The sequence below is a fragment of the Coleofasciculus sp. E1-EBD-02 genome (assembly GCF_040218245.1).
In the GTDB taxonomy this organism is placed as follows: Bacteria; Cyanobacteriota; Cyanobacteriia; order Cyanobacteriales; family Coleofasciculaceae; genus Coleofasciculus.
Map to the genome: position 1 here is coordinate 1 of NZ_JAVJQN010000050.1, position 57,671 is coordinate 57,671.

Here is a 57,671-nt window from a genome sequence, read left to right on the forward strand (position 1 = left end):
GAGGTTTATCACCCATGTTACGAGTACCAGTTCTATCGAAATCAGGCAAGCCGTTAATGCCTTCCTTACCTAGCCGCGCTAGGCGTTGGCTAAGAGACGGTAAAGCCAAGGTTGTACATAACGACTTGGAATGCTTTGCCAATGAAACCTAACCAATGGCTAAACTAACTGTTGAGCTAGCTAGCCAATGGATAGGGTAGACGTTAGGTTTGCGAGTCCTAACAGGTGAGGGAAATAGACAAGTTAGTCGAAGGTCTGAGGCGACTCCTCGATTCGCCTGTCTTTTTCTATGTCTACTATATTTAGGTTGACCTAAAGTTGTCAACCCCTCCCGTTCGACCTAAATTTTACGGGGATGTGATATGGCAAATGAAGAAAAACCAATCACTTTTACCTATTTGAGGAAGCGTGCTGGCTTAACTCAACGGAAAATATCTATTTTGATGGATGTCACTGTTAGTACCGTTTCCCTGTGGGAGACAGGAGGACAAAGACCACGGCTATATCCAGAGCAAACCCAGAAATTATTGCAGATACTCAATTGCACTCTTGAGGAACTCGTTGAAGCCTTTAGCCCAAATGAACAGTGACAGTCAAGATTTACCCAAAAATCCTACTCCTCTAAAATTAGGGTTGACTAATACTTGTCGAAAAATACTGGTCAATCCCCAGTCAACCGGGATGCAAAATGGCAAGTGAAGTGGCAAGTGAAGAAAAACCAATCACATTTACCTATTTAAGGTAACGTGCGGGTTTAACCCAGCGCGATATCTCTATTGCAATGGATGTAACTGTTACGACTGTTTCCCAGTGGGAGACGGGCGCACGAAGACCGCGTTTGTTTCCAGAGCAAATTCAGAAATTATTACAGGTACTCGACTGCACCCTTGAGGAATTCGTCGAAGCGTTTAGCCAAAATGAGCAGTGAAAGCCGGATTTACCCAAAAATCCCACCTTCTAAAATGAGGGTTGACTAATATAGCAATCGCCATAGCGGTTAGGACGCATCATTTGGTAGAGACGTTGCATGCAACGTCTCTACAACAGTTCGTTTGTCCTAATCGATGTGTCTACTGCTATACTTGCTCAAAAATGCTGTAAAGGCTAACGGTATAATCAGGGTTTAAGCCTTAAGTCGCACTTAGCTTAGGTATGGCTATTCCCACAAAGACAGGATTAAACACGGGAGATTAGATAAATGACTGTATATGAGAAAACCATAGCGAAGATTCGCCAATTACCGGAACCACTTGTCCAGCAAGTGAACGATTACATTGAGTTCCTGCTGATGAGAAGTGACAACAGACGTGCTGCCCTATGGATGCAGTTTAACGAAGCGCTAGAAATTGCTGAATCTGATTTCACTGACTACTTACCGAATTTAGAAGAGTATGAAGAACGTCTCGCTCGTGGAGAAATTCAGTGGTAGCCAAGCCTTCAAACAGTTTACAAATTAGACGGGGAGATGTAGTTTTATGTGACCTAAACCCAGTCGTAGGTACAGAACAGGCAGGTATAAGACCTGTAGTGATTCTACAGATTGATCGGGCAAATGCTGTTAGTCCTCATACTATCATTGCGCCGTTTACAAACAAGATACGGCAAAAGCTTTTACCTTCTCATGTGTTCGTTCCAGCAGGAGTTGGGGGTTTAAGCCAAAATTCAGTGATTCTGTGTGAACAAATTCGAGTCATTGATAAATCTCGGATTATTAGAGTGCTTGGTCATTTGGATGATATCTATCTCCAAGAACTAGCTCAAGCTCTCTGTACGATTCTCGATATATCACTTTGAACTCATGGGTGAAGCGAAAGCTATTGTGTATAAAATCTTAAGCCTTGGGAGCGATCGCCACCCAAAACCCCAGATCATTTAATAGTTCGACAGTGGATAAATTTGCGGGTAAATCTTAAAATTCCACAAATACTGTTGTTGGTGGGTTACGGCGGATATTGAATTAAACAGTTATGTTGCCGATTGAGTTTCCGCCTAACCCACGATGGCGGCGTGGCACACCTTAATTGGTGAATTAGCATTGTAGGAGCGCAAGGCTTGCGCCCGGTTTAAACGTTAAATCTATTCCACAATTTTAGCTGTGTCACGCCACTACTAAGTAGGTTGGTGGAAATAAACTTAACTAGATTAAGTTATGTAAACAAGCCTCAAACCCTTACTGTTCCCTGTTCCCTGTTCCCTGTTCCCTGTTCCCTAATCTCCACCGCTAACTTTAATTGTATCCACCTACTTAACTACAAATGACGAATGACATAAGACAAATGACGATCTCCACAGTTAGCTTTTATTGTGTCCACCTACTTAGGGTTGCCGACAAATGCCAAATACTGATGTGTAGCCGTGTAAAAATGTACTCCCGCCTACGGGTCCAATCTCGCCATTACAGAAGAAACCGCCAACGGAAATATTATTGATATAGCGACACAAGAGTTGGGAATCAAAATCGGGTTTGCCATACAATCCTTGACCCCGCCCTAAACAGGAAAACATTAATGCTCCCGCCGTTTCTGGGGTAGGATTGACTTGGTTTTGATAATTCTGTAAAAGCAATTCTAGGTCTTCCTCAGAGGTGCGAGCGTCTCGCAGATGGAACTGAATCCGTTGACCAGGGCGCACCCGATCGCCGATCGCGATCGCACCCAGTCTGGGATCAACGCCTAACAGATTGCGAATTAGGAAATCCCCTTGACCCAGACTTTGCTTAAACTCATCACGGGCAATGCCAATAAATAGGGAATGTTGCGCCAATTCGCGATCGCTCTCACTCAGGTTTTGAATTACATCACGCAGCACAGCTAGCGGCGGCTGGGATTCCACCTCACTGAAGCTCATCCCGTTACTATCCGCCAGTTCCAGTACAATATTTCGTTCACCTTTGGTGATTTGATAAGGTTGACCAATGGGACGACAGCCTTGGGAAACAATTGGGTCTAGTACCACATTCCCACTTAACGCCACGCCGATTGTACCTTCTCGATGTAGCGTACCTCCAGAGTATCGTTCCGAATCACGATAAAATAACCCACTCTGAACTCCCATGGCACTGGCACTGGCTAATCCTCCCACCTTAACCGAACCCGGATAGGCAAAATCTAGCCCTTGTAACAAATCATTGATTTTCGAGGAAAAGGGATCGGCTAATAAGATGAAATGGGGTTGATCTTGGGGGGAAACACCGATTAAGTCCACCCAAGTACTGGGTGAACTATCCAAGTCCGGCAAATCACTTCCCGGAATATGAAACGCCCGCACTGAAACCTCTGGCATACTTGCCAAACTGATTGATAGAGCGGGTTCTGCTTCAATTTCTTGAGGTTGACCTTGGGCATTCATGCCAATCACGCCGCCTCCCCCACAACCAATGATCACCGGTACAGATAACCGTTCTTGTAGCAGGGGCATTAATCGGGAATACTCGCTGGCATAAGCTGAAGAGATGAACACCAGACCCAAATCCGCAGGCATCGACAACGATTGTTCCAGACGCTCTACCACTTCCGCGATCGCTGTTTCCAAGGACGGACGAGTTGATAAGGCATTTACCCACTTCATCAAATTTGCCATGACTTTTACTGAGGTTTTCCCTGGGTAGGGTTTTTTCGGGTTGGCTACAGGTGCAAAGCCTTATGATAACTCCAATTCGGCTAACTCCCAAGGGACTGGGGTCAGAACGCAGGGAAGCCAAGGTGGAGGGGAGGAGAAGAAATGAGATTTTACGATATTTCTAGACTTGGGGGATAAATACTGCTAAACAGCCCCTACTTCCGGTAGTCAAGTAGATCGTGTAGAATTGTAAACAGCGTATCGGCTTCTGCGAAACGCTAAACTATAGAATCTTAATGATCTCTAAGTACCGACTTGGATATATTTCAGGGCGGTCAACACCAAATAAATAGGCGTTCTGTACAATACATTAGTGCAGTAATCAGGAAAAAAGGAAAGCCATGAGTGATATTCAAGAACAAATTGATCGGGAGCGTCAGCAAGCTAGAACTGTTTGTGACGCTCAAGGCGCAGAGTCCCCAGACTGTGCGGTAGCTTGGGATTCGGTAGAAGAATTACAAGCTGAGGCATCACATCAGAAGCAAAAAGGCACAAAGAAAACCTCCTTCGAGAAGTATTGCGAAGAAAATCCTGATGCAGATGAGTGCCGCGTCTACGACGAATAATGAGTCTTCATCTGCTATCCGTGCCGATTTTGTATGGATGAATTCAGTGAATCAGTTTGGTGGCTGGAACTCCTTCGGGTGATTCCGGCTGCTTTTTTTGTTCCTGAGAACCCGTTGTCCAGGACACTAGAACACCCGTCCAGTAGTTGAAATCGATAATATTCCTGAAGCGGAAATGGCAAGATTACCGTACAATTTGGGAGGTGAACCGATCGCGGTGTCACTATACTGTTAAATCAAAGGAACTCGTCGGCTATTAGCTATGCCCGATCAACTTCTGCAAGCATTAGTCTGGACAGACTATCGGTTAGCCGTTTTATTTACGGTGTTGATTCCCCTGATCCTAATTATATGGGCTTTTGTCAAAAAAGCTGATGCCATGGTGCGCCTATTAATTATCTACTGGCGCGTGTCCAGTTTACTGGCAATTACGGTTTATATCATGATTGCCTCGTGGCCCATTGGTTTTATATCGGGTTGGCTTGCCCGAGTTTTGATTCCCATCTCCCTCTGGTTCTGGGTAGATGTGAATGAGGATATTGAGGATCAACCGACGAATCTGCTGAAACTTACGCTGACGGCTTGGCGCTGGGCAATAACGATTTACTGTGGGATTGGTGTCTTGTGGAGTCTTCCATCTCTGGGATGCGCGTTTACTCCAGACGTGGTGGAAACGTTTGCCTGTAGAGTTTGGCTAGAACCTCCCTTTCTCTTTAAACAATATTTCCATCCTGAGTCTTCTCCTCAATTTTTGGGTTTTATTGGCATTGTTGGATTATTGATTTATGTTCTGTACTTGAGCTATTTTGTTTTAATTCGCTTAGGAAAACAGGGACGAATCGCCATGGAACAGTAGTGGGAAACTAGGGGAGATGGGAGCAGGGAAAGATGAGGGAGATGGGGAAGAGGAGGGAGCAGGGAAAGATGAGGGAGATGGGGAAGATGAGGGAGATGGGGGAGAGATTTCCCAATCAACAAATGACGAATGACAAATGACAAATGACAAATGACAAATGACAAATGACAAATGACAAATGACAAATGACAAATAACGAATGACGAATGACGAATGACGAATGACGAATTACCAATGAACAAAGGAACTTCTATTGGACAGCGTTTAGAACAATACACAATTAAGTATCCTCAAGAAGTCTTACTCGTTACCGCTCAAATTGCTGGCGAAGAGGATCAGATTGCTATTTACAAGGGGTTTTCTAGTTCATTGATGCGTCCAACAGCTTTCGATCCAGATGTGCCTGTCATACCACCCGAAGCAGAAATTGTCAAAATTGATCGCGTCGCTAGTCCCTATAATCCAGATGCACCTCGTTATATTCAGCAGGGGTTAACTTGGGAGGCGATTCAGCCGTTGTTGGTAGATGCTGGTGTTTAAATTAAGCCTCACCAACTGCCTGGGGTTAAAATTCAAGGATCAACAAACATACAGTTTATAGAATCAGAACAACGAGTCTTTTATCAACTCAGTTCTAGGGAAATCAATACAAAATGCTATTCGCGTACAGTGATAAGTAGTTCACATGCTGATCAAACGGAGTTAACCAAGTTATGAGTTACGATTTTAATCTGTTTGTTATTGGTGGCGGTTCAGGCGGAATTGCCACAGCACGACGAGCAGCACAATATGGGGCAAAGGTAGGAGTAGCCGAATTCAGCCGCTTGGGAGGAACCTGTGTGAATCGCGGCTGTATTCCAAAAAAACTGATGGTTTATGCCTCTCATTTTCCGGAGGTGTTTGAAGAGGCGCAAGGGTATGGCTGGAGTCCTGTACAAAGCACTCTCGACTGGCATAAAATGATCGAGGCGGTGCAAAAGGAACTCGAACGCCTCAATGGAGTTTACCTGCGGATGTTGGATAATTCCGAAGTGCAACTGTTTCGGGGTTATGCCAAGTTTGTTGACCCTCATACGTTAGAGATTTTTGAGTCTCCCAATAGCAGTACGGCATCACAGAGAGTGAGTGCGGACAAAATTTTGATTGCCGTGGGTGGACACCCAGTTACGCCCAATATTCCGGGTATAGAACATGCGATTATCTCCGATGATATGTTCCTCCTCAAAGAGCAACCTAAGCGAGTGGTGATTCTCGGCGGTGGCTACATCGGTGTGGAATTTGCTTGTATTATGCATGGCTTGGGTTCTGAGGTAACTCAGATTATCCGCAAAGAGAAGATTTTGCGGGGGTTTGATGACGATATTCGGACTCAAATCCAAGAGGGAATGCAGCAACACGGTGTCCGGATTTTGGAGGGTAGCGTACCGACAGCGATTGAGAAGACAGGAGATGGATTAAAGGTTACAGTCTGCGGCAAGTATGAGGAAACGGTAATTGGAGACATCTTTCTCGCCGCCACAGGGCGCAAGCCAAATCTCCAGAATCTAGGTTTGGATAAGGCTGGAGTCGATCTCTGTCAAGATGCGATCGCGGTAGATGAGTATAGCCGTACTTCTCAACCTCATATCTATGCGGTTGGGGATTGCACAGATCGGATTAATTTGACGCCCGTTGCGATTAACGAAGGGCGTGCTTTTGCCGATACAGAATTTGGCGGCAAATCTCGGGTGATGAGTTATGAAAATGTCCCCTCGGCGGTATTTAGTACCCCAGAAGCAGCAACAGTAGGCTTAACCGAAGCCCAAGCCAGGGAAAAGCATGGCGATGCGGTGAAAGTCTATCGCGCCCGTTTCCGCCCCTTGTACCACACTCTCACGGGTCGAGAGGAACGGGTTATCGTCAAGTTAGTGGTTGACGAAACCACGGATAAAGTGTTAGGAGCGCACATGGTTGGAGCATCAGCAGCTGAGATTATTCAGGGCGTTGCGATCGCTGTGAAAATGGGAGCGAAAAAAGCCGATTTTGATGCTACCGTTGGTATTCATCCCTCGACCTCTGAGGAGTTTGTTACCTTGCGGTGAACTACCTGCACTCCCAATACTGTTCGATTAAGGAGAGCAGGGGAAGCAGGGGAAGTAGGGGGAGCAGGGGGAGCAGGGGAAGCAGGGGAAGCAGGGGGAGCAGGGGGAGCAGGGGGAGCAGGGGGAGCAGGGGAAGCAGGGGGAGCAGGGGAAGCAGGGGAAGCAGGGGAAGCAGGGGGAGCAGGGGGAGCAGGGGGAGCAGGGGAAGCAGGGGGAGCAGGGGAAGCAGGGGGAGCAGGGGGAGAATAAATGCAATTAAAGCTTATCCGAGCAGTATTGCCTGCACTCACTCATAGAGGAGTGCAGGCTTCCTACCCAACAGAACGCTTAATCGTGGATTTCTTGCGTCCTCCGCGATTAATTCTTAAGTCGTCTTTAGACGACTTTTGCTTTTGGTTCCTTGGGTTTGAACCCAAGGCGATTGGTGAGACTTGGACTGTTAGAAAGCTGAGAGTAATAAATCAAATTATGAACCACAAGCGTCTAATTACTACCATTTTCCTGATGCTACTCTCACCTGTGGCTACCGTTAACGTCAACGCTGTAGCCACAGCAGCAACCCATCTCCTGAAAGATGCAGATACAGTACGCCAATTGCTAGAAACCAATAGCTGTATGGGGTGTGATTTACGAGAGGTAAATCTAGAAGACGCTAAACTCAAAGGAGCCAACCTGCGAGGTGCTAATCTCCGGTTGGCTCAATTAAGTAGGGTTGAACTCAGCCGTGCTGATTTGGTCAATGTTATTCTTAGGAATGCCGACTTGATGGAGGCTTCTCTGGTGGATACCAACCTTAGTAATGCGGACTTAAGAGATACAAACCTGATCGATAGTTTTCTCACCCGCGCCAATTTGAGCAACGCTCTATTAGAGAATGCCAATCTCACCAATGCTTATCTCAAAGGTGCAAACTTAGAGGGCGCAAATTTACAGGGGGCTAACCTAGACGGGGCTGACTGGCGAGATGCTATTTTATGCCAGACGACGCTAGCAGATGGTACGGTATCAAATCGAGATTGTTAATTGGTCATTTGTCATTCGTCATTTGTCATTCGTCATTTGCCCTTAAAATTTTTGCACTCCGTTGGGGGCGGGTTTAGTGACATCCGGGTGAATACCAAACGTTAATGATAAAACCCGCCCCTACAACAGACGTTCGTTCCACCAGACAGACGCGCCATGGCGCGTCTCTACAGCCCTGTTCCCTAAAACAATTCTGGACGTACCTCAACAGATGGATTATTATCCGTCACCACGCAATTTGGAGCCGCTACTGTGCCATCAGGAAGCGTGGTTCGGCATAACTGCGCTCCCTGCCAATTGACACCTGTTGCTCCCCGCAAATCAGTTTCGATGAGTTTTGCGCCTGTCAAGTTCGCGCCGCTTAAATCAGCTTCACTGAGATTTGCCCCATTGAAATTGACATTGGTTAAGTCTGCTAATGTCAAATTGGCTCGAAAAAGATTTGTATTGCTTAAATCAGCACCTGTCATTCTCGCCGAGCTAAAATTTCCCAAGCTCAGAGTTGATCCACTCAAATTTGCCCCGTATAAAATGACATAAGAGGCAAATGTACCATCTAAGCTAGCACCAACGATTTGAGCGCCACTCAAATTGGTATCGTACAACCGAGCACCGCGAAAATTAGCATTGGCTAAAATGGCACGAGTCAAGTTAGCATAATCTAGCTTGGCATTGCTCAGATTGGCTCCTGTGAGATTGGCGGGAATTTCTGTGACAATTGCCCGATTCACCGATGTTTTAGGACTAAAGTTGGCAGCGCTGAGATCAACGCCTCCTAAATTAGCTCCTCTGAGATCAGCCGATCGCAAATCACAACCGACTAAACTTGGTCGATTTTGCCGAGGCAAAACATACGCTTGTTCGAGACGCCTGTCGTATTCAGTTCTTTCACTCAAATTGGCACCGGGAGCTTGTCTGGCTCGCTGACATTGTTGTTGAAAGTCTTGCTCAAAGTCCTCTCGAAACTGGGCGTTAGCTGGTAGTGTCGAAACACCCAAACCCAGGGCTAGGTAAAATCCTAGGATTTTGATTATTGACCGAAACAGGGGATGTTTATTCACGACTCTTCAGTCACTACTGACGTTTAATTATAGTGAATCATAATGCGACTCAGACCGCATCTCATTTGAGATTTTATATCTTAGCAGCTTAACTGAGCCTCTTTTGTTAAGTCAATAGTGTGATAACAGAAACTTATTGACTGAGTTTTACTATCAAATGATAGATGATATTGAGTCTTTGTTCTTTTAGAGTGGAAGTGACAACCACCACAATGTATAAAAATTAACTGAAAGATGACAGCACAGCGGAAAAATAGTTCATTGACAGACCATATCAGTGACGCGATCGCAACAACCACTCAAGTCGCCACGTTTGCCACTCAGTTGGCGACTAAAGCCACGCAATCGGCGGCTGATACCATTACCAGCACAAGCAAGGCTGTAGGAGAAGCTGTTCGCCCTGCGGCTGTGCGATTCGTAGAACCAGGAACGGAAACGGTGGGCAAAATCTTGACACCTATTGCAGAACACCCGCTGACTAAGTATGCTGCCAAAGTCCCAGGGATTAGCTTGCTCGCTGCTGCATTGGGTCAAGTGGATTTGGAGCAAGCTCAAAAAGACGTAGACAAGCTGCGACAGGAGTACCCGTTTGACACATCCGAACAGCTAGCTCACCGGATTATGGTGGATACAGCAATCAAAGGAGGTAGGTTGGGATTAATCACCAACTTTATTCCCCCTTTAGCGCTGGCTTTATTTGGGATTGAGTTAGCGGCGGTTACAGCACTCCAAGCACAGATGGTTTATCGCATTGCAGCGGCTTATGGATTTTCGCTAAAAGAGCCAACGCGACGCGGTGAAGTTCTAGCAATTTTTGGCTTATCTGTAGGGGGTTCCGGAGTTCTTAAAGGGGGTTTGAGTTTTGTCGAAATTCTTCCGGTTATTGGTGCAGCCGTGGGAGCTTCTAGTAATGCAGCTCTCATTTATTCCCTCGGATTCGTTGCCAGTCAGTTTTATGAAGAAAAAAGAAGCACCTTGACTCGATATCCTGAATAGCAATATTCCCCCAGCGCTGCCCCTACAATTGACGTATTACTTTTTTTATCGCTAACTGGGATTACTAGACCGATGCTTTAGTGATCGCTATCACTAAAAAGTCCGTTGTGACCACACAGTAGCGGAAATTTTAGATCACAACAATTGCCCCTAGAAATTTCTACCCTAGAAGTGAAGCCCACATTTCGATTTAAGTACGTGCTGTCAATCAGAATGTGGGCGGCTGTCAGGGTTTCAGGGGTGCATCTGCCCTTTCATATTCATTTAGGGTCTTTTTTCAGGCAGGGTGCATCTGCTTTCTCTAGTTTCGATCAATCATCAGCAAAATGGGTAGAGTTACGATGAAATCTAACCCGCTGAATATAAAAGTTTAGTAAAGTTTTATATTTTCCGACCTGCTCGCCAATATCCGTAAGCCGTCGAAGCGAAGGGTCAAAAGCATGCCCTCGGACTTTGTGACACAGGGGGTTAAAACGAATGTCACTGACTTAAGCTAGGTTCGTAGTAGGCACGAAGCGTGCCAGAAGCGCTTTAGCGCTTACTACAAACTCTAATATGTAAACAAGCCTCAAACCCTTACTGTTCCCTGTTCCCAGTTAAGAGTTCCCTAATCTCCACCGCTAACTTTAATTGTGTCCACCTACTTAGTATATTAAACTAGACGATCTCACTGAGGCAATTAGTGTTTTGAGAACCCTTTACTTTTTAGTCCCTGGAACTTATGGCAAGTTTGCTTGCGGCGGTCTTTGGGCGGAGTTGAAAACCCTGAGTCTGGCAAAGCAGGTTTGTCCTGCGGAGGTAGTCACCTATCGTCAACGGGAAAAGAATACGCTGTTCCTGGATGATTTGCTCAAAAAACAGGATTTAAATAATGTTATTTTTGTGGTCAGTTGGGGATTTGATAGTCCCAAACTTGTAGCAAAGTTAAAGTTACATCCGGTTATTTACCATGCCCATAGTGCTGGGTATCGATTTCAACTTCCGGCGCGTATCCCTATTATTACCGTTAGTCGCAATACTATGGGATATTGGGGACAGCGATCGCCTAATTCTTTAATTTACTATTTACCTAATCATATTTCGGAAGAATTTCAGAACTTCAATCGAGAACGGGATATTGATGTGTTAGTTCAGGCGCGGAAATCGTCTGAGTATTTACTCCAGGATTTGATACCAGAGTTACACAAGCATTGTCGCGTTAAAGTTGTTGATTCCTACGTCGAGGATTTAGTGGGACTCTTCAATCGGGCTAAAGTTTATTTGTATGATTCGGCTGAGTATTGGGCGCAACAGGGGGTAAGTGAAGGCTTTGGGCTGCAACCCATGGAAGCCCTGGCTTGTGGCTGTCAGGTTTTTTCGAGTGTGAACGGGGGATTATCGGATTATTTAGATCCGGGGTTTAATTGCTATAAAATTGCGGTATATTCTCAAGAGTATGATATTAAACGCATTCTCAAAGTTATAGAAAATCCGTCAATCAAGCCTTTAGATGAACATTTTTTGGCAGAATATCGGTATGAAAATATTATCCATCGCCTGAAAATAATTTTAGCGGATGTCAACGAGTTTTTGGATTTAAGCCAAAATCAACCGGGTAGTATTCCCCGTTTAACAAAGATACGGTTAGCTAAATTAAGGCTCCAGAGTTTTTGGGATAAGCTGCGACAAAAATATATCATTAAGAAATAAATTTTTCTCAACAGATGGCAGCCAATAAGTAGGGTGGTGAAAATAAACCGAACGAGGTTAGGTTCTGGAAATGTTCCTCAAACCTTGACAAATGACAAATGACTAATGACTAATGACTAATGACTAATGACTAATGACTAATGACTAATGACTAATGACTAATGACTAATGACTAATGACTAATGACTAATGACTAATGACTAATGACTAATGACTAATAATCATCCTCCTCATCCAACATAATCGTATCTTCATGAAACACGCCAGTCTCTTGTTCCGCGCCCGCTTCTAACTGTTCCTCTTCAGTTTCCGACTCGGAGAATTGCCAATCGTCGATCTGTTCTGTCTCCCCAGCATACTGCTCTGTATCCGACACAGACGGGCGTTGTCCCATTTCGTCCAATTGCTGTGTATCGCCACTATACTGCTCTGTATTCGACGGGTGGTGTCCCATTTCGTCCAATTGCTGCGTATCGCCACTATACTGCTCTGTATCAGACACCGGGGCTTCAGTTACCCACTCATCCACTTGGGCTGTCTCCCCAGCATACTGATCCGTTTCCGACACTGTAGCTTGGGCATTTAATCGCTCACGGTCAAACTGTTCAGTTTCCCCATCATAGCGATCGCTCCCTTGGGAGTAAATGGTTGGTAACATGAGTTCCCCTTCGGCACTCTCAATGAAAATCATCGGATCATCTTCAAACAAATGCTCCTCTTCGATGGTTTTCACGAAGGGAGAGACAACCAAAGATTGGTAATAGGACTGAAACTCGTCCCAGGAAAAGAACGCTCCACTTTTAACCGCAAACTGTTTATTCGGTTCATCTAACTGGGCATCTACTAAACAAGCATTGGTTAAATTCGCTGACGTTAAATTAGCACCCCGCAGATCCGCCCCCAATAAATTTGCCCCTTCTAACTGCGCCCCTTTGAGATCCGCATCCGCTAAATTTGCCCCGACTAAACTTGCCCAGGCTAAATTTGCCTGTTGTAAATTAGCTGCTGCTAAATTAATCCCACTTAACTCAGCCGTCGATAAATCGGCATGGACAAGATTCGCCTCTGCCAGCATTACCCGATTTAAACAAGCTTGGGGTAAATGAATCTGAGCCAAACTTCGTCTCGCCCGTTGCCAAAATGTGGTAGGAGATAGGGCAACGGTACGACCCATAAAACTTAACAATTGATCAGCATCAAAGTCCTGGGGAATCTCCGGATTGCCACAGGGCCAGAAGGGGAGATTGGCTTCTTTGGCGGCTGAACAGAGGACTAAAAAGACATTTAATCCCACGGTGGCATCAATTTGTAACGTATTCAAGGGATTGTTCAAATCCCGCAACTGTTCGTGAACCCGATGAGCCACCCCTTCATCAAACCACCGTCCGCGACAGTAGGCGCGATAGAAGCGATAGAGTCGTTGAAATAATACCGGGAAGGAAAAGGCGTCCGCATTGCGCTGTTGCTCCCGTCGTAGTCTCTCAATTACCAATTCTTCTATTTGAGGAGACAATAAACCATACCCCAACAACTGATAAAGATGTTCAGCCAGATGGAGGGACGAATCAATCACAAACGAGACTTCCCCATACTGGTTGGGCAGCTTTTGCGTTAATGCCTTCAGTTGCAGGGCAATTTCTTCGGCAGCTAAATAGTCGCCTAAACTGGGGTGAGAAAACTCAATGGAGAGGGGGGCTGATGTCGCTTTCTGGGACGAAAATGATTGGCGCGGTGAGGACTTCACCCAGTCTCCGGCTTTATCTCTGGGCTGGGTGCGGAAAAAGAACGTGGGTAGGGGTTGGGTAAACGACTCAGGCGTCGTTTCTTGATTCTGGAACCGATTCTGGATTACTGTTTGTGTCACTTGATTCTGACCCGTCTGCAAAATCGTCAGGGCTGTCCCCTGCATTTGATGGCGTAACTGTTGCGGGGAACGTCCTTCCAAGAGATTGGCGATCGCTTCTAGGGAACGCCCTGCATGGGAAAAGCCTTCGCGAATTAACTCCAAGGGCGGTCCACTCCCACTCGTCGGTTCCCCCAGCAACCAGCGACAAATCCGGTCATAGATTTCAAACTTCACCTCAGCCGGACTCATTTTAAAGATGCGATCGTCAATTAAGGCATCTCGATGTAAAATTCCCACCAAATACAGCATCAATGGACGAGTCAGCAGCGCCACTAAGTCAGGATTCGGAGATTGCGGCTGAAATACGCCACCATGCTTTAAGAAATTAAAATACGACTGGGCAATTGATTTGGATTGCAGTTTTGCCCACTGGAGAAACCACTTGCGGAATTCCTCCTTCGCCATCGGTTCAATGGCAATGCGCTGGAGTCGGCTTTGCAGTGGCGGTAGACTACTATGGCGATACCTACGCGCCAACACACCATCCAAGGTAACCGGGCGACTGGTCAGGATAATTTTGTGGCGAGGCGAATTTGACCCATTTTTCTGGGTATGGAACCGCATCACCTGATCCATAAATGTCCACAAGTGACGCTCCGTCTGGGGAGAACGGGGCAATTCATTCAAACCATCTAAAATCAGCAAACAAGGGGGGGAACTGCGAGAGAACCACCCGTCGGTATCCGTGAACCGTCCCACCGGGAAGGCTGTCTCCAAGGTTTGCTCCAAGGTTTGACCCAAGGTAACATCCCGCAGGCGAATAATCACAGGCATCCACTGGGGATACAGCTCTTGCGCTACCCGTGCCGCTAACATCTGACAGAAACTGGTCTTACCACAGCCACCATCGGCTTCAATCACCGCAATACTGTTTTTGTCATTCAGTTGAGCCATCACCCATGCCATTAAATCTGTCGGTGGCGAGGAAGCAGCAGCGAGATAGGCAGGGTCGAGATCCTGTTTGCGGCGTCGTTCCCGGTTTTCTTGTCCCAGCGTGGTAGGGAGGCGTCTGCCGTTCAGGGACACGTAGATTTCCTTGAGGGAAAAGGGTTCGGCAAATAAGGGTTCGCTTAAGGACCGGGACAGTTCCGCCCGATAATATTCTCGATCCAAATCCAGGGTCAATTGGGGCGTGGAAAATTCTTCCTCCTCATCCTCTTCTGGAGGGGTGTTGAGGGTGTTACTTAAATGACCTAACCGAACAAACTTTTGCAGTTGCGCCAAGGGTAGCGCATTTTCGGCAATCACCTTGAGCAAATGACCCGCGAGTCCATTACTTAACCGTTGGGTTAATAACTTCGCTTCCGTTTCCTCCGCCCCATTCGCCACAAACCAGGCGATCGCTAAATTATTCATCTGCTGCACCAGAAAGGAATTTGCCACAGATGACAGGGCTTGTTCAGCTTGGGAATCACTGAGACGTCCGGGGCGCAGGGTTTTCAGTAGAGCAATCAATTGGGGATCAACCAGAGGTTCATCAATATTCGGTGACGCCGGGACTTGGGCGCGGTTGACCCAGGGTCTTCGCAGTTGGGCTTCTTGCTCTAAAATTCCTTGTAATGCGTTCAGATACGCCACCTGAAAACTCAGCCAGGTGCCTTCACTCCGGCGTAAGGGCTTCTTGCGACTCAAAATCCGCAGCAACCCCACCGTTAACTGAGACAAAATCGGCGCGACTTGCCAAGCGACAGTTAACGGTAACTCCAACACTTCGGTCAAGACACTAATCGCAAAGGGATTCAGACTCTTAACCTCCATGTCTTGGGCAATGCGAAACGCAATGCCCGCCAACTGGGCGTTATCCTGTCCCAGTTGGGCAAGTTCAATGTGGCGTTCTGCTAGCCAATGGCGAATGCTCAGCCTCATGCCACCCTAACTACTCCAAAACGATTCCTCATCTTATTGTGGACTCTATTGAACGGATTGCGAATCACCCAAATTTACGGTTGATTGGGAATACAATGATGGACAATAAACGGTGAACAATGAATTACCAGTTGTTTTCTATCTGTGTCCAAACGAGACTTGCCCCGATTTCATCTCCATACTTCCCTGCCTACTCGCCAACCTCGGGGACATAAGTTAGTCATCCGACTCGCAAGAGGCTCTAAGGCATCGAGTTTAGCAGAAACGGGACACTTAGATGCCAAAGTTGTCCGAGACAGGCGCTCAAACCCAGCCTACAAACTCCGCCAAGGTGTGTTTTTGCGGTGGTCATTGCTGTGGTTGATGATCGTGTCCGTTGTCGGCAGTATGGTCATTGGTGGTACATTATTACTCACCAAACTGCCACCTCCGGCAAATTGCCAACGCATTTCTCCTTTATCCCCGGATAGCGAACGATTATACTGCGCTCAACTGGCTGCCCAATCCGGAGAATTTGAGCAACTTCTAGAGGCGATCGCGATCGTTCAATATTGGTCGCCCAACCATTCCCTGTATCCCCAGGCGCAGCAACTACTGCAGGAATGGTCTCAAATGGTACTGCAATTTGCCCGGGAAACCCTGAATCAGGGAAACTATACCGATGCCCTGAAAATGGCGATGCAAATCCCTGTAAGTAGTCCCCTATATCCCGAAGCTCAAGCCCAAATCGCTACCTGGAAACAGGAACGAATCCAGGCTCAGGCAATTGTCAGTCAGGTTCAAGATGCCCTGAAAGTACAAAACTGGCAGCAGGCGGCTAAACTAATCAGCCAACTGTCACGCCTGAATGACCAATACTGGAGTGTATCCCGCTATGATACCCTGACCCAGCAGTTGGCGGCAGAAAAACAGGCGTGGACACAACTGCAAGAGGCACGAGATTTAGCCAAATCGAATCAACTGACAAAGATCGAACAAGCGATCGCGTTAGCAGCCAAGGTTGATCCTAATAGCTATATTAAAGCCCAAGCCCAGAGTGATCTGTCGAATTGGAGTCGCACCTTACTTAAAATTGCCGCCACTCGCTTCCAAAATCAAGAGTATCAGGGGGTGATTGAGGTTGCCCAAGGAATTCCGATTAATACCTCCCTGTATCAAGAAGCTCAAGATTGGTTACGCTTAGGGCAAGCCGGAAAACTGGTGCAACAAAACACTATCCTCGCCTTCATTGATGCCTTAACCGCTGTTCGCCAACTGGATGGCAAAAGTCCGGTGCAAACGTCAGCCGCCGCCCAAGCCATTCAGTGGGAGGCTCAACTCCAAGATCGCCTCCAGTTACGCCTTGCCCAAATGACTGCCAGCTTTGAGCAACGTCCCCTGCTACAGATGGCGATTGAACAAGCTGCCCTGATCACACCCGATCGCCCCCAGCGTATCCAAGCACAGACCAACATAGCCCAGTGGCGCAAACAGATTCAACATATCGACGATCGCAATACCCTCAGAACCGCCCAACAGTTAGCCGCCGGGGGAACCATTGATCAATTAAACGCCGCCGTCACCCAAGCCCGTAAAATTGAGCCAGGTCAACCTTTACGCCCCGAAGCCCAAACTGCGATCGCCCAATGGAATCGCCAAATCCAAACCCTAGAAGATCAACCCATCCTCGACTTAGCCCGCGCCTTCGCCCAACGTCGGGATTTAATCGCCGCCATTTCCACCGCCAATCAGATTCGTCCAGGTCGAATGCTGTATGCTGAAGCTCAAAGCGCGATCGCCCAATGGGTTGCCCAAATCCAAACCGCCCAAGATCGTCCCATCCTCGAAGCCGCCGCCGCCCTAGCCGCCCAAGGACGATTTGACGCCGCGATCGCCACCGCCGCCCAGATTCCCCCAGAACGGGCGCTTTACCAACAAGCCCAAGCCGCGATCGCTCTTTGGAAATCCCAACAGAATGGAGGGTAGGAGGATGGGGAGCAGGGGAAGCAGGGGAAGCAGGGGGAGCAGGGGAAGCAGGGGAAGCAGGGGGAGCGGGGGAAGCGGGGGAAGATGGGGAAGATGGGGAAGATGGGGAAGATGGGGAAGATGGGGAAGATGGGGAAGGTAAATGATCCATGACTAGAAAAGGGTTTTATGTGTAGGGGCGGGTTTCACTACTATCATTTTTTTGTTCACCATAATGTCACTAAACCCGCCCTGTCTAAATGACCAATGACCAATGACCAATGACCAATGACAAATAACGAATGACCAATGACAAATAACGAATGACCAATGACCAATGACCAATGACCAATGACCAATGACGAATAACGAATGACCAATGACAAATCAATCCACTCAAATCCTACTCATTGACGATGACCCAATTTTCCGATTAGGTTTAGTCACTGCCTTAGAAGCCTTTGCTGATTTAGATATCGTGGCTGAGGTGGATACAGCAACGGCAGCCTTGGAACGCCTAACCACCTTACTCCCCCAAGAACAGGTTAATTTAATTATCTTAGACTTGGCATTAGGGCGATCGCTCGGCAGTCCCCTAACCGGACTATCTTTATGCCAACAACTTAAAACCGATTATCCCAACCTACCCATCTTATTGCTAACCGCTCCATCTGAACCCAATCAACTCACCGCCGCCAAAGGTTTGGGAGTGGAAGGCTACTGTGCTAAAGGCTGTGCCATCACCTTAATTGTGGAAGCCATTCGACAAGTCAAAGCGGGTGAATCCTACTGGCAAATGTTACCCACCCCCGCCAATACATTACCTCCTCCTCGTTGGCATACCCAATTACGCCAGTCAGGATTACAACAAATTGAAGCCGCGTTAAAACAGGTAACAGCACAACTTCAACAGGGAAATTTATCCCGCCTAGATTGGCTATTTTGGACGGGACGCCGCCGAGAGTTATTAACAGCCCGTTGGCTGGTGAATCAACTATTACCGACAGATTCCGGACTTGTTCCCTCTAATAATAGTAATAGCCCTGTTGAACCTCAGCCACGTTTAAATCCTTCATCATCTCGTCCTCCTATTCCCCAAAATCGTCTGCGCCCATCCCCCACCAGTGCCTTATCTAAAACCTCCTCTGAGGCGTTGCAGTTTCAACCGTCTACACCCCAGGCGGTGACGTTGACCAAACTGGATTCTAGTTTGGCAAATCTGACGAATACTCCCTTGGAAATCGATATTCTGCAAGTAGAGAGACGCCGGGAATTACTGCGTACTGTCTTATACAAGTTCGAGGAGATGCTGGATGCTTTGCGCTTTTCCCAGGTAACGATGGAGCAATTGACCCAGAAACGATCGCGCTTATTACATGATTTATGGCAAGTTTCTGTAACTGACTTTTTTGGTCAATACTCAACCTTAGTTATCGGCAATCAAACCATCGAAATGGTTGAGATTTTGCGGCAAGATCGGGATGTCGTGCAAACGGCTATTTTGGATAAAATTCCTTTGGCGATTGAGTTATTAGGGAATCGCCTCTTTGAAGCCCCGTTGATGATTGATAATGTATCCTATCCTGCCCATACGCCAGAAGCAATGGCGCGAGCAGAATTATTGTTGCAGAATCTAATTATTCAAGTTGCTAATGGGGTAATCCAACCCCTGTTAAACGAATTTTCTGATATTGAAATTGTTAAGCATAATTTTTATGATAAACGGTTAATGTCCTCACGAGAAATTACCCGATTTAGAAATAATTTATCCTGGAAATATCGGCGGAATCAATATATCGATGAACCCCAAGCCATTTTTGAAAGTCGCTATGATTTATTTGTGTTGAGCGAAATTGGCATCAAAAAAGTCGCCATTTATTCCCCTAGACGCCAAGAATTAGAACAACTACAGGGTACTCAGCTAGCCGTCACCATCGCCTATGAACTTCGGGATGCGATCGCACCACGTTTACGGGGAACAGTCGGCTGGGTTGGTAAAGGCGTAGTTTATGTTTTAACGCAAGTCTTAGGACGAGGAATTGGTTTAATTCTACGGGGCGTTATTCAAGGCGTGGGTAGTGCATGGCAAGATACATGGTTTGGCAAAAATGGAGAACGAGGGAAGTGAAACTAAGTTCAATAAACCGAAACGTTTTCGGTTGCGATCGCAGGGGAGCAGGGGAGCAGGGGAGCAAAGTTTGTGATCGACTAAGTAGGTTGGTGGAAATAAAATCAACTATATTAATTTATTTAAATAGCGTAGGGGCGGGTTTAACCGATAACGTTTTGGTACAAACTGATAACATGACTAAACCCGCCCTTTGCTTAACCTGGATGTAGGACAAGTTCTAATCAGAAATCGCGATTGTTTTCTTGCCTAAAGAATCTAACCAACCAGGATAGAAACCGGGAATCTTGACTACCATTTTGTTCAGACAAGATTGTACCATCAGGCATAATTGCTCCACTCCAATCGGCTCCATTCAGATTAGCGGCACTAACCTCTGCACCACTCAAATTTGCTCCCTGTAAATCTGCCCGTTCCAAATTCGCCCAATTTAAATCAGAGTTGCTCAAGTTTGCACATCTCAACTTAACTTGACTGAGGTTAGCCCAATTCAGAATTACCCCACTCAAATTTGCCCCACTGAAATTCGCTCCCGTCAAATCTGCCCAACTGAGAACTTCGTCACTTAAATTGACGCATTGAAAATCCCGTTGTCCTGCTGCATATCGCTGTAGCAGTTCCTCTGCTGTCATTTTTATCGATTTATATGGGCTAAATCGATGGCTTTGGATATGATGGACACAAGGCTCTATGGGTTCTTTGCCCATACAGAAATAAGCAAGCTGCATACTGTTATATCCCCGATAAATTAACGTTGCAATTTTCGGTCATTTCGGGGAAAAAGTAATTGAACTAAATCTTAATAAAGGGTGAACGTGATCGCAGTTAAAGCTATACTGAAATCGGCGTTAAGCGTGACTGGAAAATCGAATACACCTGACGCAAGGCAACGCTCAGAAGTGATAAACGTCACAAGGGGAAGTAGGGGAGGGGAGGTGCGGAGGTGCAGATGGGGAAGCAAATGACAAATGACGAATGACAAATGACGATCCTCCACCTATTCAAAAACAACCTACGCTCAACCATTAGGAGAGCATAGGCTTCTAACTTTATTCTTAAGGTAGTAAAATGCGCCTGGATTCAGACTCCCCTGAAATGGCTAAACTTGCCCCGACAAAGGCATGATGGTTTGGACTTGCTTTGATAGTGGAGGCTGATGAATGGACAACTCCTTAGGCTAAAGTTTCTGGGCAGTATCCTAGTCCCATGGTAAACTGTTGGCGAAACGCTTCAATATCAGTCTTGTCAGGGTTACCATGAGATACCACAGCGACTTGATAGCGACGCATGACATCGATGGGAGATTGTCCGGTATCGAGGCTCCAAAACGCCATTTGCAAGCGCATGTCGGGTTGGAACGGAATTCCCAGTTCGCGCATGAAGGCTTGGAAATCTCCATGTTGCTGAGGCGTGAGGGGATGGTTCATTTTAACTTTAATGACCCAGCCATCAATTTGATGAATCACTGTTGTATATTGAACGGGAAGCTGGATCATGGAGTGGAGGTACTCAACCACTCGCAGTGTCAAACTCGCATTGGCTAAAAAATAAAGGTAATCCATAGGGCAGCTAGGGGTGGAGTCCAAGGAAGTGCTATACCTTCATTCTGACAACGGGGATCAGGAATTGGTAGGGGAAAAGCCCCCGCTCTCTACTGGGGGATCATACCCAATTCCGTTATTTTAGTTCTTGGTCTTGTATCTTTGGGGATTCGTACCCGATGGCACAAGGCAAGTCGCGGTATAGAGTAGAGCTACAACCCTGACCCGTTCATGACCTACCCAATTTGTCAAAAATTGCTCATAAGCTGTACTTGATCGAACCATCCATGACGAATGACCTATTGCTTTCCAGCTATAACTATGATCTGCCAGAGGGTCGGATTGCTCAAACACCCATTTCCCCTAGAGATAGTTCTCGTTTGCTCGTGGTTGAGTCTCCAACTCAGCACCAACACTGCATTTTCCGAGATTTACCTCAGTTGTTGCGTTCCGGCGACCTGTTGGTTTTGAATAATACCAGGGTAATCCCAGCTCGACTTTATGGTCGGAAGGTAACGGGTACGCCTGTAGAAGTGTTATTGCTGGAGGAACGGGAACAGAACTGTTGGTTGGCATTGGTGAAACCGGGACGACGGCTAAAAGTGGGTTCAACAATAGTCTTTGAACCGGATCAACCTATTGTTCCGGCAAGTCATGGGAAGACTCCCCTATCTTCAGACGATACAGAAACACCAAGACAGGACAATATAAAAAATAGATCTCCCCTGAAGGCAACAATTATTGCCAGAGATGATGCAACCAGTGGGCGTCTATTGCAGTTTGACCTACCCAAGGGGGAGTCCCTAGTCACCCTGTTACCTAACTATGGTCAAGTGCCTTTTCCGCCTTACATCACCCACTCTCAAGCCACACCCGATCAGTATCAAACCGTATACGCCCAAATCCCTGGTGCAGTAGCTGCGCCGACAGCCGGATTACATTTCACCCCTGAACTGTTGGAACAGTGTCACATAAGCGGAATTGAGCAGGCGTCGATTACCTTGCATGTTGGTGTTGGCACATTTCGCCCAGTGGAGGTAGAAGATGTAACGAATCATCAAATGCATGGCGAGTGGTTGGAGATACCCCCTGCAACGGTGGCACAAATTCAGCAAACAAAAGCCTCCGGGGGGCGGGTGATTGCCGTTGGCACAACCGTGGTTAGGGCGTTGGAAGGGGCAGCGGCGAGTGGGGAATTGCAACCCTATTGCGGCAAAACCGAATTATTTATTTATCCGGGCTATCAGTGGCAGGTGGTTGATGGGTTGATTACCAATTTTCACTTGCCCCGTTCCACGTTGTTGATGCTCGTGAGTGCATTGATTGGCAGAGAACGACTGTTGAAGTTGTATGCTGAAGCGATCGCGTATAATTATCGATTTTACTCCTTTGGTGATGCCATGCTGATTTTGCCAGAAGCAGTTAACCCTTAAAGGGCGAACCAATCGGGGAGTGAAATTGGCACTATTAAGTAAGATAGGACGCTATAAACCCTTTCCCCCGCCCATATTCCTTATTCAATTTCCCCATCGTCTTCTACCATGTCTAAACACTACCACTTCCGCTTTGGACTTGCCGCCGCCGCGATCGCACTCAGTTTCCTGTCGGTTAGTCCCGCCTTGTCCAATAGTCTACCCAAGCGTCAGCACAGTAAGCAGTTAGTTGAGGGACTATACACGAATGACCTAGAAGCGGCGACATTTTTTCAACAAGGTGTCATGCGCTACAATCGCGGCGATTTCAAAACCGCCGAGTTAGCCTTTCGCAAAGCCCTACAGGAAGATCCGTTTATCCCGATGGCACGATATTTACTGGGGAATGCCCTATTTCAGCAAGGTCAGATTTCCTCAGCCGCTGAACAATACCAGATGGCGATTGGTCTCGATCCGAATATGCCAGAGGCGCATTACAATCTGGGCTTGATGTTATACCAGCAAGGCAATATTGAGGAAGCGATTAGTGCTTATCAACAGGCGATCGCGATTGATCCCAATTTAGCCGCCGCTCGTTATAATCTAGGCTTGGCATTAGAAGCCCAAGGTAACGTTGAGGGAGCGCTGAGTGAATACACACAAGCGGTTCGCCTCAATCCCAACTCGGCGGTTGCCAAGTATAATCTGGCATTGCTCTTAGCCAAACAAAACCAAGTCGATTCTGCGATCGCGGCATTACGGCAAGCCCTTCGTAATGATTCACAATTCGTACAAGCCCATTACCAACTCGGATTGCTTCTAGCTCAACAAAACCAGATTACTGAAGCCAAAAATTCCTTTCTCAGAGCAACCCAAATTAATTCCCGATTTGCACCCGCTCACTATCGGCTGGGGCTAATTTTTCTGCAACAAGAGGATGTAGAAGAAGCTATTCGCAGATTTGATTGGGTAACGCGGCTCGATCCTGACAATGTGGATGCTTATCGCCAATTGGGAGCCGCACTGATTAAAAATGGCGAATATGAGCAAGCGATCGCGGCACTGGAACGCGCCATTTCACTCGATCCTTACGATTCGCTGGCGCACTACAATTTAGCCGTAGCGCTGCATCGCAATCAGCAGTATGAGGACGCGATTTCCGAATATCAACAAGCCATTCTGCTCAACCCAAAACTATCACTCGCGTTTTACAATCTGGGGATTGCCCTCCAGCAAGTTGGACGGGGACAAGAGGCGGTTTCTTTCCTTTTAGAAGCCAGGAACTTGTTTATTGAAGAAGGAAATTTGGAGAAAATTGATGCGGTTGATCAGTATCTGACCCAACTGAATATTTCATCAACTCCATCACCCAATTCCTTCCAGCCAATGCCTGCAATCACTGAAGAACCTTAGAAGATAGGAAGGAGGCAGAAGGTTACACTGGTGCTCCAACCCAAGGCAGTTTAATGCGGCTGTAGGGGCGCACAGACGTGCGCCCGGTTTAAGTAGTGGACTGACTGTTCTCTGTTCCCTAATCTCAACCGTTAACTTTAATCAAAGTCCACCTATTTAATCGCCAAATATATTCCACAATTTTAGCTGTATTACGTCAGACAAATGGTGCGTTACGCTTCGCTAACACACCCTACATTTAAATTACAATTCAGTTGACTTGGGGATCGATCGCCTCTATCTTTATCTTGACATAATGCTTCTGCTGTGCTTGGAATAGAGCAATCAGGCTAATGGTCGCTTGGGTGACTTTCCCTCAATTTTGCCTACAATTGCATAGGTGAGAGGAAAGAGTCCTACGCTAGATAGTGTTGCTTGCGCTAGGTTGTACTGTTATATCAAAATTGCCAGTATCCTTGGAGTTCTATTCATGTCCGTAGAATCCGCTATCAGCGAAGCTGCCATTGAGCAGAATCTGGAACAATTTCTCTTGGTGCTGTCGGTGTCTCTCAGCGTCGCCACGGTTTCCCGGATTTTTCCGTTGTTCCGCAAAATCCCTTATACCTTGCTTCTGGTTATTGTCGGCTTGGGTTTAGCCTTTGTCGATGTGCACCTAGTCAACCTATCCCCGGAACTGATTCTAGAGATTTTCCTCCCTCCCCTCCTGTTTGAAGCCGCCTGGAATATCCGTTGGCGGGATTTGCGGCGGGATTTAATCCCGGTGATTCTGTTTGCGGTGGTGGGGGTGGTGATTTCGGTGCTGGGAATTGCCTTTACCATTACCCAATTTACCGAATTACCCCTGGCGATCGCCCTATTAGTCGGCGCGAGTCTGGCGGCGACTGATCCCGTATCCGTTATCGCCCTATTTCGAGAATTGGGGGCGGATAAACGCCTGAAAACCCTGATGGAGGGGGAAAGCTTATTTAATGATGGTGTCGCCGTCGTCGCCTTTCTCTTATTAGTCGGTATTCCCCTCGGTACCCAGGAATTTTCTCTATCCACCACCGTCGCCCAATTCTTTACTTTTGTCGGAATTGGTATTGGTGTCGGTTGCTTAATCGGGTTTGGTATTTCCTTTCTCACCCAACGCTTTGATTTACCCCTCGTCGAACAATCCCTGACGTTAGTTTCTGCTTATGGCACTTACCTAATTACCGAAGAACTTGGCGGTTCTGGCGTAATTGGTGTAGTTACTGTGGGGTTAGTGCTGGGAAACTTTGGTTCCCGAATTGGCATGAACCCCCGCACTCGCTTAATTGTCTCCGAATTCTGGGATTTTCTGGCATTTTTTGTCAACTCAATTGTCTTTCTCCTCATTGGTGACCAAATTGATTTTCCCCGCTTGGGACAAAACCTCGGCTTAATTGGCGTTGCCATTGGCGCCGTTCTCTTCACCCGTGCCATCTCAATTTACGGCTTAGCCACGATTAGCAATGCACTTGTCAAGTCTGATATAGGATGGCGACAGCAAACGGTGTTGTGGTGGGGTGGATTACGGGGTTCGGTTTCCATCGCCCTAGCCTTAAGTGTTCCGGTGAGTTTGGAGGGACGACAAGATATTATTGTTACGGTTTTTGGCGTGGTACTGTTTACACTTTTAGTTGAGGGATTAACTACCCAATTCCTCCTGGAAAAACTGGATTTAATTGGTGATCAACCTGTGCGTCAAAAATATTCTGAGGCAATTGCCCGTCGTGTGGCACTCAATCGAGTCAAAGATTATTTAGAGTCAGCAACGACTAACAACGAAATGAATTCAGAATTTTGTCAGTATCAGATAAAACTGGTTGATGGTCAACTCGAAAGTATTCACACCGAGCTTGACCAATTACTCCATCACCATCCTCAGTTACAAAACTTAGATATGGAACAACTGCAAGAACGAATGGTTGATATCGAGGCGGATACCTACGCTGAATTTATCCGCGCTGGACGTTTAACTGAGAACCTTTCCCCCTTACTCCAGGAAGCCTTAATTGAAGCCGATGAAAAGCTGATTGAGAGTGACTGATACCAAATAATAGTGTAGAGACGCGCCATGGCGCGTCTGAGTTTTGAGGGGGGGATCGAGTATTCCCAGAAACCGGGTTTCTCGTAAGGAAACAACAAATATCGACATTTCACCAAAGAAACCCGGTTTCTTGACCGAAGTTCTACATACTGAAATTATGAAACGTAGACTTTTTATTATAACGCTCTTATTCGTAATTTGTTGCGTCCTTCCTGCTCAAGCTGAAAATTTGCCAGCACTTGATCAAAGTAGCGTTGAAACTCAACAACCAATCCAGTCACCGTTAAAGTCGTACTTTCTAAACGTTTTAGCAGGGGGATCACGACAATCGATTCAGCTTGATTCACCAGCAACGCAACTGATTATTTATGTTCAGCGAGGAGAAAAGCCGATTCGCTGTGGTGATTGTATGAAAACCTATAATTGTACTCCAGGAAAGCCGCTAAAAATTAACGTCGATCCCACTACACCCATTAAAAAAATTTGGGCAGAGAATCCTTATGAGAAACAGGTGCGCCTACGCCTCGATGTTCTTGAAGAATTGACATCCTCACCGGACTGAAATCACGGTGATTCCCCAGGAATCGAATAGCTGCTAAAGGATTTGATAGAATCAACTAATTCGGTTTGATGCTAGTTTATCAGCCCAACGGGTTGTTTCCGGTAATCGATATTTCGGAGTGCAGCGCAGGACATAATCGATCGCAGTAGGTAAGCTGATCAGATGACCTGGAGAGACATACAGAGGCTTCACCCCAGTCCGCGATCGCACAACTGCGCCAATCACCTCTCCCCGATGTCGTAAGGGTTGCCAATTTCCTTTCTCTGGGGGTAGTTCCTCATGCTGACCAATTAATCGCGACTTCGCTACCCCAATCGTAGGTACTGTAATCAATAAACCTAAATGACAAGCCAAACCAAAGCGCCGGGGATGGGCAATTCCTTGACCATCACATAAAATTAGATCCGGAGTTATCTTAATCTCAGATAAAGCATCCAGTACCACAGGAACTTCCCGAAACGAGAGAAACCCTGGAATATAGGGAAACGTTGTCGGGCGACGTGCGATCGCCTGTTCGATCAGTTGCAATTCCGGAAAACTCAAAACCGCAACGGCGGCGCGGGAAATCGCATAATTGTCCTCAAAACCAACATCCACACCCGCCACATACTTTACCTCACCCAATTGATCCGAGGTAATAATTTCACGACTGAGTTGGTTTTGAATCGCCGTCGCTTCCTCAACCGTCAGAGTCCACGAGTGGCGCTGATAAATTTCCATGTTGATAATTACTAAGTCGTCGGACAAAAGAAAACATCACGCCCACTAAGTTTTGTCAACAAGCCGCCAACCCTTACAAATGACGAATGACAAATGACAAATGACAATCCTATTTAGTCCTGAAACACCATAATTGTCCCCGAATAACACGCCACCCAAACCTGATTCGTTTCTGGATCATACGTAATTCCAATCGGATTAGCATTGGTATTCACCGTTTGCTCAATTGACATATCACGAGTACGCACTTTACTCATGGTATTTGAGTGATAATTCACCACATACAGAAATTCACCATCATCGGATATATCCATGCTGCGGGGGGCATTCCCAGTGACAACTTTGCGTAAAACCTTACCTGTAAATAAATCAATTTTAGCCACCGTTCCTTCCCCATTTAGCGTGGCGTAGAGATACTGACCACCTGGATCAATACTTAAATGACGTGGTGAATTTCCAATATTTTTGATCCAGTCGAGTGAGAAATCATTTAAATCGACAACCGCAATATCATAAGACCCCATCACCGCCACATACGCTTTTTGGGATGCCGCATCAACCGCAATCCCACGGGGATAGCGACCCAATTTAATCCGCCGCACTTCCTGATTTTGCTGAATATCGACAACGCTTAAATCCCAACTGCACCAATTACTGACTAGGGCAAACCGATTATCGGGGCTAGTGGCGACAAATTTAGGCACAGACCCGACTTCAATCACTTGGTCAATCGCTAAATTATCGGTACTGATGCGATACAAAAAACTATTGTCTGTTTTTTGCGAGGGGCTACATTTGTCACTCCCTGGATTATTAAATCCTGAACCATACATTTGGTAATTAGACACCCAGGCATATTTTCCATTATCGGAAAAAGCTGCTTCTACAGGAGATCCTTTATAGGTTCCGTTCCCCTTAGAATGTCCATATTTCTGCAAATTCACGGCATCGGCAATCGTTTTGACCAAATTATACTGGCGGTCATACACCGTAATCGTATGACTGTACATCATATTCTGGGCAAAAAATAGACCCCGACCTGAATGCACAATAGATTTAGGGGAAATTTTGCCAGAAATGGTTTCTTTTAGCGTCATCTGGCTGGACTGACGTTGCTCATCGTTCTTTTTTTTTTCGCTGTCTTCGTCAATAAAACTGTCCTGATTAAAGGGACTATTGTCGGAATTTTCTGTCGGTGTAGAGAACGAATCTTGATTCAAAGGAATCGGGTCGTAATTTTCCTCCGGTTTGATGAATGAGTCCTGAGTAAAGGTACTCTCGTCAGCGTTGTCCTCTGATGTAGATTGATTTAACTCCGAAGTCGAAGACTCAATTGGGGATTCTGTTGTCGTAGCAGAGGGCAATTCTAATCTCGCTTTGGTGATAGCACCCACCATCCAATCTACGGTTAATCCCTTGGCTTTTTGATATTGAATTACGGCATTTTCGGTGAGGTTGCCATAATATCCCGTGATTGGTCCGTCATAATACCCCTGTGCTTGTAAGGTTCTCTGTAGCGCCGTTACATCTGAATTGCGACTCCCTCGCTTGAGAACTAAACCAGGATTCGCGAATCCCATGCGATCCTCTGTCGCTTCCGTTGAGGGGGCAGTTTGTGAGGCGGATGACACTGGAGTCGATTCTAATGCCGCACGGGTTTTAGGTCCAGCAATCCCATCTACGGTTAATCCCTTGGCTTGTTGCAGTTGAATCACGGCGTCTTGGGTCGTTGAACCATAGTACCCGGTAATCGGTCCATTAAAATAGCCAGCCACTTGTAAATTTCGCTGGAGAGAGGTGACTTGAGAATTGCGATCGCCCCGTTGGAGAATAAAATTGGGTCGGGCAGATACGGCGGGTTTCTCCGGTTCTGGTATGGGTGACTCAAACTCTAGAGGTGTATCAACACTCGCATCCGTTGCTGAGGTGGCGTCAGACTCTAATGTGGCGGTAGTATTCGCCCCAACGATACCATCTGGGCTAAGTCCGTTAGCTTGTTGAAATTGGATGACGGCGGCTTCGGTTAAGGGTCCATAGTACCCGGTAATCGGTCCATTAAAGTACCCCTCAGCTTGCAGCGTTTTCTGAAGAGTCGTCACCTCAGCCCCACTATTTCCTTTCCGCAACGCTAAAACGGGACTGGCTAGGCTAACAATAAACAGCGCCATGCTTAAGAAGATAAAGGGAATCCAAGCCGCACTCAGGGGCTTTTTCCGGTCGATTGGTATAAATATGCTGGAACTGGCGGGGGGTTTGGGTTCGGAGGTTGCCAATGCTTCATCAGTGACCGCCACATGAAGGGAGGCAGGGTTTTCCATTGTTCTCTATTTTCTTAGCACATTCTCCGTTATGCTATACCATTCGCCGTAGCTCGGCAAAGAAAAGTTTAAAAATCTCTACCCCAGCTTACCTGCTTTATCGCAACCGACAGATTAAGTAGGTTGGTAGAAATCAGCCCAATAGTATTAAGTTTTGTAACTATACCTCAAACTCTTACTGTTCCCTGTGTCCTCATGGTCAACTTGAGTTGAGTCCAATGACTTACTAGGCGCGATCGCATTGATCATTTAGAATGTATAAAGGTGATTACCCTACCTTTCCCCTAGAGGTTACTGCTGCATCATACCAACCGCCTGCAAACACCTCTAAACCAAACAAGCAAGGCGGTCAAGGGAAAATTTAGTGGGTCTGTTACTTCTACCCTCCAGTCCTGAGTCCAAAACCTAGTCTGGATAATCGTTTCAGTCATCGATGCGACTGAAAATTTTTCATAGATATAAAGTAACGAATTTGATTGCATTAACCGTATTAGTGTGATTCAAGTTACATTTAGGGAGTGCAATCAATTACCCAGACCAACAGAAATTATCACGTTACGGTCAATCTACCTATCACAATGCACTACCTTAAAATCGTGGATACTAAAAATTAGTTTCTTTCCATGAGGGGACTTTTCTTATGCAAATGCAAATGCCAAATACCCTAGAGCAACTCCCTGAAGGCGGAATGGGCATTAAAATTATTTCCCAGATAGCCGATGAGATCAGATACATTCGTACCCGAGACCATAAAAATTGTTTGTTCATCAGCAAAGCCTATGACCAAGAACCTGTTAAAAGACTACCGAAATGCCACCAAAAGAATTTATTTGCTCGGTTAATTTGTTTCTGCCAACGTCTGATTTTGATGTTGGTCAATTCCTATCGCAGAAACCGGGCGAAGTCTCGTTATCGAAACCTGAGGCTTACCGTCAATAGCGACCTAAATTCTGTAGAGCAAATTTTAGAATGGTATGGACAGCTTCAGCATTTACCCATTCCCCAACAGGTTTGGCAGTTAGGTCAAATCGCCCTGGTTGAGGCGTTTACAAATGTTGTTCGTCACGCCCACAAAGGCTTATCCCAATCGACTCCCGTTGACTTGGAAATCACGGTATACAATCATCGTTTAGACATGAAAATTTGGGACTATGGACAGCCTTTTGATTTAGAATCCAAGTTGAAAGAAGTTTAGCCACAAAATGATTGCTCATTTAGAGTTCCCCAGTCTCTGGGCTTTAAAACATTGTTTCTTTAGGAATCATCAAGACTAAACAGACGACTGATAAACCGAGTTAGGGTAAAGAATTGCCGATGTAATCCCGCCGGGTGAGTTTAATCTATAAGCCTCATCTGGCAACTGGACTTCCCCCATCTCCATCACTGCTGTCCCCATCTCCAGTTTCTGAGGAGATAAGTAGAATCATCTTGTACTTCCTCATCAATGATAGTATCGTTGTGTTAGGGTGACTCCTAGAGAAAAATGCAGCGATTGAAAAAATTACTCCTTCTATTCAAAAATTCTTGTGGGGACAGTGCATTTCTGGGTGCGATTGAACAGGTTGAGGGCATTGTCTCCAAGATTTTGTCTGTAGTGATGATTGCTGTCATCTTGGTGGCAATGTTCGATCTGATTATCGTTCTCTCTCAACAATTGCTGGTTGAACCCTTCGGTTTCTTTAATGAAAGCTTGTTTGAAATTTTTGGGCTATTTTTAAATGTTCTGATTGCCCTGGAAATTCTGGAAAATATTACGGCTTATCTGCGGAAGCATGTTGTTCAAGTTGAACTGGTTATCGTCACCTCCCTAATTGCCGTTGCCCGTAAAATTATTATTCTCAACCTTGACAAAACCGGAGGACTTGAAATTATTGGTTTAGCCCTGGCGATTCTCTCTCTCTCCATCAGTTACTGGATTATCCGCCGCACTACAGCAAAAAAACCTCATTGAAGAATTTGTCTTATGTCATATCATGTCAGCTTAAACAGTGACCATCTCCTTACATAATTGTGATTTAAACTATGACTCACTTCTTCCAATTTGAGCAAGATTTCGTCGATTCCTTACGCTGCATCCCTATGCAGGTACGAATGAAATTAGACACCTGTGGCGTCAAACTTAAATTAGCCCACTGGCATCAATTCACCCAGAAAGAACGTCAGACGTTAGTGGAAATGCCCACAACCACAGCCCAAGAAAGCCAAGCGTATCGGCAGTACTTACAAGACTTGGTGACGAACTATACAGATCAATCTGCCTCGGAACTGCCTATCGATCCTAATCCAGCCTGGATGGATGCGACGATAATTCCTGAGGATGTTCAAACGAAAGCCCAAGAAGTTGGCGTTTCCCTCATGCCTGAACAGTGGGAAGCCCTAACTCCCACCCAGCGCTTTGCCCTAATTAAACTTAGTCGCCCTAGTCATGAAAACCGAAACTTTTTGCCTGCACTCAAAGAATTTAAGATTATGTAATTGTCATTCGTCATTCGTTATACCAAATCCGGGGAACGCTACCCCCGTTATAACCCAGTCCGCGTAGGCGGACTTAGTTTGTGTAGCAGCGATTTCAATCGCCTCCTCTTGCTTGTCATTCGTCATTCGTCATTTGTTCATGGATAATTCCCTTAGTTCATTGCCATGCGATTTAAGGAATTAGAAATTGACGATTGAGATGATCGAACATTTGAATCTACCTGCTTTTGATAGACCTTTGAACAACAGTACTGCTCTAGATTAGGTTCAATAGGGATTTCAATCACAAACTCTGTTCCCTGACCTGGTGACGAAAAGCACTTGAGATGTCCACCATGCTTTTCCACCACGATCTGATAACTAATAGATAAGCCTAATCCCGTACCCTTGCCAACAGGTTTGGTCGTAAAGAAGGGGTCAAATAGTCGCTGCTTAACGGAATCGGGAATACCCACGCCATTATCGGCAATCCGAATAGCAATCCAGTTTTCGTTGATCACCTGCGTACCAACCTCAATCATGGGGTTTTTGGATGAAGTACCCTCGCCCAATGCGCCTTTCTCTACCCCTTCTTCTAAGGCATCAAGTGCGTTACACAGAATATTCATGAACACTTGGTTCAATTGTCCTGCATAGCACTCGATCAAGGGTAAGTCACCATAGTTTTTGACAACGGTAATTGCGCTTTGCTTTGCTTTACCTTTGATGCGACTTTGCAGAATCAACAGGGTATTATTAATGCCTTCATGAATATCCACCGAGGTTTTCTCGGCACGATCCAAATGGGAGAAGTTCCGCAGCGATCGCACGATTTGATAGATCCGATCTGCCCCCACTTTCATCGAATGCAGTAATTTGGGCAGATCTGTGGTAATGAAATTGAGATCGATGAGTTCGATATGCTCTTGAACGTTAGCTGAGGGTTGGGGACTAGATTCCTGATAAAGTTCAAGTAACTCTAATATATCCTGAAAGTATTGCTCGGCGTAATTCAGGTTCCCATAGATAAAGTTAACCGGGTTGTTAATTTCGTGAGCAACGCCAGCCACTAATTGCCCTAAACTCGACATTTTTTCGGAGTGGACGAGTTGAGCTTGAGTATGTTTGAGCTTTTGCAGGGCGTCTTGCAATTGCTGAGTCTGTTGTTCCAACTGGGCTTGCGATCGCCGCAGTTGATGTTCGACTTGCTTACGTTCCTTAATTTCCCGTCTGAGTCGCTGATTAACTTGTACCAGTTCAGCCGTGCGTTCGGTAACCCGTCGTTCTAAGTCATCATGAGCATTTTGTAGCGCTTCTTGTGCCAGTTTGCGTTCAGTGATATCGCGGACTACCTTGGTAAACCCGCGCAATCGCTCTTTCTTGTCGTACAGCGCTGTAATCACTGCATTTGCCCAAAACTTTGATCCATCCTGGCGAACTCGGTAACTTTCGTCCTCAAATCGACCATTTTCTGCTGCAATTTTTAGGGCTTGCTCCAGTTTACCTGCCTGAACATCTTCGGGTAAGTAAAATCGAGACACAGATTCGCCGAGAATCTCGTCTTCTCGATACCCATTAATCCGTTCAGCCCCTTGATTCCAACTGATGACCCGTCCCTCTGGGTCTAGCATATAAATGGCATAGTCTTTAACATTTTCCACCAGACAGCGAAAGCGTTCTTCACTATCTCGTAGGGCTTCCTTAGATTGCTTGCATTCAGTTTGATCGCGCACTACGGCGTAAATCAATTGATTTTCGGGGTGGATGGAAGCATTCCACAACAGTGATTTGTATGATCCATCGGCACAACGACAGCGATTTCTAAACTGGATTGATGCTGTAGGATTATGGGTAAGGGTTTCTAGCTTTGCGATCGTTAATCGTTGATCGTGTGGATGAATCAAATCCAGCCAAGGTTGTGCTAAAAGTTCCTGATTAGTAAAGCCGAGTATTTCTTCCCATCGGGGATTAAGTTGCTGGAAATGATCATCTTTCCCCAACACGCACAGCATATCCAACGAGAGCGTGAAAAAAGGATCGGAAGCCTGACTCCCGGTGCTTGGGGTTGGCGGTAAGAAATTTAGCATTTTATAGCTGGGGCTTTATTATTGGAACTCTTAATCTTTATTTTTCTGGAGATTAAGAGTTGTAGATGCGGGTTCCCCGGTTATTCGTTCGTCTCCTTAAGGTTAAGTTTAAGGGAGTTTAGACCTAGCGATTCGCTGTAACGATTGGACTTTCTATTCGATATGATTAGTTTTTTCTATAGATAAACCGGAGCCGTTGGTCAAGGACACACATCGGTCATTGGCGTCAACTTAACGGTTAACTGGGTGGTTGTTTAGGCGATCGCGTTTAGGTAGATACCTGTATTGAGCCTTGTTACACCTATGGTTTGGCACACCAGGATAATTGTAGCATAGCTGACATCTTTCTTCACAACTGGAATAAGTAGGGCTTTCTGCACAAAGCCGAAACCCTTAGCTATCAACACTTAGAGCCGTAGAGAAAGTTGTTCATCTTCAAGGAAATGTGAGACTATCTTGAAAACTATGCCAATAGAATCACCGAAAATGTACCATTGCTCTCCCTGCTCCCTCTGCTTCCCCTGCTTCCCCTGCTCTCTAACCCCACCACAAGACTTATTTAGCAGACCTAAGTAGGTCGGGGGAAAACTGGGGAAGCTCAGTTTGACAGCCTGTCTTTTGACAAGGGTTTGCCGCTTTGCCAGAATCAAGAGCCAAATATTATCAGCTTCAGTGTCTCATGTCCAAAATATCTTCTCACCACCACAAGCCTCAAGTTTTTGCCATCGGAATTGCTCCACTGGGAATCGTATCTATTGGTGTAGTCCCCATGGGAGTAATTTCAATTGGCTTTGTTCCCATGGGAGTGTTCTCCCTAGGTTCTGTAGCCATGGGAGTCTTCTCGGCTGGGCTAGTTTCTATGGGAACAATAGCTGTTGGTTTTCAAACGATGGGCTTAGTGAGTATTGGTTCAATGGGTATGGGGAATATTCGTATTCCTATCGGCGCTGAAGAATCCCTCTCTCATCCCGACAACCATTCTCTTCCCACGCCAAACCAACCCCATCATGATTCTCACTAAGTTGTCATTTGTCATTTGTCATTTGTCATTTGTCATTTGTCATTTGTCATTTGTCATTTGTCATTTGTCATTTGTCATTTGTCATTTGTCATTTGTCATTTGTCATTTGCTCTAAAAAACTGAAAATCATCGGTGAAACGGTATTAAAAATAGCGGCAAACATGAGAATAAACACCAAATAAATAAGTATAGATGAGTCGGGTTAGGTAAATGGATGTCAGCTAAAAGCGCTTCTATCCGTTCCTCAAGACGATTTTTAGGTGCAGTACAGCTAAAAGCCGCACAGACACTTTCCGAATGCATCAGCGGTGTGCTTACAACCGTCAATAGAGATTCCGCTAACAGTAAAAAATCAACCCGTTGTGCTGCCCATTGATCGGCTCTGATTTCTCGTAACAGTAATAGTTCTTGCCATAGCGCTTCTGTATTAGTTAATCCATAAGAAAATCGCCGCATCCAGCCTAACCAAAAGAACCAAAATGTATCCCGATAATGAAAATGCCCGTCTTCATGGGTGAGAACCGCTTGCAAATGATCAGCATCCAGCGTCTCTAATAAGCCTTGACTCACCACCAGTTCCGGTTGCCAAAATCCGACTTGAGCGCTAAAAACTAAGGGTGTGTTGAGAAGGCGGATTGCTCTACCATGAAGGGTTTGCTGAGGATAGGTGCGAACCTGTTGCCAAGAACGCCATCCGGCAAACGCTAGTTTCAACCCTGAAATTCCCACAAATCCTAAGAAAGTGCCAGCTAACCCATAACTGAACCAGCCCTCCCATCGCCAAACCATTTGCCCTTGGGGTCCCATGCAGACGATAGAGATTGCTGTCATCATCAGTAGCAGTGGTGGAAATAAGAACTTGGTTAAGGCATTTTGCCAGCGCTGCTGATAACTACCCTCGTTTCCTGACCAACTGGTTCGGGTTAACCAAGCCACGGCTAAAGCGCTCAGAATTAGGATTAGATGAATCATTTTTTTTCCTCCCTCGCTTCGCGGATGGCTTGTAAGCGTTGGGCGATCGCGTCGAGTTGTTCTAGACTAGCTTGGTCGAGACTATCGGCAAAGGCGGCGATGATATCAGGATTTCCCACCGCCAGGAATCGCTTCAACTGATCATGGGCTTGCAGTATCCGCGCCTGTTCCTGCGAGAGCAAGGGTTGCCAACGAAATGCCCGATCTTTGCGATCGCACGTTAGCCAGCCTTTTTGGGTGAGGCGGCGCAATACTGTGGTTACGGAAGCATAGGCTAACTCTCGGTCTGGATCAGCCAAGATTCGTTCGTGGATATCTTTGGTGGTAGCCGAACCGAGTTGCCAAATAATCTCTAAGATTTCTGCCTCTAATGGACCAAGGGAGAGTTGTTTGGGGCGGTAACTGGGCATGGGAACCATAGAGATGCAATTAAAATCAGGGAATTGAATACCCAGTTTACGCGAATTTGACCTCAAACGCTGATTTGATATTGGCTGGGATACACTTATCGCGGCTCAAACAGCTAATCGGCTAAATTGGGATGCCCCCAATTTATCCCCACAGCCGACGCCGAGGAGATCCATTGAGACGTTGATGAGTATCAGCTAGCAAACCAGGAATATCCAGTTGTTCCGGACAACGGGGTAAGCAGTCACCACAGCTTGTACACCGATTCCCTTTTACCCCAGCAAACCAATGACCCGCATTTTCAAACATGCCATAGCGGTATGTCCCGTAATCTGTCATATCATAAGCTACAGCTAAATTCCGCAGCCTTAATACCTCTGGAATATTAATCATTTCCGGACAGGGCAAACATTGGTAACATTGGCTACAGCGATCCGTTCCCAATGCGGTCTCAGCTTGGGTTTCTAACCGAGAAAATACCTCAAGTTCCTGGGGAGTCAGGGAGTCATCTCGATCCGCAACGGCTAACGGCGCGTCCAATTCCTGTGGATTAGCCGGTCCTACACTCAGGGTGGTAATTCGGCGATCGCTCAATAAAAAACGATAGTTCAACTCCAGTGGCGAGAAGGGATAGCAGAGTTCAACCAGTTTCGCTGGGGGAGTGTACAATCGTCCACCCTTATCCGCCGGAGATATGATAAACACCCCCATATCCTTCTGATGCGCTAATTCTACGGCTGGAGCATGACGCTGAAAGACGTAGTAATAATGTAGGTTGATAAATTCAAATAAATTGGTCTGGATTGCCGCTAATATCACCTCTAGGGGAGCATGAGTGGAAAAGCCAAGGTGTCTAATCCGACCCTCTGCTAAGGCGTCTTGTATCGCCTGCATACACCCTCTAGAGGACTCCACCCAGGTCAGATGTTCCCAGGTGTTGATCCCATGAATGGCTAAGCAATCCAGATAGTCAAGCTGTAGACGCTCTAAGGATTCATCAATCCACTGATCCATGACCTGAGGATCAGGCGTTGGCGGTAGCTTGGTGGTAATCGTGAGTTGGTCTCGGGGTACGGGTAATTTTTTGAGGATATTCCCCAAATACGGCTCACTCTTACCATAACTACGGGCGGTTTCTAGGTGATTAATCCCGTTCGCGATCGCGTACTGTATGGTTTCATCAGCATCGGACTCACCCGCCAAGCAGCGCATGGTTCCCAGGGAAAACACAGATAGCCACAGATTGGTTTTCCCAAACCGTCGATAATGCATTTCTCATCTTTGTATCATTTAAGCTTCACCGCCCGTTTTAAATCCTTTATGCTGGGAAAAGTCTTCCGGTCGGATGCTCGATACAAACTCTCGGAAAGCCTGTCGTTCCTCTTCATCCGCATCTCGATCAACGGGTATTGATGCATCAGCGATAACTTCTTCCATCACCCAGATTGGACTATCTGTGCGAAGCGCGATCGAGATCGCATCACTGGGTCTAGCATCAATTTCTTTTTTAGCTTCACCCTGACGAACGCAGAGGATCGCATAGAAGGTATTATCTTGGAGGGAGTGGATAATAATCCGCTCCAGCTTCATCTCCCATGTTTCCATGAGACCCACAAACAGATCATGTGTCAGAGGGCGGGGAGCTTTTTGGCGTTCCAAAGCGCTGATAATTGCTTTTGCCTGATCTTGTCCAATGTAAATCGGCAGAGCGCGTCGCTCTAGTGAGTCTTTCAGCAGCACGATTGGGCTACGGGTGACAGCATCTAATGCAATTCCAGCAACTTTCATTTCAATCATTAGCTTAGCCTCTAGAATACAGTCGGCGTCGAGGGCATCAAAGCGAAGCAGTCAAGCCACATTGGATGGATTAAAACTAGAACAAGCATACTAGCTTTATCTTACTTCACCGATTAACCCCAAAATCAGTCCTCTATCATTGAATTGGGCAGAGATCAAAAAGATTATCTTCTCCAAGTATGCCCCAGTCTCAGGACGTTTGTTTCGGGACTTTATGAAAAAAACACATAACCGTTTATCCTTGTCCCCAATAGCTCTCTAGTGGTTAACCTCCCTCGCTTTGGTGAACTGTCACCTCCTTGCTTTGTCTCCTAACCTTAAGATAGACTCGTTTTGATAAGTGATGAAGTCGGTGTTTCAAGGGTTGATATTGCCAACTCTGGCTTGATGTATACGCGGTATTTGGATAGTCCCCATCGCTAAACACGAATGAGTTCAGAAGAGTTCCTCAGTTTGACTTCCCCTTCACTACCCCTACAATCATTTTATCACGGAGCCTCTATAATCAGTGTTCCCAGACCAGTTACTTTGATAACAGCGTGTTCACAGGATTAATTCAAGCACTAGGAACCTTGCAACCGCTAGGCGGCGATCGCTTTCAGTTGTCTTGTCTTCCTGACAAGGCAGCCGTGATTCTACACAATCTTGCCATTGGTGATAGTGTAGCCGTCGATGGAATATGCTTGACTGTTGAAGAAATTTTGTCCCAAGGTTTTGTGGCAACAGCTTCAGATGAAACCTTGAGCCGTACTACTCTGGGGCAACGACATCAGGCAGCCACTTATGTGAATTTGGAAACATCGATACGAGTAGGCAGTAAACTAGGGGGACATTTTGTCACGGGTCACATTGATGGGATTGGTTCACTTCAGGATTCTGTAAAAACAGCAAATTCCTGGATTATGTGTTTTACTGCACCAGCATCCTTACAAAAGTCATGGCAGCGTCACATTGCTCGGTTTTTGGTGCCAAAGGGAAGTATTGCCGTCAATGGCGTCAGTTTGACCATTGCTGAGTGTGATCCCCAAGGGAGTTGGTTTAAGGTGGCAGTTATTCCCCACAGTTATGCTCAAACCAATTTAAGTTATTTGCAGCCTGGGCAATGGGTGAACTTAGAAAGCGATATTTTAGGCAAGTATGTTGAGAAACTCTTAGGACATCAAGTGCCTAGTGGGAATTCTTTACCGATGAATGATATTTCCCCCGAATTTCTCGCCGAACACGGGTACTTGTGAATTATGAAGTAGATCAAAGTGGGGGTAACTCAGGCTGGCGTCAACACGCAACTCAAATAGCGTAATCATTCTGTATCGCATCATCTAGTACAGACTATAGGTTTCTCCCTCACTATTTTTTAGGATTTTTTCACTCCTTCAGACAATAGCGTTTATCTTGAAAATATAGTTGTCGCCATAAAGGTTAGGAGTAACCACAGATGGTAAAATTTGAATCACTTTCGCGTCTACCCACTAGCCAGGAGTTACCCTGCTCCGATGATACCCCTGTGGATAATGAACTACAAAATTTAGTTCCTAACTTACTACTGAGTATCCTGTCGTTCATTTGGCAAGAACGCCAGGATTGGTTTTTAGGTGTCGATATGGGGATCTACTACCTTTATGAAAACAAACGCCAACCTGTGCTAGTCCCCGATGGGTTTCTCAGTATAGGTGTACCGAGGCGTTCAGGTGAATCCGGACGACTCAGCTATGTATTGTGGGAAGAAAATAATATTCAGCCTATCCTGGCGATTGAAATTATCTCCAAAAAATACAACAATGAGTATGAAGACAAAAAAGAAAGATATGCTCAGTTAGGTGTACTTTACTACCTGATTTATAACCCCAATTACTGGCAAAGAGACGAACATCACCCCTTGGAATTATATCGTTTAGAACAGGGAGAATATATTTTACAAACTGGGGAACCTTACTGGATGCCAGAAGTGGGTTTAGGTATTGGGAGAGGCATAGGAACCTACGTGGCTTGGACAAGGGAATGGTTATTCTGGTACGACGAACAAGGCAAAGCTTATCCGCTTCCGGAAGAACTTATTGAACAGGAACGTCAACGAGCAGAAAGAGCCGAAAGAGCGTTGCAACAACAACAGCAGCAAACTGTAACTCGACTTTTCTCCTTGGGTTTAACTTTAGAACAAATTGCCACAGCTTGTAGTCTTTCCGTAGAAGAGATTAGAGCTATTCTTGAGTAAAGTGAGAACGTTAGATCAGTTTAAGGGAGTTGAGTAAAAACAAAATCCCCCGCCTATTAACGGGGGATTCGCTATAAATGGGTGTTACCAGATCAACAATTAAGCCTTTACAGTTTGCTTAGTAACAGCCGCTAACTCGCCCTTGGCATACTTAGCCGCAAACTCATCCAATGTGATTTGCTTAATCTTGCTCGCATTACCCGCCGTACCGAATTGCTGATAACGATCCGAGCAAACCTGCTTCATGTACTTAATAGAAGGCTTCATGAAATGGCGCGGGTCAAAGTTTTTGGGATCTTTGGCAGCCGCTTCACGGATTGCTGCGGTGATAGCCAAACGATTGTCGGTATCAATGTTCACCTTACGCACACCGCTCTTAATGCCCTTTTGAATCTCTTCTACAGGCACACCGTAAGTTTCCGGAATTGCACCACCATACTGGTTGATCATGTCAAGCCACTCTTGGGGTACAGAGGAGGAACCGTGCATGACCAAATGGGTATTAGGTAGACGGTTATGAATTTCCTCAATCCGGCTGATGGCAAGGATTTCACCCGTGGGCTTACGAGTAAACTTGTAAGCACCGTGGCTCGTGCCAATGGCTACGGCTAAAGCATCAACTTGGGTGCGCTCAACAAACTCAACGGCTTGATCCGGGTCAGTCAACAATTGTTCGCGGGACAGCTTACCTTCTGCACCGTGACCATCTTCCTTGTCACCCATACCCGTTTCCAAAGAACCGAGACAACCCAGTTCCCCTTCAACGCTGACACCGACAGAGTGAGCAACTTTTACCACTTCAGCCGTGACATTTACGTTGTACTCGAAGCTAGCTGGAGTTTTGGCATCTTCTTCCAGCGAACCGTCCATCATCACACTGGTGAAACCATTGCGGATAGCAGAGTAGCAAGTAGCTGGACCATTCCCATGGTCTTGGTGCATGGCAATGGGGATATGGGGGTAAGTTTCCACTGCTGCCGTGATCAAGTGGCGCAGGAAGTTCTCACCTGCATATTTGCGAGCGCCGCGAGAGGCTTGTAGAATCACGGGGCTGTCAGCTTCATCAGCAGCCTGCATAATTGCCAGAATCTGCTCCATGTTGTTAACGTTATAGGCTGGAATGCCATAGCCATTCTCTGCCGCATGATCTAAAAGCAGCCGCATGGGTACGAGCGCCATAAAAAAGTCCTCCTAACTTTAGGTGTTTTGTCAGCTAGTCGTTTCTAGAAACTTAATTCTTAGAATAATCTTAAGATATTTTTCAGTTTATAGGAAATTATCTCGTCAAGATTCTAAAATTAGTCTTCTTTATCAACTCCATAGTGCCTGACTATAAAGAAAAATAAATAAATATGACAAAATGGGTCGCCTGGGATTCGAACCCAAGACCAATCGGTTAAAAGCCGAGTGCTCTACCGCTGAGCTAGCGACCCAAAGTCATGCGCGTTTTCAAGCGCCGTTTTCTACAATAGCAGAAATCACCAAAAATGTAGAGTGTTTTTCAAAAAAAAGTGACGTTGAGTTGTACGGAAGTCTCCAAACTCTCTCCAGGAGCCAATTTGGTGAGATCCTCTCCCGTATTTAATGCGTTACGGGGAGCGCTCCAGGGTTCCAAACAGTAATAGTCTTTGCCTTTAACCGTCCAGAAGACTAGAGTTGAGTAGAGTTCATCATAGCTCAGGGTTAGTTTTAACCGTCGTTGCTGGTCTGTCACCGTTGCCGATTGATCGGTGACTTGGCGAAAGGCGACATCAATTTCATCCTCACTCCAATCAAAGCCGCCCGTGAAGGGGGAAACTTGTCCGGTTAGCTGATCCCGATACTCCGCCGCCGGAATCTCGAACTGGAGTTGGGTTTTATCTGAAGTTAAGAAATACGGATGCAGTCCTGTGGAAAAGGGCATCACCTCTGACGACTGATTGGTATAGTGCTGGAAAATCGTCAAGGTATTGCCCTGAAGTTGGTACGTGAAGGTGAGTTGCCAGTCGAAGGGATATACAGCGCGAGTTTGGTCATTGCTATTGAGGACTAGGGTAAGGCTAACCAAGTCATCGGTCACTCGTTCTGTGACCTGCCAGGGCAAATCGCGGGCGAAACCATGCTGTTTGAGCTGATATTGTTTGCCTTTATGGGTGTAGGTATTGTCCGGTAAGTTGCCGCAGATGGGAAACAGAATCGGGATACCCCCCCGCACACTCAAGGTCGGGTCTCGAAACCGTTCGGCATCGAAGTAGAGGATGTCCTGACCTTGAACACTCCAGTGAGAAATTAGACCGCCGCGTTCGGGAACGACTTCCAACCGAGACTGAGAGTCTTGGGCAGTGAGGATATAGGTTGAGTATTGCTCCTGTTTGAGCGCGATCGCAAACATCTGTCTGTTGATTTCCTTAATAATTGAGCGGCTGGAGTTAGCGGCACGACTAACTTTAACAAACTCTTCTCAAAAAAACGGTGCTAATTTTACAAATTCTTAACAAAAAGCCTTTAGGATAGTACATAAGCAATTCTTGTAATTGAGGGTTCAGGGGTGCCTACAGGCAGTAAGTTGGTTATAGAGTGACACACATCACTCTAAATTGCGTTGAAAATCACACCAAGCAACTGACACTTATCAAGGTCTTTAACGGGAAGATCGTCGATAGTGTTAGGAGTACCCCCTATGATTACAAATGCTTGGCTACCATGATTCTTCGCACTCTTGTCCAATCGGCTCTTAAAACCGGCTGCCTCAGCGTTGCTTCTGAGGGGCTAATTCGCCAAATTCTGGAAATAAAAGGGTATCAAACATCAGACCTTGAGGCTTTGACTGTGCTTTATGAGGCGGTGAAGTCGGGTCAAATAGAGCGGGAGGCTCATAATACTCGTTTTCTGTCATTTCCGGATCTGCACAGGCAAAGTGCTTTAACAGGCGTGTAAATCCCCCAGCTTCAACTGGGATCAACATAGAGTGATCAGTAACCAAGGATCTACAGCAGGTTTTGCCTCACGTTTCAGGGAAAAATTTGAAATCGGCTGGGCTGGAAGCCAATCAAGGGAGTCGTCTGTTAGCAAAAATCTGGATTTAAGTACCGCGAAATGGAATAGCGTTAGCTGACTTGTCCGGCGATTCATCTCACGGCGTAGTTTTTTCATTGAGTCAGTTAACGGAGTGAGGCTCAATTCCCCTATACTCCCATTCCGGCATAAAACTATGGAACTAAAATCTAGCAATGATAAGGATTTCAGCCATTAACAGTACCTAATCTTATAGTGGGAAGGGAGTAAGTTACCAGTTTAATTCCTTTCAAGTGTGATTTGTCAAGCAACAAAAGGTTGGCAAGTCGGCGGTGAAAGTAAACCCTTAACTTGATTGTGCGAGAAGTCTCCCGCCATAATCTACGATTTGGCGGCGAGATGAATCGTGCCTTGTGACCAAACTTGTTTTTATAAAGTTAGGCTTAAGAGACTTTACTATCAATTATCTTGTATCTTGATATGTTAGAGTAAAAGGAATAGGCTAGAACTCTAGCCGCAAACCGTGAAAACCAAGCGGCAAAAACAATATTCTGCCTTGGAAGGGCGGCTGCGCGGGTTCTCCCTGAGAGGAGATAAAGGTTGGATTCCAACCAGAGACGCTGAGTAAGACCAATATGCTTTCGGGTATAGCGGCTTCGGTGAATGAGACGCGAAGCCTACACCATAGCGTTAGCTTGGTGTAGGTAGTTCACACACCTACGTAGTACCTATCAGCCAGGATGTATAACCTGGATTAAAGTGCGCTAGTCTCAATGGCGAAATACACGGTTTTCTTTCCTTTGTGTGGCTTTTTACCAATGCCAATCCCTCAAATATCAGTTATTTGCTCACAGGTGAAATTGCTCTCCACCTTTACCTTGAGCCAAATTATAGCCAATGTTGTCCCAATTCCATTGAAGATCTCAAGGTTTTTTCTGTCTAGTGAAAAACATCCTGAATTGATGATTAAAATTCCGGTGAAATGCCAGCTAAACTTTTAAGCATTGACCGAGAAGTAAAACAATAGTAGGGATATCGTCGTTGACGAGGGAAAACTGAGTCACCTTATCCGAAGTTAAGCTTGGATAAAAACTGTCCCTGAATTATCCTAAAGACCGGGGCGACTTGCTCCCAGACGTATTGGAAGAGTTATCTGCTTAGGAGAAGCCAAATATGCTACACCGCAAGATTTATCAACTGTGTTGCGATGGTCGTGAGGTCTGTATTTTCTTGCGGGATCAGCAACGTTGGATTGAACGCGCTCATATTGTTGATATTGAAGGGGATTTAGTCACCATTCGCTACGAAACTGACGAAGAAGACGAAATTTGCTCCTGGGAGGAAATGGTTCGCTTAGAAAGCATCGGTTCAGTTACTCAAAAACTGGCTTCTGTGACACGAGGAAATTTTGACCCGCTCGTGTCTGACGATTGTCCAGAAGCGGAACAAATTCACCCGCGCTTCCCTGAATCGAATCAAGAGTAAAAAATTAGGCGTCATTGGTCATTGGTCATTGGTCATTGGTCATTGGTCATTGGTCATTGGTCCTTTGTTTACCCCCCGCTCCTCTGCTCCTCTAGAAGGGCGTATTTAATCTAGGGGCGGGTTTTACTACTCTCATTCAGGGTTGCACCCAGATATGAATAAACCCGCCCCGACAAAGTTGTCACCATAAGTTATAGCGCTAGGCAATAGGCAATAGCCAGCTTCCCCTGCTCCCTACCCCATCACAAGACTTATTCAGCAAAACCTAACTAAGTTTCTGGGGGAGGTGCGATCGGCTCAAACACTGGACAATATCCTTCCGGTGTCACTTTAAAGGAGTAGAGGGGAGAGGCAGAATTCCAGCAGCGCTGACCCCGTTGATGGCGACAGTTGGCACAACACTCAATATTAGCAGGCATTTTCACCGAACTGCTCTGATTAAGCAGTTCCCGTTGGGACAAGCCGCGTAACACCAGTTCCTCTCCTTGCCAACGAGCTTCCACTAAACCGGTATCCGCAAAATCTTGCCAGCGCGGGTCAGCCGCAATTGCCTCTGGTAACGTGATAGTAACCACCGTACCAAACTCGGTTAGCTCTCCTTCGTAATTGGTTTCTGGTGGTGGTGCGGGTTGGATAAATGTTTCTCCAATTGGCAGTTCAATTAGAGTTCCTGCTGATGGGGTATGGAGATGATAGCGATTTTGTAACTCTTCCAATCCAGCTAAGTCAGCTAGGTATGTAGGAGAGCCATGAACAAAAATAATATGTTGAGGACGAAGATTATGGATTAACTGAGTGGTTCCTAAACAATCACTATGCTCAGTTAACCGATACGTTTCTACATCTGTAATGTTCAAGTCAGGGGTTGGAGGCGGATATCTCAGGCGTTCGGGTTGCAGCACTGTCCAAGATGTGGGGTTAGAATGACAGTAAACCCTCAAGTCAGCCGTTTCGTCAGTCAGAACAATGCTGGTGTTTTGAGCGATCGCACTTCGTTGCTGCTCATCTAAGCGACGCACACGCGGTTTCACCCGTTCATCCCAAAACAAGGGTTGATGGCGAGCAAAGTTTTGTACCGATGGTGGGAGATGAGGTAGGAGTTCTAAGTAGGCATCGCATCCCTTGGCAACCGTACCATCCACCCAAATATCCAGATTGCGTCCAGTAAACTGGTGATGACTCCGTAGCAGCATCAAGATTTCTTGACCCAAACCCAAGGTGGGTACTGGTAGCAAAATAGAGCGATTCTCCGCCAGTGCTTGATCAATCCGTTCGACGAGTTGATTCTCTTGTTGCCGTCGATGGGGGTGTCGCGCCGTCCCATAACTTCCTTCAATAATCAAGACATCTAGGTTTGTACCTCGTAAGGCTTCAATTGACAACCCTTCAACCAACCGCGAATTTGAGATAAAGAAGTCACCCGTATACAGGAGTTGATACGTGCGATTTGGACTTGTATAGGTTAATAAAAATGCAGCAGCTCCCGGTAGATGTCCTGCGGGAAACAATTGCACGCTTAATCCTTCTCGGAATTCAATTGGCGATCGCCAAGGAAGCGCTTGACAGAATCCGGGAATTTCCTTTGGAGGTAAATGCGTCCAGTTTAGGGGTAATAGTTGAGTTGTGACTTCACTGGCGTAAATTGGTAATTGCGGAAATGCTTGGTGTAGTGCTAGCAACCCCTGGGCATGATCGCTATGGGCGTGGCTACATAAAACCACATCCGCCGGCAAATTAGCTTGAGCTTTTAGAGGCGAAATGTTTTCTAACCCACAATCGATTAGGATGCGGTGGGGTCCCATTTGCACCAACAAACAAACTCCCTCTGCACCATGACCAACACCATAGGCAAAACAGGCTAATTGATCATCCTCTGCTGAGGATGTCACTGGGCGTTGATTGCTCATGAACTTTGAGAAGACGGTTCTGCGCTTTGCCAGTTGATTGACAACCAACTCACTTGAAGAACCCTATACATCGACAATGCTTCTAAACCTTATTCCTCAGCATTTTTAGCCTAATATTTTCGGTTAACTGTCTAGAAAACCTGATTCTATCAACGAGTGTATTGACGGTATACAAACAGACGATATATGAGCAGCAGGCTACTGCTCAATATGATGTCGTAATCTGGACTAGCTTATCCCAGATTAGTGGGCTGAACCGTTGCCGTGATAGTTATCTGAATCGTAGAACCCGTTCTTAGTGCCAAAAATCAGAGCGGATACGGTAAAAAGAATGGTTAAGACCACTAAAATCAGTTTGATATCCATCTATAGTTTACTTACTTTTATCTAAAAAACAGGATCTGAAACTCTAGTGACGTACTCCTACAGTCAATCAAAGGTTAGCCCTTCGACTACGCTCAGGGCTACTTCGACTACGCTCAGGGCTAAACTGTAGGCTTCTCCTCTCCAAAAGGAGATTCGCGTTTTATAGTGAGGCGACGCCCAACCCCACTTCAAGCAATACATAGCAGCTCCTTTGTACTGCTAGGATTTTACCTACCTACAGTTAAAGTCTTTTTCTAGATAGAACCCTATATCCTAGGTTGTCTTGGTTCAATTTACTTGGGGCAATGGGTTAGCTTTGAATTAATTAACCCTTGTACACAAGTATATTATGGCGATTCGGATCACGTCAAATTGAAAATTATGACGTGAGGCTCCTCGCCTATTGATCTGAATACTTTTGACCGATCAGTATTGTGGTCTGTTTAGTATAGATATCCATTTTACCACGAAATTTTGGGTCAGGTTGAATCAGCTTTTCACGTACCAGGAGGGCAAGCCGGGAAAGCATGATGAACATACTTGCCCACCGTCCTGTAATTGACCTATCCGCACCTAGGAGTGACACTAAGCTGGTGACAAGATTTGAACTTGCGACCGGCTGATTACAAATCAGCTGCTCTACCACTGAGCTACACCAGCAACTTCGTTTAGCATAACAAATTATATCAGCAGTAGGGAAGGGTTGACACTCCCCAGCCTTTATTACCCCCTGCAAGAGGAGGCGATTGAAATCGCTGCTACACAAACTTTCGTTCGCCTGCGCGGACTGGGTTATAACGGGGGTAGCGTTCCCCGGATTTGGTATCACAACCGGATTGTCAAACGTTTAATAGTACGGGTTTTGGCAATAACCGGGCTAGAATCTGCTTGAGTACCATCACCGTCCAATCCACATCGGCTTCTGTGGTTTGTCGCCCCAACGTCAGGCGAATGCCCCTCAATGCCTCTGATTCAGAGTAGCCCATTGCCGATAAAATCGGACTGGGATTTAGTTTGCCACTATCACAGGCAGAACCCGCACTAATGCCAATCCCTGCCAGATTAAGCTGACGCACCATCGTTTTGCCTGTTACTCCCTCCAATTGAGATGCTGGGATATTGGTTAGGCAAAAACTAACATGATGAGGTAAGCGGTGTTGCAGCGAACCTGTGGGTTTTAAGTAAGGAATGTTGCTAAGTTGATTAAACAAGCGATCGCGTAACTGAATTAACCGAGGTGTTTCCGTTGCTAGTTCGGCTGTTGCTAATTCGGCGGCGATACCAAATCCTGCGATCGCGGGAACAGCCTGTGTCCCTGAACGCTGTTGCATTTCCTGTCCCCCACCCCACAATAGAGATACCAATTCAACGCCGGGACGTACATACAGCGCCCCTACTCCTTGGGGTCCATAAATCTTGTGACTTGAGATTGACAGCAAATCCACAGGTAACTGTCGTACATCAATGGGCAATCGTCCAGCTACTTGTACCGCATCGGTATGGAACAGTACCCCATGATCCTGGGCAATTTGCCCCAGTGCTTCAATGGGTTGTAACGTTCCCACTTCACTTTGACCATAGATGACGGATACTAATACTGTATTCGGTTGTAGGGCGTCTTCCAAATCACGGGGATTGACTCGCCCCTCACTATCCACCGACAATCGAGTCACTTGCCAGCCCCAGGTTTCCAACCAACGCACAGGTTGAGCGATCGCGGAATGTTCCACGCTAGAAATTACAATATGCTGGGGTGTCTTGTAGTTTTGAGCAATCCCCATAATGGCTAAATTATCTGCCTCTGTACCACCTGAGGTAAAAATCAACCCATCGGCTGGCGCATTAATTAAGCCAGCCACTTGCATTCTCGACTGTTCCACGACAGTGGCAGACCGTTGTCCCCACTCATGTAAGCTAGAGGGATTACCCCACTGCTGAGTCAATACCCCTTGCATCGCCGCGATCGCTTCTGGGCGGGGGGGTGTCGTGGCGCTGTAATCGAGATAGATTTGCATAGTTATAGTGTCATTTGTCTTTCGTCATTTGTCATTTGTCAGGGAACAGGGAATAGGGAACAGGGAACACCTCGACTTCGCTCGGTGTGTCATAGGGAACAGGTAAGGTAGAGTTTTGAGTTAACTTCCTCATCTCCCTCATCTCCCCCAGATCCCTCTACTCGCCGGGTTTATCCACATTGTAGTCCTCGTGGGACAAGACAGCGTAGGGAACTAACAAACTCCCGTAATCATGACAAATCATCCGGTAGTTACGGGTAACCGGGATACTGACAATCCAGCGATTGTGGCGTAGTCGCTTACCGCCAAACTCTCGGTAGTTCTTTTGTTCTTCCAATCCGGCAATAATCACACGGGCTTTGACCACGACATGGGTGGGCAAATCCTTTAAGTCAATGGGATCGTTGTCAAACGTAGACTCCCATTCTTGCTTTTGTTGCTTTTTAGCTTCCCGTGCCTTGTTTTCTTGCTCACATCGGTGGCAGGTTTGACCATACCCCTTATGACCGCACGGAAATGTCTTTTTTCGTCTCGACATAGAACGGTGGTATGGGTTCAAACCCTAGACGTGACCATGTTGTCTTCTTGATAGTGATTTCCCCCATTCAGGTTGTGGAAAACGTGATTGAAGTTGTCCATTGTATTTTTATGTTAGTTCAATAGGGACAAATCCTTGAGCCTTATTTCCAACTGAATCAGAAAAACACCGATCAGCCGTTTTAACCAAATGCCTCAGAGTCCCCTGTATCTTATACTTTCCTAGCTTCTCCGGCTTGTCTCAATCGATCAATTTCCATTGGCAGCCTACTAGGTTTGTGTCCCCGTAGATGATAAAAAATAATCAAAGCAATAAATGAATCTAATCGAGATTCAATGACACAATCATACTGGCATCAAGGTATCATCTGGTTTATTGTACTAACTCTGTCCGCTTGTCAACCTCCTCCAGTTCAAGTTCACCGTCCACCTCCTTTACCGCAAGATCCCTTTGTTCAGGTCTACTTTAACCATTCCCCCTCGACAACCTACAAGGAACCCTATCGCTTAGTGACTCGACCGGGCGATAATTTAGAGCAGATTATTATCCAAGCGATCGCGACGGCTCAATCCACGGTCGATGTTGCTGTCCAAGAGTTACGCTTGCCGCAAATTGCTCAAGCCTTGGTCAAACGACATCAAGCAGGGGTTAGGGTCAGGGTTATCGTAGAAAATACCTACAACCGCCCTTGGAGTGAAATCTCAGCTCAAGATATCGCTAATCTTCCGCCTCGGGAACGCGATCGCGCCCAAGAGAATTTACGGTTAATTGACCGTAATAACGATGGCAAGCTGACTCCCACTGAAATTAATCAGCGAGATGCTCTAGTTATTTTACGAAATGCTGGCGTTCCTATCCTAGACGATACAGCCGATGGCTCTAAAGGTAGCGGCTTAATGCACCATAAGTTCGTCGTTGTGGATGGATATACGGTTATGGTGACATCCGCTAACTTTACTACCAGTGATATTCATGGCGACTTTCAAGCACCGGATAGTCGGGGTAATGCCAACAATCTCCTTAAAATTGAGAGTGTGGAATTAGCCAATTCCTTTACGGAAGAATTTAACCAGATGTGGGGAGATGGACCCGGTGGCGCACCCGACAGTCGGTTTGGTCTCAAAAAGTCACAACGCCCTCCCCAACAGGTGACACTCGGAGATACCACTCTGGTGGTAAGGTTTTCGCCTACGTCACCGACTCAACCCTGGAGTCAAAGCAGTAATGGTTTCATTGATCAAATCCTGCAAAGCGCTACCCAAACCATTGAACTGGCATTATTTGTCTTTTCCGAACAGCGACTAGCAGATCAGTTACAAACTGCCCATGAACAGGGTGTCCAAGTTCAGGCGTTAATCGACCCCAGTTTTGCCTATCGCTACTATAGCGAAGGACTGGATTTATTAGGTGTGGCGCTGAGTAATCAATGTCGCTATGAAGCCCGTAATCGCCCTTGGCAAAATCCGATCGCCACAGTCGGTGTTCCCAAACTCCCATCCGGCGATCTGTTACATCATAAGTTTGGGGTGGTAGATGGAAAATTGGTAATTACAGGGTCTCATAATTGGTCAGCCTCAGCCAATACTCAAAACGACGAGACATTGTTGGTGATTAATAGTCCTTTAGTCGCCGCTCATTTTGAACGTGAATTTGAACGCCTCTACACGAATGCCATACTGGGGGTTCCGGTGGCGGTGCAGCGCAGTATTCAGAACCAGCAGCAATCCTGTCCCCAGATTACTCAGGCAAATGATCCGAACGCCCCAAGTTTTAGGGGGATAGTCAACCTCAACACCGCCACCCAGGAAGAACTGGAAACGCTACCCGGAATCGGACCCAAACTGGCTGAGCGAATTATTACCGCGCGATCGCAAAAGCCATTCACGTCATTAGCTGACCTTGACCAGGTTTCAGGTGTCGGACCTCATCTACTCCAGCAGTTAGATGGGCGAGTGACGTGGTAATCCTACCCAATTATCAGGCTATGAAATATTTTCCTTTTTGTAGGGGCGGGTTTTACCGATAACGTTCTGTCGATGTCCGACAACTTAACTAAACCCGCCCTTGTGGGGAAGCAGAGAGATAATTTTGATCGGTGGGTATTTAATAACGCTGAACGACTCGCGCCATTTCCCGCTCATCCTGACGCCGCTTAATGGTCTCACGCTTGTCGTGCAATTTTTTACCCTTACACAGACCCAGACTCACTTTCACTAAGCCTCGCTTTAAATACATTTTCAACGGCACCAGCGTTAACCCCTGTTGTTCTACCTTGCCAACGAGTTTGCTGATTTCCTGCTTGTGCAGCAACAGTTTACGGGTGCGAACTGGATCGTGATTGAAGTAGAGGCTGCTACTTTGGTACGGCGAGACATGTACGTTCAACAGCCAAGCCTCACCATTGCGAACCAGGGCGTACCCATCTCGCAAATTGACCCGACCCTCGCGAATGGACTTAACTTCTGTCCCTTTTAATTCTATGCCCGCTTCGTAAGTCTCTAAAATCTCATAGCGGAAGCGTGCTTGCCGATTATCGGCAACAACCTTGAACCCTTTACTTTGATCACTCATACTAATCACCTTAACGTCTGACACTGGAAATTGTGATGTTAGACAATCGCCCCAGAAAACCCTCCAAAGGTAAAGTTTTGTTAAAAGGTTGACAATTTCTGGAAAAACCGTAAAAATAGATACAGAACAAATGAATCGTTCATCTCTCTAGACATCAGTCAGTTAGCAATTAGCCGTGAAGGATGATTAGGGAGACGGAAGTAGGGACAACTCCCGAAGGAACGCGCCTCATCTCACTACAGTTACATTACGAGGCGAATACCATGAAACTTACTTATCGCGGTAGCAAATACGAATACAATGCCCCTACGGTAGAAACTGTCGAATCAAAGGCTGGTGGTAAGTACCGGGGTTGGGACTGGCGATTCCGCAATTTGAAAAATCCGCCAGTGTTACAACCACGAGTCAACCTGCAGTATCGCGGCGTTCGTTATCAAACACCGGGGACTGTTGCTAATAATGGTGTTGCGTCAGAAAAAGCACCCACTTTAGTGTCCAGTCAAGAGAAAGCTCGTTCTCGGATGAGCAAGCAGCAACGAGTCCTCAAAAACCGTCAGCTTTCGATGTTGTACCGTTCAGCGACAGAAGTTGGATTGGCAACTCGTTAAGGGCTGATGGCATTCCAACTGAATTAAAACTAGAGTAGAGATGTTGCATGCAACGTCTCTACTTTTTGCAGTTGGCTTTATAGCGCTACGCGCTAGGCAATGGGCAATAGGCAATGGGCAATAGTGAAGAAAAACACTGACTCATCAAGGGATTGACCCTTCGACCCTTCGGCACACTCAGGGCGTCGCTTCGCGGCAATTGAGCCTGTCGAAATTCAGGGTCAAGCGATTTAAATTTTTCTTCTTTTGTCCTAACGTGTGTGCGTAGTGCTATAAAGCTTAATCTCTAAGGGTTAATGCCACAAACAAGCCGATAACAAATCCTAAGTCTAACGTGCAGACTAGACTCGCCTAAAATAGCGCCAGATGTACGGAAGACCCCTACATACAAGCTAAGGATTCAAATAACGAGACGCCATTTGCATCGCATCAGCAATATCCACATCGCCGTCACCATCTGTATCGAGGAATGAGTTCAGCACTGGATTCGAGCCTTCAGGATTTTGGTTATTTGTTCCCGTTTTGAGTAAATTCAGCACTAAGGGAACCAACATGGGTAACAGGGATTGAATGGTAGCAGCATTGAGTCCTGTCCGTTGTTCGGCTTCCTCGACTAACTGTTGGATTTGTGGTGTATTAAAGAGTAAATTGACCGCTTGATTGTTAGCACCTGTACCACTGAATTGGTTAATAAAGGATTGTGTCTCCTGTTCTCCTTCCGCTTCTCGCTTTTGTTGCAACGCGGGACGGGCATATTTGCCAACGATAGATAAAACGGATTGAATCGTGGAGGGGTCAGCATTGGCACTTTGGCTGAGGTTTTGCACGGTACTGAGGATGCCAGCTAATTGACCAGAACTGGCTTCCTGAGAGGGGTTATTAATCGCACCGAGAATTTGGTTGAATAAACTCATCGTTTTTTGGGCTGTAAAGAGTGTCTCTAATGATAAGCATTATCCATTAAGTATAATTCGTTACTCTTGCCTCACCACACGGTAACGTGGTTTCTATTACTCGTGCTGCCAGCTCTCATTGATACTCTCCGCCCATCGCTAAACTATAGTTATCACTCTTTTGCCTTCTACCCTCTGCCCTGGAGCCTTCTGAAACCATTATGCCCCTACCCCGCCTACTGACGCTAATTATCGGTCTCAGTATTATTCTGGGGCTAATCCTGTGGCTGATTGACTCGATTAATCGACTCTATTGGTCGTTAAATTCGCCTCTACTGGCAAATTTGCTGGTTTTATTGCTAATTGTCCTACTTATCCTGTTAATTGCCACGTTTGTTTATTACGTTTGGACATTCAGCCGCCCCAAATCCTCTCGCCGACGCCGCCCAACGCCAAAAGTGCCACAGGAAAAAACGGAAGCGGCTTCTGAAACGCTAAAAGCGGTGCGACAGCAGGTGCAGAACATTCAAGATGAGGTAGCCCAGCAAGCCCTGTTGAGTCGATCGCGTGAGATTGAGGCGACGTTAGCCCGTGGGGAACTGTTGGTTGTCATCTTTGGTACGGGTTCATCGGGGAAAACCTCTCTGATTAATGCTCTCATTGGGCAGATGGTGGGTCAAGTGGGCGCACCGATGGGAACCACAGATCAGGGACAAACGTATACGTTAACGTTGAAGGGAATAGAACGGCAGATTTTGATTACCGATACACCAGGGATTTTAGAGGCGGGGGTGGTGGGTACTCAACGGGAACAACTGGCGCGACAACTTGCCACGGAAGCCGATTTATTATTGTTTGTGGTGGATAATGACTTGCGACAGTCAGAATATGAACCGTTACGTCGTCTCGCGGATATTGGTAAGCGATCGCTGTTGGTGCTGAATAAAACCGATCTCTATACCGATACGGATAAAGAAACGATTCTAGCCCGGTTACGCCAGCAGGTACGCGGCTTTATTGCTGCATCGGATGTGGTAGCCATTGCCGCCAATCCCCAACCTGTACGATTAGAAAATGGGGAAGACTTCCAACCTGACCCTGATATCATCCCCTTAATCCGCCGTCTGGCGGCGGTGCTACGGGCTGAAGGGCAAGATTTAATTGCGGATAATATCTTACTCCAGTCTCAGCGTTTAGGCGAAGACGCCCGTCGTCTGATTGATCAGCAACGGCGGCGACAGGCGGAGAAAGTGGTGGAACGGTTTCAGTGGATTGGTGCTGGGGTGATTGCGGTTACGCCGTTACCTGTCGTCGATTTATTAGCAACGGCGGCGGTTAACGCCCAGATGGTGGTGGAAATTGGTCGAATTTATGGCTGTGATTTGAATATGGAACGGGGGAGAGAATTAGCGCTGTCTCTGGGAAAAACCTTAGCCAGTTTGGGAATTGTTCAAGGGGCGATGCAACTTCTATCAAGGGCGCTACAATTTCACATCGCTACCTATTTAGTTGGCAAAGCGATTCAAGGGGTAACGGCGGCGTATTTAATCCGAATTGCTGGGAAGAGTTTTATTGAATACTTCCGTCATGACCAAGACTGGGGCGATGGGGGAATGACAGAAGTGGTGGAGCAGCAATTTCAGCTAAACCGTAAGGATGAATTTATGAAAGTATTTATTCAGGACGCGATCGCACGAGTGGTTATGCCCCTGAGAGATGCTTCCGAGGTGAAAGATTTAAGAGATTCTCAACAGGACGACTGGGAACATTAAGCTCATTTGTCATTTGTCATTTGTCATTTGTCGCAGAACAGGAAACGGGGAACATAAAATTCATTATTTACAATTCACCATTTATCACTTGAACGCCCTGTGGTAACTGACTTACCGGGGCGGGAATCATTTCTCCGCGAAAGTCCAAAAGCTGAACCAAGAGAAGGTATGCCAGTGCCAGAAGTATGGAAATGGCTCCAGTAATAATTGCCACAATTTTTGAACGATTCATTGATAAATGGTGACTGGTGATTAGAAATTGCTGATTAGGAAAAACGGGGAACAAAAAACAGGAAATAGAGAATAGGAAACATTGTGAGTGATACCATATTACGGCTAATCTAAAAGCATAAGCCGCCGCTATTCTCGTTCAATTGTTCCACTAAATGTTTTATTCTACAGCATAAGAGTTGGTCAAGTCGAAACCTTGCTGAATGCAAATTTCTATTCCACCAACGCCCGTTGTCTTATGGTTGCCCCATCCACTCGGAGGTTATGATGGCTCAGGACTACTCCGGTCAAAATTTGCAAGGTCGCTCGTTTCGAGGCAGAACTGACTTGGCAGGTGCTAATTTTAGCCACGCTGACATACGAGGCGCAGATTTTAGCAATGCTATCCTAACGGGGGCAAATTTTAGCTATTGCCAAGCGGGATTACAGCAACACTGGGCAATGATTTTATTGCTGGTTGCTTTATTTCTATCCACGCTATCGGGTTTTGTTTCCGCCTTGGCGGGTGTGATCACCGGAGCGGCGCTGATTAGTCAGAACCTGATCGAAATCTTAGCGGGTGCGTTTATTTTAATCGCTTTGGGCGTTTTTGTCAGCCTGACGATCCGCCAAGGGCTGATTATGGCGTTAGGGGTTTGGGTTGTGGCAATTGTGGTAGCGGCAATGGTGGCAGTTCTGACAGGAGCCACAGCGGTAGCGGTAACTTTAGTCGCTGCCAGTGCTTTCGCCGTCGCTGCTGCTATTGCCATGGCAGTCGTGGCAGCCGGAGCCGCCGCTGGAGCTATCGCTGCTGCTAGTGCTGTCGCCATCGTCGCCGCCGGAGCTGGTGTCGTCGCCGCCGCCGGTTCAGTGGTTGTCGTTACGGCTGGGGCATCCGTGGTAGCAGCAACCAGTGCCGCAACAGTGGCGGTGATTGTGGCGGTGGGTGTGGCTGGACTTTCTGCTTATGTAAGCTGGCGAGCCTTAATCGGGGATAAAAACTACGGCTTCATTCGTCGGGTTGCGGTTGCCTTTGCTGCGATTGGGGGAACAAATTTTCAGGGTGCCGATTTAACGGACGCGGATTTCACCCAAGCCCTGCTCAAAAGCACCAATTTTAGACAAGCCAAGGTGACGCGCACTTGCTGGTTTCAAGCCAAAAAACTTGAACTGTCCCGTGTGGGAACAACCTATTTGGATCACCCCAAAATTCGGCAATTAGTGGTTACGGGTGAAGGACAAGAGGAAAACTTCGACAATCTTCGCTTACCGGAAACGAATCTGCGGGGGGCTAATTTAGTCGCGGCGAGTTTTATCAATAGCGATCTCAGCCACGCCAATTTGCAGTCGGCTAACCTAAAGGGGGCGACGCTAAAAAACACCAATTTAGATAGTACTGATCTAATTGGGGCTTGTCTGGTGGGCGCTTATATTGAAGAATGGAAGATCACAAGGAAAACCAAATTTGATCGGGTGCAGCGTCAGTATATCGTTCGACGATTGGGTCTGAAAAAACGACCGAAACGCTAACCCTTATCCAGAAACGGTTCGGGAAACTTTCCCACCTTAACCAGAGATAAACGTACAATCAAACTGGGCAATGCCATC

51 protein-coding genes, 2 tRNA genes, 3 pseudogenes and 1 riboswitch are annotated in these 57,671 nt (G+C 46.3%); of the genes and pseudogenes, 30 read left to right on the forward strand and 26 right to left on the reverse strand.

Going from position 1 to position 57,671, the window contains the following annotated elements:
* The first annotated feature begins 14 nt into the window (after positions 1 to 14).
* From RIC07_RS08750 to RIC07_RS08770, 5 genes and pseudogenes are all read left to right on the forward strand, one after another.
* The gene (locus RIC07_RS08750; RefSeq protein ID WP_446394221.1) at positions 15 to 152 is read left to right on the forward strand and encodes an RRXRR domain-containing protein; all 138 of its coding nucleotides are present in this window, start codon (positions 15 to 17) and stop codon (positions 150 to 152) included.
* Between the two features lie 210 nt (positions 153 to 362).
* On the forward strand, positions 363 to 590 hold the full coding sequence (locus RIC07_RS08755; RefSeq protein WP_446394180.1) for a helix-turn-helix transcriptional regulator: 228 nt from the start codon (positions 363 to 365) through the stop codon (positions 588 to 590).
* Between the two features lie 167 nt (positions 591 to 757).
* Positions 758 to 928, forward strand: a pseudogene (locus RIC07_RS08760) (helix-turn-helix domain-containing protein); the annotation flags it as partial.
* A 270-nt stretch (positions 929 to 1,198) separates the two neighbouring features.
* Entirely contained in the window at positions 1,199 to 1,429 is a 231-nt protein-coding gene (locus RIC07_RS08765) for a hypothetical protein (protein WP_446348623.1), read from the forward strand.
* The gene (locus RIC07_RS08770; protein WP_446394181.1) at positions 1,423 to 1,794 is read left to right on the forward strand and encodes a type II toxin-antitoxin system PemK/MazF family toxin; all 372 of its coding nucleotides are present in this window, start codon (positions 1,423 to 1,425) and stop codon (positions 1,792 to 1,794) included. Before RIC07_RS08765 ends, RIC07_RS08770 begins: the two co-directional genes overlap by 7 nt.
* 522 nt (positions 1,795 to 2,316) lie before the next feature.
* Here the strand turns inward: RIC07_RS08770 and RIC07_RS08775 are convergent.
* Complete coding sequence (locus RIC07_RS08775; protein ID WP_446394182.1) at positions 2,317 to 3,579, reverse strand: FIST signal transduction protein; 1,263 nt, start codon at positions 3,577 to 3,579, stop codon at positions 2,317 to 2,319.
* A 380-nt stretch (positions 3,580 to 3,959) separates the two neighbouring features.
* Between RIC07_RS08775 and RIC07_RS08780 the strand changes: the two genes are divergently transcribed.
* The 5 genes from RIC07_RS08780 (at position 3,960) to RIC07_RS08800 (ending at position 8,144) form a co-directional block, all read left to right on the forward strand.
* A complete protein-coding gene (locus RIC07_RS08780) occupies positions 3,960 to 4,184 on the forward strand; it encodes a CP12 domain-containing protein (RefSeq protein WP_446383235.1) in 225 nt (74 codons plus the stop codon).
* Positions 4,185 to 4,446: 262 nt separating this feature from the next.
* Positions 4,447 to 5,040, forward strand: a complete 594-nt coding sequence (locus RIC07_RS08785) for a DUF3177 family protein (RefSeq protein WP_446394183.1) — start codon at positions 4,447 to 4,449, stop codon at positions 5,038 to 5,040.
* A gap of 213 nt (positions 5,041 to 5,253) precedes the next feature.
* A complete protein-coding gene (locus RIC07_RS08790; protein ID WP_446394184.1) occupies positions 5,254 to 5,580 on the forward strand; it encodes a DUF7734 family protein in 327 nt (108 codons plus the stop codon).
* Between the two features lie 173 nt (positions 5,581 to 5,753).
* Positions 5,754 to 7,121 carry a glutathione-disulfide reductase gene (gor, locus tag RIC07_RS08795; protein WP_446394185.1) on the forward strand — a complete coding sequence of 456 codons (1,368 nt, stop codon included), beginning with the start codon at positions 5,754 to 5,756 and terminating at the stop codon, positions 7,119 to 7,121.
* Positions 7,122 to 7,370: 249 nt separating this feature from the next.
* Positions 7,371 to 8,144: a pentapeptide repeat-containing protein gene (locus RIC07_RS08800; RefSeq protein ID WP_446394186.1), complete on the forward strand. Its 774-nt coding sequence runs from the start codon at positions 7,371 to 7,373 to the stop codon at positions 8,142 to 8,144.
* Between the two features lie 182 nt (positions 8,145 to 8,326).
* On the opposite strand, the gene RIC07_RS08805 is transcribed toward RIC07_RS08800, so the two are convergent.
* The gene (locus tag RIC07_RS08805; RefSeq protein ID WP_446394187.1) at positions 8,327 to 9,205 is read right to left on the reverse strand and encodes a pentapeptide repeat-containing protein; all 879 of its coding nucleotides are present in this window, start codon (positions 9,203 to 9,205) and stop codon (positions 8,327 to 8,329) included.
* A gap of 234 nt (positions 9,206 to 9,439) precedes the next feature.
* Between RIC07_RS08805 and RIC07_RS08810 the strand changes: the two genes are divergently transcribed.
* Positions 9,440 to 10,201 (forward strand): hypothetical protein, encoded by a 762-nt coding sequence (locus RIC07_RS08810; protein WP_446394188.1) that lies wholly within the window; start codon positions 9,440 to 9,442, stop codon positions 10,199 to 10,201.
* 687 nt (positions 10,202 to 10,888) lie between these two features.
* The gene (locus tag RIC07_RS08815) at positions 10,889 to 11,890 is read left to right on the forward strand and encodes a glycosyltransferase (protein WP_446394189.1); all 1,002 of its coding nucleotides are present in this window, start codon (positions 10,889 to 10,891) and stop codon (positions 11,888 to 11,890) included.
* Positions 11,891 to 12,104: 214 nt separating this feature from the next.
* On the opposite strand, the gene RIC07_RS08820 is transcribed toward RIC07_RS08815, so the two are convergent.
* Positions 12,105 to 15,662: a pentapeptide repeat-containing protein gene (locus tag RIC07_RS08820; protein ID WP_446394190.1), complete on the reverse strand. Its 3,558-nt coding sequence runs from the start codon at positions 15,660 to 15,662 to the stop codon at positions 12,105 to 12,107.
* Positions 15,663 to 15,806: 144 nt separating this feature from the next.
* Here RIC07_RS08820 and RIC07_RS08825 point away from each other — a divergent pair, with 144 nt between their 5' ends.
* Positions 15,807 to 17,627, forward strand: coding sequence for a hypothetical protein (locus RIC07_RS08825; RefSeq protein WP_446394191.1), 1,821 nt, complete (start codon positions 15,807 to 15,809; stop codon positions 17,625 to 17,627).
* Positions 17,600 to 17,773, forward strand: a complete 174-nt coding sequence (locus RIC07_RS08830; RefSeq protein WP_446394192.1) for a hypothetical protein — start codon at positions 17,600 to 17,602, stop codon at positions 17,771 to 17,773. The genes RIC07_RS08825 and RIC07_RS08830 overlap by 28 nt, the downstream gene beginning before the upstream one ends.
* 60 nt (positions 17,774 to 17,833) lie before the next feature.
* On the opposite strand, the gene RIC07_RS08835 is transcribed toward RIC07_RS08830, so the two are convergent.
* The gene (locus RIC07_RS08835; RefSeq protein WP_446394193.1) at positions 17,834 to 17,992 is read right to left on the reverse strand and encodes a hypothetical protein; all 159 of its coding nucleotides are present in this window, start codon (positions 17,990 to 17,992) and stop codon (positions 17,834 to 17,836) included.
* Between RIC07_RS08835 and RIC07_RS08840 the strand changes: the two genes are divergently transcribed.
* Positions 17,986 to 19,734 (forward strand): DUF3685 domain-containing protein, encoded by a 1,749-nt coding sequence (locus tag RIC07_RS08840; protein ID WP_446394194.1) that lies wholly within the window; start codon positions 17,986 to 17,988, stop codon positions 19,732 to 19,734. The genes RIC07_RS08835 and RIC07_RS08840 overlap by 7 nt on opposite strands.
* A gap of 224 nt (positions 19,735 to 19,958) precedes the next feature.
* Here RIC07_RS08840 and RIC07_RS08845 read toward each other — a convergent pair whose 3' ends face one another.
* On the reverse strand, positions 19,959 to 20,462 hold the full coding sequence (locus tag RIC07_RS08845) for a pentapeptide repeat-containing protein (protein WP_446394195.1): 504 nt from the start codon (positions 20,460 to 20,462) through the stop codon (positions 19,959 to 19,961).
* Positions 20,463 to 20,906: 444 nt separating this feature from the next.
* Positions 20,907 to 21,296, reverse strand: coding sequence for a hypothetical protein (locus RIC07_RS08850; protein ID WP_446349499.1), 390 nt, complete (start codon positions 21,294 to 21,296; stop codon positions 20,907 to 20,909).
* 266 nt (positions 21,297 to 21,562) lie between these two features.
* Between RIC07_RS08850 and queA the strand changes: the two genes are divergently transcribed.
* From queA to RIC07_RS08870, 4 genes are all read left to right on the forward strand, one after another.
* A complete protein-coding gene (gene queA / locus RIC07_RS08855) occupies positions 21,563 to 22,708 on the forward strand; it encodes a tRNA preQ1(34) S-adenosylmethionine ribosyltransferase-isomerase QueA (RefSeq protein ID WP_446394196.1) in 1,146 nt (381 codons plus the stop codon).
* Between the two features lie 108 nt (positions 22,709 to 22,816).
* Entirely contained in the window at positions 22,817 to 24,100 is a 1,284-nt protein-coding gene (locus RIC07_RS08860; protein WP_446394197.1) for a tetratricopeptide repeat protein, read from the forward strand.
* 469 nt (positions 24,101 to 24,569) lie between these two features.
* Positions 24,570 to 26,153 (forward strand): Na+/H+ antiporter, encoded by a 1,584-nt coding sequence (locus RIC07_RS08865; RefSeq protein WP_446394198.1) that lies wholly within the window; start codon positions 24,570 to 24,572, stop codon positions 26,151 to 26,153.
* 157 nt (positions 26,154 to 26,310) lie between these two features.
* On the forward strand, positions 26,311 to 26,715 hold the full coding sequence (locus tag RIC07_RS08870; protein WP_446394199.1) for a hypothetical protein: 405 nt from the start codon (positions 26,311 to 26,313) through the stop codon (positions 26,713 to 26,715).
* Positions 26,716 to 26,766: 51 nt separating this feature from the next.
* Here RIC07_RS08870 and nfi read toward each other — a convergent pair whose 3' ends face one another.
* The 3 genes and pseudogenes from nfi to RIC07_RS08885 all read right to left on the reverse strand — a co-directional run.
* Positions 26,767 to 27,435 carry a deoxyribonuclease V gene (gene nfi, locus RIC07_RS08875; RefSeq protein WP_446394200.1) on the reverse strand — a complete coding sequence of 223 codons (669 nt, stop codon included), beginning with the start codon at positions 27,433 to 27,435 and terminating at the stop codon, positions 26,767 to 26,769.
* 113 nt (positions 27,436 to 27,548) lie between these two features.
* A pseudogene (locus RIC07_RS08880) lies at positions 27,549 to 29,000 on the reverse strand (peptidoglycan-binding protein); the annotation flags it as partial.
* A gap of 138 nt (positions 29,001 to 29,138) precedes the next feature.
* Positions 29,139 to 29,753: pseudogene (locus tag RIC07_RS08885) on the reverse strand (peptidoglycan-binding domain-containing protein); the annotation flags it as partial.
* A 640-nt stretch (positions 29,754 to 30,393) separates the two neighbouring features.
* On the opposite strand from RIC07_RS08885, the gene RIC07_RS08890 reads away from it, so the two are divergent.
* The 3 genes from RIC07_RS08890 (at position 30,394) to RIC07_RS08900 (ending at position 32,228) form a co-directional block, all read left to right on the forward strand.
* Positions 30,394 to 30,948: an ATP-binding protein gene (locus RIC07_RS08890; protein WP_446394201.1), complete on the forward strand. Its 555-nt coding sequence runs from the start codon at positions 30,394 to 30,396 to the stop codon at positions 30,946 to 30,948.
* 288 nt (positions 30,949 to 31,236) lie between these two features.
* Positions 31,237 to 31,704, forward strand: coding sequence for a phosphate-starvation-inducible PsiE family protein (locus RIC07_RS08895; protein WP_446383198.1), 468 nt, complete (start codon positions 31,237 to 31,239; stop codon positions 31,702 to 31,704).
* A 71-nt stretch (positions 31,705 to 31,775) separates the two neighbouring features.
* Entirely contained in the window at positions 31,776 to 32,228 is a 453-nt protein-coding gene (locus RIC07_RS08900) for a nitrate reductase associated protein (RefSeq protein ID WP_446394202.1), read from the forward strand.
* A gap of 3 nt (positions 32,229 to 32,231) precedes the next feature.
* Here the strand turns inward: RIC07_RS08900 and RIC07_RS08905 are convergent, their stop codons facing one another.
* The gene (locus tag RIC07_RS08905) at positions 32,232 to 32,354 is read right to left on the reverse strand and encodes a hypothetical protein (RefSeq protein WP_446394203.1); all 123 of its coding nucleotides are present in this window, start codon (positions 32,352 to 32,354) and stop codon (positions 32,232 to 32,234) included.
* A gap of 26 nt (positions 32,355 to 32,380) precedes the next feature.
* Positions 32,381 to 34,294: a PAS domain-containing sensor histidine kinase gene (locus RIC07_RS08910; RefSeq protein ID WP_446394204.1), complete on the reverse strand. Its 1,914-nt coding sequence runs from the start codon at positions 34,292 to 34,294 to the stop codon at positions 32,381 to 32,383.
* Positions 34,295 to 34,973: 679 nt separating this feature from the next.
* On the opposite strand from RIC07_RS08910, the gene RIC07_RS08915 reads away from it, so the two are divergent.
* Positions 34,974 to 35,315: a hypothetical protein gene (locus tag RIC07_RS08915; RefSeq protein ID WP_446394205.1), complete on the forward strand. Its 342-nt coding sequence runs from the start codon at positions 34,974 to 34,976 to the stop codon at positions 35,313 to 35,315.
* Positions 35,316 to 35,441: 126 nt separating this feature from the next.
* Here the strand turns inward: RIC07_RS08915 and RIC07_RS08920 are convergent, their stop codons facing one another.
* The 4 genes from RIC07_RS08920 to RIC07_RS08935 form a co-directional block, all read right to left on the reverse strand.
* Positions 35,442 to 36,287, reverse strand: a complete 846-nt coding sequence (locus tag RIC07_RS08920; RefSeq protein ID WP_446394206.1) for a M56 family metallopeptidase — start codon at positions 36,285 to 36,287, stop codon at positions 35,442 to 35,444.
* Positions 36,284 to 36,706, reverse strand: a complete 423-nt coding sequence (locus RIC07_RS08925; RefSeq protein WP_446394207.1) for a BlaI/MecI/CopY family transcriptional regulator — start codon at positions 36,704 to 36,706, stop codon at positions 36,284 to 36,286. Before RIC07_RS08925 ends, RIC07_RS08920 begins: the two co-directional genes overlap by 4 nt.
* 133 nt (positions 36,707 to 36,839) lie before the next feature.
* Positions 36,840 to 37,967 (reverse strand): aldo/keto reductase, encoded by a 1,128-nt coding sequence (locus RIC07_RS08930; RefSeq protein ID WP_446394208.1) that lies wholly within the window; start codon positions 37,965 to 37,967, stop codon positions 36,840 to 36,842.
* A gap of 18 nt (positions 37,968 to 37,985) precedes the next feature.
* Positions 37,986 to 38,492 carry a bifunctional nuclease family protein gene (locus RIC07_RS08935; protein WP_006103665.1) on the reverse strand — a complete coding sequence of 169 codons (507 nt, stop codon included), beginning with the start codon at positions 38,490 to 38,492 and terminating at the stop codon, positions 37,986 to 37,988.
* Between the two features lie 539 nt (positions 38,493 to 39,031).
* Here RIC07_RS08935 and ribE point away from each other — a divergent pair.
* Positions 39,032 to 39,727: a riboflavin synthase gene (gene ribE, locus RIC07_RS08940; protein WP_446394209.1), complete on the forward strand. Its 696-nt coding sequence runs from the start codon at positions 39,032 to 39,034 to the stop codon at positions 39,725 to 39,727.
* Between the two features lie 200 nt (positions 39,728 to 39,927).
* Positions 39,928 to 40,704: a Uma2 family endonuclease gene (locus tag RIC07_RS08945; protein WP_446394210.1), complete on the forward strand. Its 777-nt coding sequence runs from the start codon at positions 39,928 to 39,930 to the stop codon at positions 40,702 to 40,704.
* 99 nt (positions 40,705 to 40,803) lie between these two features.
* Here RIC07_RS08945 and fba read toward each other — a convergent pair whose 3' ends face one another.
* The 4 genes from fba to RIC07_RS08965 form a co-directional block, all read right to left on the reverse strand.
* Positions 40,804 to 41,883, reverse strand: a complete 1,080-nt coding sequence (gene fba / locus RIC07_RS08950; RefSeq protein WP_446391544.1) for a class II fructose-bisphosphate aldolase — start codon at positions 41,881 to 41,883, stop codon at positions 40,804 to 40,806.
* A 182-nt stretch (positions 41,884 to 42,065) separates the two neighbouring features.
* Positions 42,066 to 42,137 (reverse strand) — tRNA-Lys (locus RIC07_RS08955).
* 68 nt (positions 42,138 to 42,205) lie between these two features.
* Positions 42,206 to 43,075: an aldose epimerase family protein gene (locus RIC07_RS08960; RefSeq protein WP_446394211.1), complete on the reverse strand. Its 870-nt coding sequence runs from the start codon at positions 43,073 to 43,075 to the stop codon at positions 42,206 to 42,208.
* A gap of 357 nt (positions 43,076 to 43,432) precedes the next feature.
* Entirely contained in the window at positions 43,433 to 43,648 is a 216-nt protein-coding gene (locus RIC07_RS08965; protein WP_006103621.1) for a hypothetical protein, read from the reverse strand.
* Positions 43,649 to 44,871: 1,223 nt separating this feature from the next.
* On the opposite strand from RIC07_RS08965, the gene RIC07_RS08970 reads away from it, so the two are divergent.
* Positions 44,872 to 45,183 carry a DUF6679 family protein gene (locus RIC07_RS08970; RefSeq protein WP_006103541.1) on the forward strand — a complete coding sequence of 104 codons (312 nt, stop codon included), beginning with the start codon at positions 44,872 to 44,874 and terminating at the stop codon, positions 45,181 to 45,183.
* A gap of 269 nt (positions 45,184 to 45,452) precedes the next feature.
* Here RIC07_RS08970 and RIC07_RS08975 read toward each other — a convergent pair whose 3' ends face one another.
* The 4 genes from RIC07_RS08975 to RIC07_RS08990 all read right to left on the reverse strand — a co-directional run bounded on the left by RIC07_RS08975 (position 45,453) and on the right by RIC07_RS08990 (position 50,009).
* Entirely contained in the window at positions 45,453 to 47,090 is a 1,638-nt protein-coding gene (locus tag RIC07_RS08975; RefSeq protein WP_446394212.1) for an MBL fold metallo-hydrolase, read from the reverse strand.
* A gap of 954 nt (positions 47,091 to 48,044) precedes the next feature.
* Positions 48,045 to 48,116: transfer RNA gene (locus RIC07_RS08980), tRNA-Thr, on the reverse strand.
* 179 nt (positions 48,117 to 48,295) lie between these two features.
* On the reverse strand, positions 48,296 to 49,471 hold the full coding sequence (locus RIC07_RS08985) for a cysteine desulfurase family protein (RefSeq protein ID WP_446394213.1): 1,176 nt from the start codon (positions 49,469 to 49,471) through the stop codon (positions 48,296 to 48,298).
* A 157-nt stretch (positions 49,472 to 49,628) separates the two neighbouring features.
* Positions 49,629 to 50,009, reverse strand: a complete 381-nt coding sequence (locus tag RIC07_RS08990; protein ID WP_446344105.1) for a DUF7682 family zinc-binding protein — start codon at positions 50,007 to 50,009, stop codon at positions 49,629 to 49,631.
* 335 nt (positions 50,010 to 50,344) lie between these two features.
* Here RIC07_RS08990 and RIC07_RS08995 point away from each other — a divergent pair, with 335 nt between their 5' ends.
* Entirely contained in the window at positions 50,345 to 51,973 is a 1,629-nt protein-coding gene (locus tag RIC07_RS08995; RefSeq protein WP_446394214.1) for a phospholipase D-like domain-containing protein, read from the forward strand.
* Positions 51,974 to 52,112: 139 nt separating this feature from the next.
* On the opposite strand, the gene smpB is transcribed toward RIC07_RS08995, so the two are convergent.
* Positions 52,113 to 52,580, reverse strand: coding sequence for an SsrA-binding protein SmpB (gene smpB, locus RIC07_RS09000; protein ID WP_446383164.1), 468 nt, complete (start codon positions 52,578 to 52,580; stop codon positions 52,113 to 52,115).
* A gap of 134 nt (positions 52,581 to 52,714) precedes the next feature.
* Positions 52,715 to 52,808: riboswitch (Glutamine riboswitch) on the forward strand.
* Between the two features lie 35 nt (positions 52,809 to 52,843).
* Between smpB and RIC07_RS09005 the strand changes: the two genes are divergently transcribed.
* A complete protein-coding gene (locus tag RIC07_RS09005) occupies positions 52,844 to 53,188 on the forward strand; it encodes a DUF4278 domain-containing protein (RefSeq protein ID WP_446394215.1) in 345 nt (114 codons plus the stop codon).
* 392 nt (positions 53,189 to 53,580) lie between these two features.
* Here the strand turns inward: RIC07_RS09005 and RIC07_RS09010 are convergent, their stop codons facing one another.
* Positions 53,581 to 54,102 (reverse strand): DUF937 domain-containing protein, encoded by a 522-nt coding sequence (locus RIC07_RS09010; RefSeq protein WP_006101236.1) that lies wholly within the window; start codon positions 54,100 to 54,102, stop codon positions 53,581 to 53,583.
* 200 nt (positions 54,103 to 54,302) lie between these two features.
* Between RIC07_RS09010 and RIC07_RS09015 the strand changes: the two genes are divergently transcribed.
* Positions 54,303 to 55,853, forward strand: coding sequence for a YcjF family protein (locus RIC07_RS09015; RefSeq protein ID WP_446394216.1), 1,551 nt, complete (start codon positions 54,303 to 54,305; stop codon positions 55,851 to 55,853).
* A gap of 67 nt (positions 55,854 to 55,920) precedes the next feature.
* On the opposite strand, the gene RIC07_RS09020 is transcribed toward RIC07_RS09015, so the two are convergent.
* The gene (locus RIC07_RS09020) at positions 55,921 to 56,085 is read right to left on the reverse strand and encodes a hypothetical protein (protein WP_446383158.1); all 165 of its coding nucleotides are present in this window, start codon (positions 56,083 to 56,085) and stop codon (positions 55,921 to 55,923) included.
* 266 nt (positions 56,086 to 56,351) lie between these two features.
* On the opposite strand from RIC07_RS09020, the gene RIC07_RS09025 reads away from it, so the two are divergent.
* Entirely contained in the window at positions 56,352 to 57,593 is a 1,242-nt protein-coding gene (locus RIC07_RS09025) for a pentapeptide repeat-containing protein (RefSeq protein ID WP_446394217.1), read from the forward strand.
* Positions 57,594 to 57,671 lie beyond the last annotated feature (78 nt).

Coding starts and splice junctions, on each gene's coding strand:
- RIC07_RS08810 (WP_446394188.1), top strand. CDS start 9,440: ATGACAGCACAGCGGAAAAATAGTTCATTGACAGACCATATCAGTGAC.
- RIC07_RS08860 (WP_446394197.1), top strand. CDS start 22,817: ATGTCTAAACACTACCACTTCCGCTTTGGACTTGCCGCCGCCGCGATC.
- RIC07_RS08935 (WP_006103665.1), bottom strand. CDS start 38,492: ATGATTGAAATGAAAGTTGCTGGAATTGCATTAGATGCTGTCACCCGT.
- RIC07_RS08850 (WP_446349499.1), bottom strand. CDS start 21,296: ATGGATTACCTTTATTTTTTAGCCAATGCGAGTTTGACACTGCGAGTG.
- smpB (WP_446383164.1), bottom strand. CDS start 52,580: ATGAGTGATCAAAGTAAAGGGTTCAAGGTTGTTGCCGATAATCGGCAA.
- RIC07_RS08800 (WP_446394186.1), top strand. CDS start 7,371: ATGCAATTAAAGCTTATCCGAGCAGTATTGCCTGCACTCACTCATAGA.
- RIC07_RS08870 (WP_446394199.1), top strand. CDS start 26,311: ATGAAACGTAGACTTTTTATTATAACGCTCTTATTCGTAATTTGTTGC.
- RIC07_RS08865 (WP_446394198.1), top strand. CDS start 24,570: ATGTCCGTAGAATCCGCTATCAGCGAAGCTGCCATTGAGCAGAATCTG.
- RIC07_RS08915 (WP_446394205.1), top strand. CDS start 34,974: ATGTCCAAAATATCTTCTCACCACCACAAGCCTCAAGTTTTTGCCATC.
- RIC07_RS09025 (WP_446394217.1), top strand. CDS start 56,352: ATGGCTCAGGACTACTCCGGTCAAAATTTGCAAGGTCGCTCGTTTCGA.
- RIC07_RS08965 (WP_006103621.1), bottom strand. CDS start 43,648: ATGTTGATCCCAGTTGAAGCTGGGGGATTTACACGCCTGTTAAAGCAC.
- RIC07_RS08820 (WP_446394190.1), bottom strand. CDS start 15,662: ATGAGGCTGAGCATTCGCCATTGGCTAGCAGAACGCCACATTGAACTT.
- RIC07_RS08990 (WP_446344105.1), bottom strand. CDS start 50,009: ATGTCGAGACGAAAAAAGACATTTCCGTGCGGTCATAAGGGGTATGGT.
- RIC07_RS08780 (WP_446383235.1), top strand. CDS start 3,960: ATGAGTGATATTCAAGAACAAATTGATCGGGAGCGTCAGCAAGCTAGA.
- RIC07_RS08945 (WP_446394210.1), top strand. CDS start 39,928: ATGGTAAAATTTGAATCACTTTCGCGTCTACCCACTAGCCAGGAGTTA.
- RIC07_RS08895 (WP_446383198.1), top strand. CDS start 31,237: ATGCAGCGATTGAAAAAATTACTCCTTCTATTCAAAAATTCTTGTGGG.
- RIC07_RS08755 (WP_446394180.1), top strand. CDS start 363: ATGGCAAATGAAGAAAAACCAATCACTTTTACCTATTTGAGGAAGCGT.
- RIC07_RS08900 (WP_446394202.1), top strand. CDS start 31,776: ATGACTCACTTCTTCCAATTTGAGCAAGATTTCGTCGATTCCTTACGC.
- RIC07_RS08910 (WP_446394204.1), bottom strand. CDS start 34,294: ATGCTAAATTTCTTACCGCCAACCCCAAGCACCGGGAGTCAGGCTTCC.
- RIC07_RS08840 (WP_446394194.1), top strand. CDS start 17,986: ATGACAAATCAATCCACTCAAATCCTACTCATTGACGATGACCCAATT.
- queA (WP_446394196.1), top strand. CDS start 21,563: ATGACGAATGACCTATTGCTTTCCAGCTATAACTATGATCTGCCAGAG.
- RIC07_RS08925 (WP_446394207.1), bottom strand. CDS start 36,706: ATGGTTCCCATGCCCAGTTACCGCCCCAAACAACTCTCCCTTGGTCCA.
- RIC07_RS09005 (WP_446394215.1), top strand. CDS start 52,844: ATGAAACTTACTTATCGCGGTAGCAAATACGAATACAATGCCCCTACG.
- RIC07_RS08985 (WP_446394213.1), bottom strand. CDS start 49,471: ATGCAAATCTATCTCGATTACAGCGCCACGACACCCCCCCGCCCAGAA.
- RIC07_RS08995 (WP_446394214.1), top strand. CDS start 50,345: ATGACACAATCATACTGGCATCAAGGTATCATCTGGTTTATTGTACTA.
- nfi (WP_446394200.1), bottom strand. CDS start 27,435: ATGGAAATTTATCAGCGCCACTCGTGGACTCTGACGGTTGAGGAAGCG.
- RIC07_RS08765 (WP_446348623.1), top strand. CDS start 1,199: ATGACTGTATATGAGAAAACCATAGCGAAGATTCGCCAATTACCGGAA.
- RIC07_RS08890 (WP_446394201.1), top strand. CDS start 30,394: ATGCAAATGCAAATGCCAAATACCCTAGAGCAACTCCCTGAAGGCGGA.
- RIC07_RS08975 (WP_446394212.1), bottom strand. CDS start 47,090: ATGAGCAATCAACGCCCAGTGACATCCTCAGCAGAGGATGATCAATTA.
- gor (WP_446394185.1), top strand. CDS start 5,754: ATGAGTTACGATTTTAATCTGTTTGTTATTGGTGGCGGTTCAGGCGGA.
- RIC07_RS08750 (WP_446394221.1), top strand. CDS start 15: ATGTTACGAGTACCAGTTCTATCGAAATCAGGCAAGCCGTTAATGCCT.
- RIC07_RS08785 (WP_446394183.1), top strand. CDS start 4,447: ATGCCCGATCAACTTCTGCAAGCATTAGTCTGGACAGACTATCGGTTA.
- RIC07_RS08905 (WP_446394203.1), bottom strand. CDS start 32,354: ATGACGAATGACAAGCAAGAGGAGGCGATTGAAATCGCTGCTACACAA.
- fba (WP_446391544.1), bottom strand. CDS start 41,883: ATGGCGCTCGTACCCATGCGGCTGCTTTTAGATCATGCGGCAGAGAAT.
- RIC07_RS08930 (WP_446394208.1), bottom strand. CDS start 37,967: ATGCATTATCGACGGTTTGGGAAAACCAATCTGTGGCTATCTGTGTTT.
- RIC07_RS08790 (WP_446394184.1), top strand. CDS start 5,254: ATGACGAATGACGAATTACCAATGAACAAAGGAACTTCTATTGGACAG.
- RIC07_RS08845 (WP_446394195.1), bottom strand. CDS start 20,462: ATGCAGCTTGCTTATTTCTGTATGGGCAAAGAACCCATAGAGCCTTGT.
- RIC07_RS09020 (WP_446383158.1), bottom strand. CDS start 56,085: ATGAATCGTTCAAAAATTGTGGCAATTATTACTGGAGCCATTTCCATA.
- RIC07_RS09015 (WP_446394216.1), top strand. CDS start 54,303: ATGCCCCTACCCCGCCTACTGACGCTAATTATCGGTCTCAGTATTATT.
- RIC07_RS08920 (WP_446394206.1), bottom strand. CDS start 36,287: ATGATTCATCTAATCCTAATTCTGAGCGCTTTAGCCGTGGCTTGGTTA.
- RIC07_RS08970 (WP_006103541.1), top strand. CDS start 44,872: ATGCTACACCGCAAGATTTATCAACTGTGTTGCGATGGTCGTGAGGTC.
- RIC07_RS08960 (WP_446394211.1), bottom strand. CDS start 43,075: ATGTTTGCGATCGCGCTCAAACAGGAGCAATACTCAACCTATATCCTC.
- RIC07_RS09010 (WP_006101236.1), bottom strand. CDS start 54,102: ATGAGTTTATTCAACCAAATTCTCGGTGCGATTAATAACCCCTCTCAG.
- RIC07_RS08775 (WP_446394182.1), bottom strand. CDS start 3,579: ATGGCAAATTTGATGAAGTGGGTAAATGCCTTATCAACTCGTCCGTCC.